Genomic DNA, 56,983 nt, shown 5'->3' with positions numbered 1-56,983 from the left:
CCCGGTGCGGCCCCGTGACGGTGGAAAGGCATACGTATTCGGGCGGTACACGCGGATGTCGCCCTCGTCTTCTTCGTGGGCGTGCAGCCAGGTGCGTTCCAGTTGTTTCATTTCGGCAGAAGCTTTGGTGCCGGATTTACAGGTGGCGGCCAATAGCAGCACGCTCAGGCAGGAAAACAAAGTGAACAGGCGCATAAGGTGAAGGTTAGGGGCTGATTGCGGAGTGATTGTACCGGGCGCAAACGCGCAAGGCTCCTGCGCAACGAAGGTAAATGAATCGACGGGGGTGGGCGGTAATCCTGCTTTATACGTACTTCCTTCAACAAGTAGCAAGCAACAATCAGCTACCAGAAACTACCTTTGCTCTCTATGGACAACCGCGCCCTGACGCGTGCATTCCGGCTGGCCGCCCAACTGCTGGAACTGCACGACGAGAATCCGTTTAAAATCCGGGCCTACGAAGGTACCGCCAGCGCCCTCGAAGCCCTCAGCTTTCCGGTAGCTGATGTGGAGCGCCACGGCCTGCCCGACCGCACCGGCCTGAGCAAAACCGCCGCTGCCCGCGTAGCCGAAATGCTGGATACCGGCTCGTTTGAGGAGCTGACGCGCCTGCTGGCCGCCACGCCGCCCGGCGTGGTGGAGCTGCTGAGCGTGAAAGGCATCGGCCCCAAGAAAATCAGGGCGCTGTGGAAGGAGCTTGGCATTGAAAGCCCCCAGCAACTGCGCGAGGCCGCCGAAAACGACCAGGTAAGCAAGCTGAAAGGCTTCGGCCAGAAAACCCAGCAAACCATTCTGGAGGCGCTGGAATTTTCGGCCCAGAGCCGCGGCAAGCTCTTGTATCCGCAGGCCGAAGAACTCGCCAACGACCTGCGCCAGCGCCTGCAAGACGCGCTGGGTACCGAGCAGGTAGCCGTGGTAGGCGAGGTGCGCCGCCGCCTCGAAACCGTGGAAACCGTAGCGCTGGTAGCCGCCACCACCCAGCTTACCAAAGCCCACGCCCAACTCAACTCCCTGGAAGGCCTCACCGCCGACCCGCACCGCTCCGGCCCGTTTGCGTGGCGTGGTACGGCCACCACCTCGGGCGTAAAAGTGGAAGTGCTCTTGGCGAGCAAAGAGGACTTCACCAACCAGGTGTTTCTGCAATCCGCCGCCGAAAAGCACCTCTCGGAGCCCCTCGCTGAGGCGCCCGCCGGCCAGCCGGCCACGCTGCGGCAATTACTGAAGCGGGAGCGGTTCTATCAGGAAAGCGCCATCTACGAAAAAGCCGGCTTGCAATATGTAGAGCCCGAAATGCGGGAAGGACTGGGCGAACTGACCCTGGCCAAAGAGCACAAGCTGCCCAAGCTGCTGGAAGACAGTGACCTGCGCGGCTCCCTGCACAACCACAGCAACTACTCCGACGGCAGCCACAGCCTGCGCGAAATGGCCACCTTCCTGCGCGACCAGGGCTACCAGTACCTCGGCATCTGCGACCATTCGCAGGCGGCGCACTACGCCAACGGGCTGAGCGTGGAGCGCGTGCGCCAGCAGCAGCAGGAAGTAGACCAGCTCAACCAGGAGCTGGCGCCGTTCCGCATCTTCAAGGGCATCGAGTCCGATATCCTGTCCGATGGCGCCCTCGACTACCCGCCGGCCGTGCTCGAAACCTTCGACTTCATTGTGGCCTCGGTGCACAGCAACCTGCGCATGGAAAAGCAAAAAGCCACCACGCGCGTGTTGCGGGCCATCGAAAACCCGTATTGCACCATGCTGGGCCACCCCACCGGCCGCTTGCTGCTGCGCCGCGAAGGGTACCCGCTCGACCATAAGGCCATCATTGATGCCTGCGCCCAGCACCAAGTTATCATCGAAATCAACGCCAACCCCTGGCGCCTCGACCTGGACTGGCGCTGGGTGCGCTACGCCCTCGACCAAGGTGTGCAGCTCAGCATCAACCCCGATGCGCACCACACCAACGGCTACGCCGACATGCGCTACGGCGTGTTTATGGGCCGCAAAGGAGGCTTAACCAAGGACATGACGTTCAATGCCAAATCAGTGGACGAAGTGGCCGAGTATTTCGCCCAGCGCAAAGCCAACATCAAGCCGCCCCTGCAATTTCAGGATTCCCTGTTTGGGTGAGTTTAAGGAGCTAGGAGCCAGGAGTTAGGAGCTAGAAGAGTACTTATATGTCCTCTCAGCTTCCTCCTAACTTCTAGCTTCTAACTTCTAGCTTCTCTCTCATGAAGATTCTGATTCTGCGCTTTTCTTCCATCGGCGACATTGTGCTGACTACGCCGGTTATCCGGGCGGTGAAGCAGCAGGTGCCGGGGGCGGTGGTGCATTTCTGCACCAAGCCGGGCTACCGCAGCATTATCGAGCCCAACCCGTACGTAGACCAGGCGCATTACCTCACGGGCTCGTTGAAAGAGCTGGTAGCCGAGCTGAAAGCCGAGAAGTTCGATTTCGTAGTGGACTTGCACCACAACCTGCGCACCACCTTGCTGAAGGCGCAATTGGGTGTCAGGTCGGCCAGCTTCGACAAGCTGAACTGGCGCAAATGGCTGCTGGTGCAGTTGAAAATCAACACCCTGCCGCGCGTGCACATCGTGGACCGGTACCTGGCCGCCGCCGCGCAACTCGGCGTGAAGAACGATAGCAAAGGGCTGGACTACTTCATTCCGAAAGCCGACGAGGTGGACCTCGCTACGTTGCCCGCTGGGTTTCAGCGCGGGTACGTGGCCTTTGCCATTGGCGCCCAGCATGCCACCAAGCGCCTACCGGTGGAGCGCATCATTGAGCTGTGCGCGCAGCTCCGGCGGCCCGTGGTACTGCTTGGCGGGCCCGAAGATGAAAGCACCGGGCACATAGTGGAGCTGGCCTTCGAGAAGCAAGCCGCCGTTTCGCCGCCTGCTCCCCCCCGCATTCCGGATAGTCCATATTACTTCCCCAAAAAACCAACAACCAACAACGAAAAACAAACTACCATCTTCAACGCCTGTGGCCGATATTCTCTCAACCAATCGGCTTCGTTGGTGCGGCAGGCGCAGCTGGTTGTCAGCCACGATACGGGCCTGATGCACATTGCGGCGGCGTTTCGCAAGGAGATATTCAGCGTGTGGGGCAACACGGTGCCGGAGTTTGGCATGTATCCGTACCGCACCGAGTTTCGGGTGCTGGAAGTGCGCAACCTGCCCTGCCGCCCCTGCTCGAAAATCGGCTACGAAAAGTGCCCGCAGGGCCACTTCCGCTGCATGCGCGACATCAAATTTGATTTAGACCTGCCCCCCACGCAAGATGGCCGGTAGTCCCTACGGTTTCTAGCGGAGAAGCGTATGGCGTGAGGCAAACCCAACCGAATGCACCACTGGCTGGCTTATCGAAACTCAACCGGAAGTTGTACCTTATCCGCTCCGCTAACTTTCCTTCTATGAGCAAGCAACCAGAAGCTGCCCCCGACAAATCGGTGCTGGTAAAAGTGGGCCCGGATGCGCTGCTGGCCGATGTACAGGCCGGCCGCCACACCTGGTTTATCGATGAGCCTATTGCCGCCGGCGGCCAGGACCAGGGCCCTACGCCCTACGACTTGCTGCTTTCGGCGCTGGGAGCCTGCACGGCCATTACGTTGCGCCTCTACGCCAACCAGAAAAAGTGGCCGCTCGAAGCCATTGAAGTTCGCCTAAGCCACCAGCGCGTGCATCGGCAGGATTGTGACAGATGCGAAATGGCCGGCGAGATGCTGGAAGAAGTACAGAAGGAACTGCGCCTGATTGGCCCGCTGACTCCCGAGCAACGCCAACGCCTGGAGGTAATATCCAGCAAGTGCCCGGTGCAGAAAACGCTGATGAGCGGCCTACGCATCGTTACGACGCTGATAGAATAACGGATTACCCGAGAAGCTACCTATTTTACTGCCTCTGTAAATCTAGTTTACCTCCACCGTAACGCGTATGGCTATCTGCTCCCATCTTTCGGCCCTAACCAAGCTTATTCCCGCCGCTGAATACGCCTGTCCAGAATGCGTTGCCCTTGGTGATACCTGGGTGCACTTGCGCGTCTGCCAGACCTGCGGCCACATCGGCTGCTGCGACAATTCTAAGAACAAGCACGCCACCAAACACTTTCACGCCACCGAGCACCCCATCATCATTTCCGCCGAGCCCGGTGAGCAGTGGGCCTGGTGCTACGTTGACGAGCAGATGGCGGAGTATTAACCCATGAAAATGCTATGGTGCTGGCGTTGCCAACAGGAGGTACCGATGCTGGATGCAGAGGAGGCTTTGTTAGTGCGGAAAGCAATGATGACCGGGATGCGTTTCGTTGAAGAAGAAGCTCACCGCAGAGGACGGTCGTTGCTGCCTATGGCCGTTGAAGGTGTTTCTCGACTAATGCAGCCGATGCTGGAAATGTATAAGCTTCTAACGGGCTTCGTAGAAACAAACCCCAATGCAGTAATGCACCACGAAGTAGACCAATACGGGCCACCCTGCCCGCAATGCACAAAGCCGTTGCGTACACCAAAAGCACGTTTCTGTGCGGCTTGCGGGTTCGGTCAGGAGGATGTGCAAGCCGATTCTTTACCGCTGACGCAACGCCGGCCGGAGGTTTTTCCAGAATTATAGCCACAAAAAACGGCCCGCTCAAACTAGTTGAACGGGCCGTTTTAGTGAGTATGATTTCTAGCCAATCTTGCTGAAGCCGCAGTAGGAGTGGAGTACTTCCGGCAAGTGGATGCTGCCATCTTCTAGCTGGTTGTTTTCCAGCAGCGCGGCTACAATGCGCGGCAAAGCCAGCGCCGAACCGTTTAGGGTGTGCAGCAATTGGGTTTTGGCCCCGTCTTCGGGGCGGTAGCGTAGCTTGAGGCGGTTGGCCTGGTAGGTCTCGAAGTTGCTGGCCGAGCTTACTTCCAGCCAGCGGCCTTGGGCAGCGCTCCACACTTCCAGGTCAAAGGTAAGGGCCGAGGTGAAGCCCATGTCGCCGCCGCAGAGGCGCAGCACGCGGTAGGGCAGCTCCAGCTTTTGCAGCAGCCCTTCAATGTGCGCTACCATTTCTTCCAGTGCCGAGTAGCTCTGCTCGGGCAGCGTAATCTGCACGATTTCCACCTTATCGAACTGGTGCAGGCGGTTGAGGCCGCGCACATCGGCGCCCCAGCTCCCGGCTTCGCGGCGGAAGCAGGGCGTATGGCCCGCGTTGCGGATGGGCAGCTTGTCGAGGGCCACAATTTCGTCGCGGTAGAGGTTGGTAATGGGCACCTCAGCCGTCGGAATCAAATACAGGTTGTCCCGCTCATCGTGGTACATCTGGCCTTCCTTGTCGGGCAGCTGGCCGGTGCCGTAGCCCGAGGCCTCGTTTACCAGAATCGGGGGCTGTACTTCCTCATAGCCCGCGGCACGGGCTTCATCCAGAAAGAAGTTGATAAGGGCCCGCTGCAAACGGGCGCCCTGCTTTTTATACACCGGAAAGCCCGCCCCGGTAATCTTGTTGCCCAGCTCGAAGTCGATGATGTCGTGCTTCTTAATTAGCTCCCAGTGCGGCTGCGCATTGGCGGGCAGCGTAGGAATGGTGCCTACTTCGCGCACCACTTCGTTGTCCTGGGCCGAGCGGCCTTCGGGTACGCTGCTGTGCGGTAGGTTCGGGAGCTTGTAGAGGGTTTGCTGCAAGGCAATTTCCACTTGGCTCAGCTCGTCGGCGTGGGCTTTGGTTTGCTGCTTCAGCTCAGCGGTACGGGCCTTCAGGGTTTCAGCCCCAGCTTTGTCGCCGGATTTCATCAAAGAGCCAATCTGCCGGGCCAGCTCATTGGCTTCGGCTTGGGCGGCATCGTGGGCGGTTTGCAGGTCTTTGCGGCGCTGGTCGAGGGTCAGGATGGCCTGCACATCGGCCTCCGCCGTTTTGTAATGCTTCTTGGCCAGGCCGGCCAGCACCAGCTCGGGGTGCTCTTTGAGAACGGAAACTTGCAACATGGGGCAGAAGATACAAATGAATAGGAGCGCAAAAATAGCCGTAGATTTTGCAGAATGAACGGAGCACACCTTTTCAGCGCGGCAGTTGCCAAGCTCCGCCGCCGAAAACAACAGAAAAAGCGTCTGTAATCGAAAAATAACGCGGCAAGTAAGCAAAGTGCTACTCGAAAAGGCCAACTCAGGAAACAAGGAAGTTGAAGCTGAACCTTGAAAAGCTGCATTAATTCACGCAGTCAGGCATCTAAGCCCAGCTTTTTGCGTAAAGGAGCTTAATCTGCAAAATTTCTGTTTCGATTTGGCAGTTCATTCGTATTAGAGTAACATTGTGCTAACAAGTCGGCAGCTGATGCCGGACCCTCGGTAGTTTTTTATACGTCCGGTCCGCGGTTATTTTCCAGCGCTGCTCCCGTTACCACTCCCCTCAGTTCTGTCCTGAATACCTGTGCTGTCTGCCGTTTTTGCGGCTCCTAGGTATAGCCCACATATGGGCAATGTACCGCTGTTGGTTGTGCTTCTGCTTTTGATTTTTCCCTCCCCTCATTGCCTCTATGTACACTATTGAAGAGTTGAAGGACCGTCTGCTTTCCGACCTGAAGGAAATTGCAGAAGAACTCAACGTCGGTAACTTTAAGAAACTTAGCAAGCAGGATCTGATATATAAGATTCTCGACCAGCAGGCCCTTATCCCCGCCGACAAGCTGCCCCCTAAGATTCAGCCAGCCGGTAAGGCCCGCCCCGAACAGCCTTTTTCTGATGTAGCCGTGGCGGAAGTTGCCGAGGTAGCAGCTCCCGTTGAGGCAGCTGCTCGCCCCATAGTTGCGGCGCGGGCTGCCGCACCCGCCCGCGCTGCCGCTGCCACCCGCACGGCCACTTCGCGCACCGCTGCTCCGGCCCGCACCCCCAATGCCGGCCGCACGAAAGCGGCCGCCGCATCGGCCGCTGCTACCGTTGACGCACCAAGTGACGTAGTTGCTCCTGCTGCCCCAGCTGCCGAAGTAGCGCCCACCGCGCCGGAAGCACCTGCTGCTGTTGCCGAAGCCCCCGTGGCCGTAGCATCAACCGCAACGCCCGAAACAACGGCTCCTGCTTCCGAAAACCCTGCTCCGGCTTCTACAGAGCGCCCAGTGAAGGTTTTCCAGCGCCCGGAGCGCCGCACGCGCGAAGCCAACAACCGCAATACCCGCCCCACGCCCGAATTGCCTTTCGAGGTGGATTCGGCGCCGGCCGGCACCGATACGCCGCTGGAAACCGCCGTGGAGCGCGCCCCGTTTCTGCCACCCGCTGCTGCCGAAGTAACTCCTGAAACACCCGCTTCTGCTACCACCGAGGCCACCCCAGCCGCCGAAGTAGCGCCCGTATCCACTCCGGCTCCTCGTATTTTCCGGCCCGAGCAAAACGGCACTACGCCCCGCACCCCGCGCGACCAGCCGCGGGAGCGGGAGTTCCGCTCCGACCGGGACTCGAACCAGCCCCGCGACCTGCGTACCGACCAAAACCGTGAAGCACGACCCACTTCTGATGTAGCCCGCACCAATGATGGCCGCGCTACGGATGGAGTTCGGGACATGCGCGACTTCCGCAACGAACCCCGCACCGGCGACCAGCCTCGTACCGAGCAGCGCGACCAGAACCGCCTGCCCCGCGACCCGCAAACCCGCCCCGACCGGGAGCAGCGCCGCGAAGACCGGTATGCTGCCCGCGAATTGCAGCGCCAGCAGCGCCAGGAAGCCAACGGCCAGGCGCGTGAGCCTCGCCCCGATGCCAACGGCCAGCAGCAGCAGCGCCCCCGCAACGACTTCGATATTACGATTCCCGGCGAAGGCACCCTGGAAATGATGCCCGATGGCGGCTACGGCTTCCTGCGCAGCCCGTTCTACAACTACATGGCCTCGCCCGACGACATTTATGTGGCCCCGGCGCAGGTGAAGCAGTTTTCGCTGAAGGCCGGTGACACGGTGAAATGCACCATTCGGCCCCCGCGTGAAGGCGAAAAATACTACGCATTGGTTGGTGTGGACAGCATCAACGGCCGGGCCATGGAAGAAGCCCGGGACCGGGTGCCCTTCAACAGCCTCACGCCCCTGTTTCCGGAGGAACGCCTGAAGCTTACCACCAAATCGGCGCTCTACAGCACCCGCATTCTGGATTTGTTTGCTCCTATTGGCAAAGGCCAGCGCGGCTTGATTGTGGCGCAGCCCAAAACCGGTAAAACAGTGCTGTTGCAGGAAATAGCCAACGCCATTTCTGAAAATCACCCCGAGGTGTACCTCATGATTCTGCTCATTGATGAGCGGCCCGAGGAAGTAACGGACATGACCCGCTCGGTGAAGGCCGAAGTGCTCAGCTCCACCTTCGACGAAACGCCTGACCGCCACGTGAAAATCACGAGCATTGCCCTAGATAAGGCCAAGCGCCTTGTGGAGTGCGGCCATGATGTGGTAATTCTGCTGGACTCGATTACCCGTTTGGCCCGCGCTTACAACGCCGTACAGCCCGCTTCCGGCAAAATTCTGTCGGGTGGTGTGGATGCTAATGCTTTGCACAAGCCGAAACGCTTCTTCGGGGCGGCGCGCAACGTGGAAGATGGTGGCTCGCTCACCATCATTGCCACGGCCCTCATTGAAACCGGTTCGAAAATGGACGAGGTTATCTTCGAGGAATTCAAAGGCACCGGCAACATGGAATTACAGCTAGACCGCAAGCTGGCCAACAAGCGCATCTTCCCGGCCATCGACGTGCCGGCCTCCGGTACCCGCCGCGAAGACCTGTTGATGAGCAAAGACGAGCTAAGCCGCATTTGGGTGCTGCGCAAGTTCATGGCCGACATGACCCCTTCGGAGGCCATGGAATTCCTGAAAGACCGCATGAAAGGCACCAAAGACAACCTGGAATTCCTGGTGTCGATGAACGGCTAACTTTGCCGAACCGTAGTTAGAACAACAAGCAGCGCGTCATGCTGAGCTTGCCGAAGCATCTCTCCCGCCAAACTAATCATATAGTGTTGCGGGAGAGATGCTTCGGCAAGCTCAGCATGACGTTCTTTTTAGCTTTCATCCAATGACTCAACCAACACCTTCCGCCACCGACCGGCCCGAACTACTCTACATCTTCGACCCACTTTGTGGCTGGTGCTACGGCATGAGCCCGGTTATCCGGCGCGTGCAGCAGGAATTTGCCGGCCAACTGGACGTGTCGGTGCTGTGCGGCGGGATGGTAACGGGGGAGCAGGTAGGCGCAATTGGCGAAGATTGGCACCACATCAGCAACGCCTTGCAGCAGGTAGCCCAAACGACCGGTGTGCAGTTTGGGGCGGCGTTTCGGGCGTTGGGTGAGGAGGGCAGCTACGTGCAGGATTCTGAGCCGCCGAGCTGGGCCATCAATGCGTTCCGGCAGCTCAATCAGGCGCAGGTAGCCAGTTTCGCCCACGCGGTGCAGCACGCGTATTTCCACGATGGCGCCGACCTTAACGAGCCTAAAACATACGTGCCACTGGCAACTGCCCACGGCGTAGATGCCGCCGAGTTTCTGCGCCGCCTCACGCTACCCGAAACGGCTACCGCCACACGGCAGGAGTTTGCAGCGGTGGCCAGAATTGGTATCCAAGGTTTCCCTACCAGCGTGCTGCGGATAGGTAGCCAGGGCTACGTGCTGGCCCGCGGGTATCAGCCATACGAAGTGTTTGCTGACGGCATACGGCAGGCGTTGGAGCAAGGCCATTAAGCTGCCATTCCAGCCAAAGGAAGAAGCTGGATTCCATCAGGCTGTGTGAAGCGCAAGCCATTTACAACAGGCCATAACTATAAGGCCGTCATTCCGAGCTTGGCGAGGAATGACGGCCTTTATTGGTTTTATGTCTACACAGCCAGGTTGAACCCCGATTCCTCTCTTTGGTCGGAATGACAGTTAGCTGCCGAAACCGGGTAGGTGTACTACTTGCTTGGCGCCCGGCGACCAGGCAATGCGGCGCCGGTCTTCTTTGCCAACCAGGTAGCTGAAACTCACGGCATCGGGGCGCTTAATCAGGTCGTCCCAGGCGGTGCGAGGGATGGAGTTATCGGTGGGGTAAACGGCTTTGGAAGTGAGGGCCGGCTTTTGGAAATTCTTATCGGCGAAGAACTCATCCATGCGGCGGCGCACGTAGGCTTCGCGCTCCGCCGCGGTGGCGGTTGGGGTTTTCATTTCATACACCATAGCGGCCTCCAAATCCTCGGCGGCCAGCATCTCGCGGAAAATCACCTGGCCGCTGGCATCGGTTACCGTGAAAGTGGCCTTGCCGGTCAGAATGTCCTTGCCGCGCATTTCCAGCTTAAACACATCGGGTGCCCCAGGGTTCGAGAAAACGTGCCGTTTGGTTACCGTTTTCAGCGTGTCGGACTGGGCGCTGGTAGCACTGGCGCGGGTGGTATCGAGCGGCTCTACTTGCGTGACTGTATCAGCCGTGGAGGTGGTGGTAGTGGCCTGGCGGGTGTCGGGGGTAGAGCAGGCAGCCGCGAAACCAAGCAGCGAAAGCAGAAAAAAGCGACGCATAACGCAATACAGGATGGTATGGGTCTGCCATACGCAAAATCGGCTATACTGTTCAGCCTGCCGAGCTACGGCAACAAAGCGCAGCTACCAGAGTAGCATCAAGATAAACGCCGCACTCATGCACAAGGATGATACCTGGTTCATGCGCATGGTGTGCTCGAAGTCGGCGGCGGCGGGGTTTTGCCACACGGCATACACCCAACGCCCGAATAGCGCCACCACAGGACCAGTAGCCACCAGAAAAATCAGGAGGTGCCCGACCTCGTTGCGCAGCCATAATGTGTAAGCCAGCACCGCCGCCCCAGTCAGCAACCCAATGGCCGCAAACACAAACGTGCCCCGAATGCCTAGCAGCAAGCTCAGGGTTTGGTCGCCGCGGCGGGCGTCTTCCTGGTGCTGGTATACCTGCGTAAGCGGGTAGGAACCGCACAAAAATAAGCTACTCACCAGCGCCAGCAGCAAATTGGTTGGCTCCAGTAGGGCCTCCTGAGTGGCACCTGCGCCTACTTGGGTCATCAGGAAGGTGAAAGCCCCTTGAAATACTACCACCACCGCCGTACTCACCAGTGGGTATTTCTTCAGCCGGATGCCTTCGTAGCTGTACGCCTTCGACACCAGCAAATACACCGCTACCAACAGCCCGAACAGCGGGTTCAAGAGCACGCCACCCAGCACGGCCAGCGCATCGAACAGGTACACCAGATGCAGCAGCTCCCTGGATACCTTGGGGGGGCGCTTCAGGCCGCCAATGCTGCCCTCGTCTCGGTCGTAGTAGGAGTTGTAACCGTTGGAGGCTGGGTAGGCTAGCAGATGCAGTACTACAAACACCCCTGCGGCCTGCCACGCGCTAAACGGCTCACGCATGGCGCTCAGCCCAAACCAGAATACCGGCATCAGGTAGATGGAAAACGGGATGCGCAGCAGGAGTAAGGCGCGGCGGTAAGGCTGTAGCATAGCTTCGGTAGGGGGGGCGGCCGCAGGCAACACCTGTTGCCTGCGGCTGGAGGCTCACAGTGCAAGCTAAAGCTTACGCTACATTTTTCGGTGTCCCAATCAGGTAAGTCACTTCGGGGCCCCACCAGTGGCGCACTTTGCCCGCTTGCCACTGGAAAACACTGGTAGGGTCGGCGCGGTGGGCGAGGGCCAGCAGCTGCGCCGGCGGATACATCCGTAGGATAGACACGGTACCGTCCCAGATGGTGAACAGCGGAATCAGCGGCACCAGGTAGGTGAAAAATAGCCGGCTCAACCGAAACGGACGCATAAAAGGCGTGAAAAGCAACTGCGCCACGGGCAGCACCGTCCAGGCCAGCGCAATTTCCAACCAGTGCTTGCCAGCGCCCTCAAACACGCCAATACCGGCTCGTTGGCGCACGGCATCGGCCAGTAAGGCTTCGGCGGCAGCTGGCGGAAAATGATGAAAGGCCGAAAAGACCGTCCGAAACCCCGGCAGCGCTGATGGTACCGCCAGGGCATCGACTGGGGTAGCTGCGTAAGCTAAGCCGGGTGTACGTTCCGCGAGTAGCTGCCACGCCGCTGGCTGTGGGTACAGGTCGGTGAGGGTGATTTGCGTGTTGGGTAAGCCGGTGGCGCGCAATTGACGCAAGATGCCTTCGGTACCACCGCCTGCCCCGGCGCACAACTCTAGCAGCTGCAGCGAATTGGTGCGTTGCATGGCTTCGCGGAGCAGCGGCACAATGGGCTGGTAGGTGCCCAGCCACGAAATCATGAAGCGCAAATAGTCCATCATGCCCGCCCTGATAACGCGCGGAAACCAGGGCAGGTCTTCAAACTCGAATAGCTGGAGGCGGATTTTCACCCTGCTACCTACGCGCAATAAGGCTCTGGCGGTTATGGCAGCCGGGGCGCAATGGAGCTAGTGCATTTGCAAGGCGCGTTGTAAAACGCCGGTGCTAGCTCAGGAGCAGCCGATTATCCTGCTTTTTGGGAAACAACGCCGCCGTGGAAGTTTTGCCGCCGGAGCTATACAGCCAGAATACAGTCAGCAAGCCCGCCGCCAGGTAGGGAACCGACATTTCCAGCAAGCCCCAAAAAGTGGCGAAAGGCAGCAGCAGGTGCAGCAGCTCGTTGGCAGCCAGAAAGAATAGCGTCACGCCCAGCAAAGCCACCGACCGGCGGGAGCAAGCCGGGCAGAAGCGGGCTACTAAAGCAAAGAAAGGCAAGGCCAACGGCACGAGCGGGAGCGTGATAAGGGCAGCCAGCAAACCAGCCGCTATGGCAATAGTGCTGTCGTTGAGGTGGTGGGTTAGCGCGAAACCCACGCCTAGCAGGAAAGTGCCGCCTATGTTGCTAAGCAGCCACAGCAGCAGCGTGCGGGTGATAGTGGATTGGATAGAGGTAGAAGAAGTTAGCATTACGGTAAAGAACAGATAGTGGGAGAGAAAAACGTTCAGGGTGACACTACGGAAACTCCCATGGTGCTGGAAGCTGAACGAGGGTATCTACGAACCACTAAAACGGCTAGGATTCTACCGGAATGGACTTGTTTGGGAAAATAGGTGTTCCAATTTGAATTAAGAATACTGCAAACCATCCCGCTTTGATTCAGCGCGGAAATAAGCGCCGTCCCAGCCACCACGCTACTCCCACCGAGGATAGGAGCCATGGTGAGCTCAAGGCGAAGAATAGGAGTGCGGAATATATAGGAGGTAGCATATGGGGGCCTGTATAGTCGAATAGAACCCAGGTTAGCCATAGCAATAAGACAGAGCTAATTGAAACCAATGCAACACCAACTATCAGATTGAGTATAGAGGTGGCGCTAATAAAAATGCTTCGCACAATAGCTCTTTGTACCAGCCCGACTAATATGGCAGGGAGGCCTAAAACGAAGGCAACCGCCACTGACATTAAGAGCAAGCCTAATAAATCTTGTAACCCTATCGAACTCCAAGAGAAGGACCTTTTGTGCTGGAGCCTATAGTACCAACTATCCAGTGACAGCAAAAACAAGCTGCCCACTAACACCATTCCCCAGCACCAGGAAAGCCAGAAATGCCGCTGGGCTAGTGCCTGAAAATCCTGCTGCATGAAAAATAGTTAGTATTGTTTCTTGCAAAGAAGCGGATGTTTGCTGTGCTTTGCAATACAAAGTGCTTTTAGATATGATGAAGCCTGCCGTCGACCCCTTAGCCCAACTCACCGAGATTCGCGCCATCATGGAGCGCTCCTCCCGCTTCATCTCGCTTAGCGGCCTTTCGGGCGTTGGGGCCGGGGTAGTGGCCTTAATTGGCTCGGGAGTAGGGCATTGGTACCTGAAGCGCGAGTATGGTGCCCAAGGGTTCCTGCGGCTGCTGGAAAGCACTGAGTCGGAACGAATATTGGTGCTGCCGTATTTGTTGCTGCTGGCGGGCGGTATGATTGTGGCGGCGCTGGCCGTGGCCGCATTTTTCACGTTCCGCCGGGCCCGCAAAGCGGGTCAGCCTCTCTGGAGCACCCTGGGGCGGCGGCTGGCCGTAAGCCTCATGATTCCGTTGGTGGCGGGTGGGCTATTCTGCATTGCGCTGTTTCTGCGCGGGGCCGTGAGCTTGGTCGTGCCGGGGCTGCTGCTGTTCTATGGCCTGGCTTTGCTGAACGCCAGCAAATACACCCTCGACGAAATTCGGTGGCTGGGCCTCACCCAGATAGCGCTTGGACTACTAACTATTTTGCTGCCTGGGGCCGGATTGCTGTTCTTTGCGCTCGGTTTCGGGCTGGGCCACATCGGCTACGGCCTGCTGATGTACAACCGGTACGAGAGGAGTTAGCAGAGAAGGAGCGACAAGCCAGAAGTTAGAAGGGGTGGTACCCAACAGTGAAAACTTTCAGCTTTGCTTCCCAAACCTCACCTTCTACTTTTCTTTTACCCTTCTAACTCCTGGCTCCTAACTTCTAGCTCCTTACTTGAAACACCTCATTCACACGCTCAATAAAGCATTTGACCACCGCGTGCGGCTGGGCGTGATGGCCGTGCTCATGGCCAACGATGGCGTAAGCTTCACCGACCTGAAGGAAGCCCTCGACCTAACCGATGGCAACCTGGCCAGCCACGTGGCGGCCCTGGAAAAAGCGGGTTATGTGGAAGTGAGCAAACAGTTTGTAGGCAAAAAGCCAAATACCACTTATACCGCTTCCAAAGAAGGAAAGCAGGCTTTCCAAGACCATCTAACGGCGTTAGAAAAATTGCTCCGAGGGTAACTGATATTTTTTTGCGCTTAAACTTTGAAATACAAAGCTCTTTGTGATTATGAAAGTAAAGCTCATTCTTCCGGCGCTTACCGAGGCTACAAACCCTTACTGGCGGCCTATCAAATACTCGTTGTTTCCGCCGTTGGGGCTGGCCACGCTGGCGGCCTATCTGCCCTCCGACTGGGAAGCTGACCTGCAAGATGAGCATGTAGAGTCCCTGCGTCTCGACGACTCACCGGATCTGGTTGTGATTCAGGTATACATTACCAATGCCTTCCGGGCTTACGAACTAGCGGACCACTACCGGGCCGGTGGTGCTTACGTGTGCTTGGGCGGCTTGCACGTCACGAGCCTACCCGAGGAAGCGGCACCCCACGCCGACAGCATATTTCTGGGGCCGGGCGAAGAAACGTTTCCCACTTTTCTGGTTGAGTGGCAAGCAGGGCGGGCGCGGCCCCGCTATACCTCGGGGGCAGGCCGCACCCTGGTGGGGGTGCCGCCCATCCGCCGGGAGTTGATTAAGCGGGAGTTGTATCTGGTTCCCAACTCGATAGTAGTAACGCGGGGCTGCCCGCACCACTGCGACTTTTGCTACAAAGACGCCTTTTTCGCGGGTGGCAAGTCGTTCTACACCCAAAGTATTGATGATGCGCTGGCCGAAATCAGCCGGCTGCCCGGCCGCCACCTCTATTTTCTTGATGACCACCTGCTAGGACACACGCGCTTTGCAACGGGGCTGTTTGAAGGCATGCGCGGCATGGAATGGCTGTTTCAGGGCGCGGCCACCGTCGACAGCATTTTGCGCGACAACGGGCTGCTGGAAAAAGCGGCCCGAGCGGGACTACGCAGCCTGTTCGTGGGCTTTGAAACTCTGAGCCCCATTAACCTGCGCAGCAGCAACAAGCCCCAAAACCTAGGCCGCGACTACGCGGCGGCTATCCGGCGCCTGCACGATTTAGGTATCATGATCAATGGCAGCTTTGTGTTCGGCCTTGATGACGACCGGCCCGACGTGTTTGCGCGCACTGTGCAGTGGGCCGTTGAGCAGGGTATTACCACTGCCACGTTTCACATTGCCACGCCCTACCCAGGCACCGCTTTCTATGCTGATATGGAGCGCCAGGGCCGGCTGCTGCACCGCCGCTGGAACGAGTACGACACCCGTACCGTGGTGCATCAGCCCGGCCCTCACCTCACGGCGCAGCAGCTGAAAGACGGCTACGACCAAGCCTACCGCGACTTCTACTCCTGGCGAAATATCACCAAAGCCAGCCTCACGCACGACACACTCCGCCACCAGCTCAAGCACTTTGCGTATGCCGGCGGCTGGAAAAAGTTTGAGCCGCTCTGGAACACCATCATTAAGTCGCGGCAGTTGCATTCGATGCGGCCGGTGCTGGAAGGTATTCTGAGCAAAGTACGCAGTTCCGTTACCCAAACTGGCCCTGCCGAAACCCCGCTGACATCCGCTCCAGCCGATCTGTTTCTGCCGCTGCCGGTGCTACCGCAGTAGCCTCCGCTCCAGTTTCTCCTGTCTTCAATCTTCATCCACGCATATGAACCACTCTATTCCCGTGGCCGGCTCCCGGTTTGCGCCCACCGATGCTCCCACGCCGCAACTCACGCTCAGCACCATCCAGAAAGTGGCGCTGCCGGTTGGTGCCATCCTGTTCGATTTGCTGTTCTGGCACGAGCGGGCCGCTTTAAATATGCTGCTCTACACCTTGTTTGTAGTGGGTGTGGTGCTGGCGCAGTTGCCCCGGCACGCACTGCAATGGCGTTCGGGCTACTTCCGCCTGACGCTGGCCGGCACCGTGCTAAGCGCGGCTATGGTGGCCTGGTACGGCTCGGGGGCGGCGCTTTTGGCTTGCGTAGCTTCGCTGGCGGTATGGCTCGGCTACCTCAATCAGCCGCACCTGAAGCTGGTCAGCAACGCCTTGTTTACGGCTATTGGCAGTGCTTGGCAGATGCTACCGGGGTTGGTAAGCCTGGTGCGCTTGCCCGATAACGTAGGCGGACGGGTGGGCCGGGCCTGGTTCTATGGGCGGCTGCTGGGCGTACCCCTGTTGGCGCTGGGCGTGTTCCACGTGCTGTTTCTGATTGCCAACCCGGTGTACAGCCAACTCACCAGCCGGGCGCTGGCGGCAGTAGGGGAGTGGCTGGAAATGCTGTTCGAGAACCTATCGGTGCCGCACTTGCTGTTTTTTCTGCTGGGGTTGGCCCTGACTGGTGCTGCCCTGGTGCTGGTGCCGGTGCACTACTTCACGGATCAGGAGTCGCGCCTTGGGGAGTTCATCACGCGGCAGCGCGACCGGGTGGCCTCCTTTGCCGTGCGCCGCCCCGACTTCCGCCCCCGAAACTTCCGGGCCCTCGATTTGCGCAAGGAATACCTAATGGCGCTCAGTTTGCTGGGGTTGGTGAACGTGCTGCTGCTGGTCGTCAACGTCATCGACATCAACTGGATTTGGTTTGGGTTCAAACCCGCGCCCAACTTCGACCTCACGCAATTTGTACACGAGGGTACCTACGTGCTGATTCTGAGCATTCTGGTGGCCATGGGGATTGTGCTGTGGTTTTTCCGGCGCAATCTTAATTTCTATGAGCGGGGCCTGCCGGTACTGCGCGGCCTGGCTACGGTGTGGGTGCTGCAAAACGCGGTGCTGGCCGTGTCGGTGGGGCTGCGCAATTACTACTACATCGTCAATACGGGCCTGGCTTACAAGCGCATCGGGGTGTATGGCTTCCTGCTGCTCACGTTTTTCGGGCTGGTTACGGTACTGCTCAAAATCTGGCAGCACCGCTCGGCCTTCTCGTTGGTGCGCCTGAACGCGCTGGCGGCTTACCTGCTAATGGTAGGGCTGGCCTGCGGCAACTGGGAAATCTGGATTGCGCGCTACAACCTGCGCCCCGAGCTGCAAACCCTCGACTACGGCTTCCTGCTCGACATGCCCGACCGGGTGCTGCCCGAACTGGCTGCTCACCAGCAGGCACTCACCCAGCGCCACCTCGTGCACGAGAGCTACAGCGGCACCTGGGAAAAGCTAGACCCCACCGCCGCCAAACGCAGGCTTCAGGAGCGCATCCAGGAGTTTAAGGCCCTGCAAGCCGCCCGCCACTGGCCCAGTTACACCTACGCCGACTGGCAGGCGGCTGCGCAAGTGAATAAGCGAATGAATGAGGGGAGTCCTCTACGTCAGTAAGCTGCCGCAACCACTTCCCCACTCACTCATTCACTTATCGAAGATATGCTCCTTCAACTCTCTCTGACCGTCTTGGCCCTGCTGGTATGCGTCGGCGACGTGGCAGCGCTGGCCTTCCTGCTGTCGTGGCAAGACCACGCCGACAACCCCATTTCCCGCCGCCAACGCCTGCTGACGGGCGTATTGCCAGCCAGTTGCGTGCTTTTGTTGCTGTTGCTGGGCGCGGTGTTTTTTCTGATGATGCTGTGGTCGCCGCAAGGGGCGGCATTGCTGGCGGGCCGTTGATACTTTCTTTGAGATGGAAGCTCAATTTACGCGCCACCGCCGCCGGGCGTGGTACGCGGCGTGGGCGCTCCTCACGATGCTGGCCGGGCTGGCCTCGCGCTGGCCGGCGCTGGAACTACCCCATTTCCTGGCCACCTATGCCGGCGATACACTGTGGGCTCTGCTGGTTTTCTGGCTGCTCGGGCTGGTATTCGCGGGTAAGTCCAGTAGCTGGGTCGCCACCGTGGCGCTTGGCTTCGCCTTTCTCATTGAAGCAAGCCAGCTTCTCCAAACGCCTTGGCTAAACAGCCTGCGCGCGACGCTGCCGGGCCGCTTGGTGCTGGGCCGCGGCTTCCTGTGGCGCGACTTGCTCTGCTACGCCGTGGGTGTAGCGCTGGGCTGGCTGCTGGAAACCGGCTGGCAGCATTGGCAAACCCATCGGGATAAGCCAATAACATAGAATCTGTTTATACCCGTCACGCAGTAGTGCGGGGCTTGTCCCCGCCCGTCGGTGCACGACATCGTGGTAGCCCCACCAACCGGGCGGGGACAAGCCCCACACCCTACTGTTGATGACCTTAACTGCCTTTTTCAATGCAAATCGTGAAAGAGTACCCGTTCAAATCTGGCTACCAGCCTCGGCCAACTACTCCGCCCGGTCGGGCGCTGAGTGTGCTGGTGGCTGTGTGCGCCGTGCTGTGGGTGTGGTGGATGGTGCCGTACTTCTGGCCGCAGCTTGATACTTACGGAGTCAATAGCCTGTTCAATTGGCTGGAGGTGGCCTTGCCGCTAAGCAACGGAATAGTGCTCTGGTGGGTGACCCGGCCGATGTGGAAAAGCCCGCAGCTCGATACCCGGCAAGAGCTCAAACGCAGCTTTGTGCTCTTGCTGAGCGTGCTGTTTCACCTGGCTTCGTTTGCTCTGGTAGTAGGCGTAATTCTAGTGTTTGGTGGAACTGCTGTGGAAGCTGTAGACGCTATCAGATAGTGAAGTTTTCTGTGGCCACTTTGTCTTATCGTTCTTTCAAGTTGCTAGGCTTATGAACCAGCTACAGCTTTTTGCGGCTCGGGCATTACGGGCGTTGCCTACGTCGTTGTGGTGGGTGCTGGGGGCGCTGGTAGGGGCCATACTCAGCATCAACCTCGAAAAAGAGGTTTCCCCACACACACCCGCCGCAGCCAGGGTAGCCCATTGGGTGGTAAGATTGTGCTTACTGGTACTGCCGCCGCTGGGCGTGGTATGGCTGTGGCGGGTGGCGGCCGGGGTGGGGCACGCCGGCTGGCGGCTGCTGTGGTATATGGCCGCGCTGGGCGCTACGGGACTTTCGGTGGGGGTGGTGCTACTGGTACTGTTCGGGTTGATAGTCTGGCTGTAATGCGGCTGCGCTGGCACTATTCCAGTGGTTGTTGTCGTTAGAACACTGCGTACCTCCGCGCTTTTCCTCTGCGTACCTCTGCGAGAAATACCGTTGTGTAATGCCACTTGGCTGCTATGGAGAAGGCAACCCAACAAAAACGGCAGGCCAGCCCGCGCCTAACTGGTATATTTACCACTTCTTGACCTGCCACCCCAGGAAGTTGTTGCCCAATCTGCTCTGAATGTCCGTTCCAAGACTGCCGAAAACAAACCCTACTCCCAAGCCGCGCCGGCCGTGGTCTAACCGTGCGGCACGAGCCATTTGGGCCCTTTTCGTGCTCGGCGTGGGCACCTTTCTGCTCTACCCGATTCTGGTGAGCATGAACTTTATGTTCCTGTTTGGCAAGTCGCCGAGCCTGGAAGAGCTGGAAGACCCCAAGGTAGAGCAGCCTTCGGAAATCTACACCGCCGATGGGGTGCTGCTGGGCAAGTACTTCCGCGAAAACCGGGTGCCGGTGGCCCTCAATAAAATGTCGCCGCTGCTGATTAAGGCGCTGGTTGCCACCGAAGACGTGCGCTTCTACGAGCACTCGGGCATCGACCTGACGGCGCTGGCCCGCGCGGTGGGCGGCGTGCTGAGCGGCAACCCCAGCGGCGGCGGTTCTACCATCACCCAGCAGCTCGCCAAAAACCTCTACAAAACCCGGCGCGGCGAAACCCGCGGCGGCCTCGGCTACATCCCCGGCGTAAGCACGCTCATCAGCAAAACCAAGGAGTGGCTGACCGCCGTGGAGCTGGAGCGGCGCTACACCAAAGAGGAAATCCTGCGGATGTATTTCAACACCGTGGAATACGGCTCGAAAGCCTACGGGATTAAAGTAGCCGCCAAAACCTTCTTCAGCACGTCGCCGGATAGCCTTACCGCCGAGCAGGCCGCCACGCTGGTAGGCATGCTCAACAACCCTACCGCCTACAATCCGCGCTTCCACCCCGAAGCTGCCCGCAAGCGCCGCAACCTGGTGCTCACGCGCATGGGCCAGGCGGGTGTGCTGCCCGCTGCCGAAGTGGCCGCGCTCCAGCAAACGCCCATTCAGCTGAAGTATCAGTTCGAGCAGCACATTGACGGGCCGCCGACGTACTTCCGGGGGGCCGTGAGCCAGTTCGTGAACAACTGGTGCGAGAAAAATGGCTACGACATGTACCGCGACGGACTGCGCATCTACACCACCATCGACTCGCGCATGCAACAGTACGCCGAGGAATCGGTGCAGGACCGCATGAAACGGCTGCAACAGCAGTTTGATAGGTTCTGGAAAAACCGGGACAAAAACCCGTGGGTGGATGAGGATGGCAATGAAATTCCGAACTTCATTGAAACCCAGATGAAGCGCACCGAGCAGTACAAGGAGCTGGCGGCCCGCTACAAAGGCCAGCCGGCTCTGCTCGATTCGGCACTGCACCGCAAGCGGCCCACCAAAGTATTCACCTGGAAAGGCGACGGCGACACCACGCTGCTACTTTCCCCCCTCGATTCGCTGGCGTACTATAAGCACTTCCTGCACGCCGGCATGATGACCATGGACCCCTTCACCGGCCAGATTAAAGCCTGGGTGGGTGGCCTCAACTACCGCTTCTTCCAGTACGACCATGTGCGCCAGGGCAAGCGCCAGGCCGGTTCCACGTTCAAGCCCTTCGTGTACCTCACCGCCATCGACAATGGCTACGCGCCCTGCGACCGTATTCGGGATGAGCGGGTGACCATCAACTATGTGGAGAACGGCAAGGACATGGAGTGGAAGCCCGATAACGTGACCCGCGAATACACCGGCATCAACATGACCTTGCGCCAAGCCATGGCCCGGTCTGTGAATTCGGTGACAGCTCAGTTAACGGAGCGGGTGGGCTGGGAGAACGTGGCCAAGTACGCGCACAAAGTCGGCATCAAGAGTCCGTTGCTGTCGGTGCCCAGCATCGGCCTCGGCTCGGGTGGCGACGTGAGCGTGTACGAAATGGTGAATGCCTACAGCACCTTCGTCAACCAGGGTTTCCAGTCGGAGCCCATGATTGTAACGCGCATCGAGGACCGCAACGGCAACGTCATCAAGCAGTTCGACCCCAGACAGCGGCGTGCCATTTCGCCCGAAACGGCGTGGCTGATGCTCTATATGCTGCGCGGCGGCATGGACGAGCCCGGCGGCACCTCGCAGGCCTTGTGGGAGTACGAGCTATGGAAAAAGAACAACCAGATCGGCGGCAAAACCGGTACCACCTCCAACTACTCTGATGGCTGGTACATGGGCGTCACCAAAGACTTGGTAACTGGCGTGTGGGTGGGCGGCGAAGACCGAAGCATCCACTTCCAGGGTTCCCAGCAGGGCGAAGGCGGCCGTACGGCATTGCCCATCTTCGGCAAATACATGGAGAAAGTGTATGAGGATACCGACTTAGGTATTACCATGGGTCCGTTCCCCAAGTACCCCGGTAAGATTTCGCGCAAGTACCAGTGCGTATCCGAGCAGCCGCGCCGCCGCCGCGTTGAGCCCGTCGATTCTATTGTGGCGGATAACCTGCTGGAACAGATTAACAGCGGTGCGGTAGCCGTACCCGATAGTTTGTAGCTACTGGCACTATTTACAGCCGCAGTCTTCGCACTCTTTCAGCGTAACAAAAGGAACTACCCCGGCGCAGCCACCCCAAGTAAACTGCTTACACTTCTTCTCTTTCGGGTCGAAGTAGTAGCGGGGTATAGCCGCGTTGCACAAGCCTGCATCGGGCACCAGCGAACAGGCGGCAGCTTGTTCAGGGCTTGGAATGTCGTTTTCCTTGCGGCAGCAAGTGGCCGAGTAAAGTAAAGCAGTAGCAGATAGCAGGAGTAGAGTCTTCTTCATGCAATGAAGAGCTTGATAGCGAGGCTATGGTTGCATAAAGCACGTAGGGGTGTGGCATTACCAGCTTCTACCGAATTGCTTACATGGAATTAAACAAGCCTGAATAAGCTATAGGGTAAAGCACTTCGTAGGTCCAATCGTTGGGAGCATTCATGATGCGCCGCGCTATAACGGTTTTCTGACCTATATGGTAAGCGCGAAGTACAGCTACAATAATGTGTTGTGCTTGCGTAGTGTTTGTAGTGCTAAAGAGCATATTTCCTCCACCTGGGCCTAAGTCGCCTGCGGTCCAATGCCCAATGCCAGCAGCAGTTAAGGCCGCGTCTATATCATCTTCTACTTCTTGGCGCAGTGTCAAAACTGCCAAGTCACCGCCATCATCAGGTGCGGGCCGGATCTGAACGAATAGCTCCTGCGCTTTTTCTGAAGGCTGCCAATATTTTTGCTGTTTGGTCAACATTTGACGAACAGAGTCCAGTTGCATATCTGCAAAAGGCTGGTTCTCTAAAATTCGTTGCTGCGTGCCTCTTTTATCGGCGTCCCAAATAGCGTAGCTCAATAAACGAGAGCCAGCGAATTTGTCTGTAACAACCCGCTTTACACGTACCGTGTCACCTACTTTCTGATACATGCAAAAACGCTCAGTTGGCACATCCGATGTATCAATCTCGGAATCGTCAACCTTACGAGAAATACAGCTTGCAAGTGTACCAAGGCCAAATCCGATTATAACTGCGACGGAACGATAACCCATACTGAGGAACAGACTGACATGCAGGCACTACTCCTCCTCGTAGAACGATTCCAGCGCGGGCTTCAGGTGCGGATACTCGAAGGTGAAACCCTGCCGGAGTACCTTTTCGGCACTCACTCGTTGGCTGGCCAGCACAATTTCGCTCATCTCACCCATCATCAGATTCAAGGCAAACTCCGGCACTTTGGGCAGCACCAGCGGGCGGTGTAGTACGCTAGCCAGAGTTTCGGTGAATTCCTTGTTGGTGACCGGGTGCGGCGAAACGGCATTGTAGGTGCCCTGCCACTGCGGTTCTTCCAGCATCTGAACCAACAGGCGGCACAAGTCATCGAGGTGAATCCAGGACATGTACTGCTTGCCGGTGCCCAGCGGAGCACCGGCCATCATCTTCACGGTGCGAGCCAGGGGTACCAGCGCGCCGCCTTCCGGGCTCAGCACAATGCCAATGCGCGTTACCACCGTGCGGATGCCGAGCTTCTCCACGTCGTGCGCGGCGGCCTCCCATTTCTGCGACACATCCACCAGAAAATCGGTAGCCGAAGCGGCCGGCGTTTCCTCGTTTACTACCTGGTCGCCACTGTCGCCGTAAATGCCGATAGCCGAAGCCGATACGAAAGCCCGCACATGGTGCCCCGGCTTGGCTAGTTCCCGCGCCAGCAGCCCCGTGCCTCCCAAGCGGCTGGTCAGGATTTCGCGCTTGCGCTCCTCGGTCCATTTGCCTTCCGACACGCTGGAGCCTGCCAGATTAATAATGTAGTCGGCGTAGGGTACGGCAGCCTCGTCAATGGTGCCCGCTCGCAAATCCCAGCGGAAGCTCCGGTAGCGGCCGGTGCCGGGCTGGCGGCTGAGGAGGGCTACCTCGTAGCCGGTATCAATAAGCATCTCGGCAAGGCGAGTGCCAATCATGCCGGTACCACCGCTGATAAGGACTTTACGAGACATGGGACGGTTGCTGGTATAGGTGGGCTAAAGTAGCAGCGTGTTTGAAAGGAGGGCTGCCAGAACACTGAATTGGAAAACAGCAGCAACCTATCATTTAAACCAGAATAATCAGAAATATTCTTTCAAAACATTATTTGCCGATCATCCGCAGAAACTCAGCCCGCAGCGCAGCATCCTGCGCGAATACTCCGTTGTATTCGGCCGTAATGGTGGAACTGCTGGTATCGTTTACCCCGCGGCTCATCACGCAGAGGTGGTCGGCCTCAATCAGCACCGCTACATTATCGGTGTGTAAAGCCAGTTTTAGCTCCTCGGCAATCTGCCGGGTGAGGCGCTCCTGCACCTGCGGTCGACGGGCGTAATATTGCACCACCCGGTTGAGCTTGCTTAGTCCTACTACATGTTCACCCGGCAAATACGCCACGTGCGCCTTGCCAATAATAGGCACGAAATGATGCTCGCAGCACGAAAACAGCGTGATGTCGCGCTCCACTAGCATCTGCTGGTACTGGTAACGGTTGTCAAACAGCCGAACCTCGGGGCGATGCTCCGGCGAAAGGCCCCGGAACCACTCCTGCACGTACATCTTGGCTACCCGGCGCGGAGTGCCCGCCAAGCTGTCGTCGGTGAGGTCAAGCCCGAGCAGATGCATGATTTCGCGGAAATGCTCGGTGATGCCCGCTATTTTTTCTTCTTCCGTCAGCTCAAACGCGTCCGCCCGCAGGGGAGTGCGCAAATCAGCCGACAAGTGAGTATCGACGGGTGGGGTGCCCCCAAGGGGAGAAGTTGGCACGGAACTATCCATGGTATTCTACAAAATTGCGCTCGGTCTCATACAAAGTAACCGAGAGGGTCAGGTGCGCATCCAGATGCTGGCGCAACCGGTTCCAGATAACCACCGAAATGTTTTCGGCCGTTGGGTTTAATTCACGAAACTCCTCGGTATCCAAGTTCAGGTTCCGATGGTCAAAGGTATCGAGAATCTCACGTTTAATGAGGTCACTCAATAGCTTCATATCATACACATAGCCGGTTTCGGGGTTGATTTCTCCCGTCAGGCGCACAATCAACTCGTAATTGTGGCCGTGGTAGTGCGGATTGTTGCACTTGCCAAACACACGTTGGTTCAGTTCGTCGCTCCAGGCAGGGTTATGAAGACGATGGGCGGCGTTAAAATGCTCTTTGCGGCAGACAGTTACAGGCATAGGAGACTAGAACTCGATGTTGTGGGTTTTAGTTTTGGTAATTAACCAAGATATAAGAGTACTCGTGTAAATACAGTAAATGGTATTTTTGTCAGTTAACCGGTATGTGATATAATCTATTTAATAAAAGATGATTTCCCTTAAAAAAATCAATCAAGGGCGTATTGGGTTGTTTTGTAAGTGTTTAAATTTGAAGAGTAGAAATTGAAAAATCGGACATAATCGAGACTAGCGTTTCACTCATCATTTTACTCACATGAAAAAAGGCGTACTCTTATCCCTGTTGATCTTTGTGCTGACGGCAACTGGTTACGCACAAAAATCCCCCGTTGATGAAACGGATATGGCCATCAAAGGTATTCCGCGCAAGGGCCAGCGCGTTACTATCCAGCTAGACAGCAAGCGGGTCGATGAATCGTGGAAGAAGCAGTTGGACACTCAGTTCGGTAGCAAGGTGAAGGCCGACAAGGGTGTTTATCAAATGGATGGTGTGGTTATCGAAGATATTTCGAAAACGCCGGTTCGCGTAATCAGCAAGGTGGATGCTACGCCTACGGGTACTTCGGTATGGTGGTCGGTTGACTTGGGCAATGCTTACTTGAGCAAGGATGCTACGCCGGTGCAGTGGAAAGCCAGCGAGAAATACCTGAAGGATTTCGCCCGCATGTTGTACCGCGAAGACCTTGCCGTGCAGGTAGCTGAAGCTGAAAAAGCGCTGGTTTCCACGCAAAACAACCACATTGCCGTAATCCAGAAGTCGGAGTCCATCAAGAAGGACATCGAGAAGAACAAACTCAAGAAGGTGGAGATTCAGCAGCAGCTGGCTCAGAACGCCGCCGAACTGTTGCAGTACAACAACATGGTGGACATGAACCTGAAAGAGCAGGAAGCCGCCCGCGCCGACATTGTGAACATGCGCGTGGCCCTGGAAGCTGTGAAGGAGCGCATGAACAAGATTGAATAGTGTAATAGTAAAGTAGGGAGGATAAGTAGGGAAATACAGAAAAAGCCGCTTCAGTTGAAGCGGCTTTTTGTTTTGCAGCTAATCCAGTAAGCAACTGGCGTTTTAGTTCATGGCCGATTTTACTTGTTGCTCGGCGGCCTTCTCATTTTTCCAGCTTACAATCCGGATTTCCCCTAGTCGGCCTTGGTGTAAAACCCATTGCTGGATTACAGTACGGGCCCCTGGGTAACGGGCTAACAGGTCTTGCCAGGTTGTTACATCGGGCAAGACCTGCTGGCTGGGGCGGGCGGGCACAGCCAACACCAAGTGCTGCAACTCCCCGTTGTCGTCGAGGGTAAGCAGACCAATGGGCAGCACTTCCAGCACGGTGCCGGCCGGCTGGGCTTCGGTGAGTACTAGTGCGGGTAGGGGCCGGGCAGTTTGGCCTATGTGGGTACCCGGCACAAACCCCATGTTGCCGGGGCACGGCAGAAATTCCACTACCAGCTCAAGGCCTGCGCGCCGCACGGGCACAAACTCGTGGGTGCTTGGATCATAGCGGTAGGCATGGTTGGTACCCGCAGGCATTTCCACAACCACCTGCATCAGCTTACGGTCGGTTGAGAAGGTAGGCAGATCCTCGTAGTGCTGCTGGCAACCCGCCAGCCAGCCGCTCAGCACCAGCACCGTACCACCAACGAAACTTCGCATGACTAGCTGTGAGGTGACTTATTGCGCTAATTGCTCGTCGAGCAGGCGGAACGGGCTGAGTTGGTTGAGGCGTAGCACGAAGCGAATCTGGTCGGTGAAATCCTTGCGGCCCGATGGGAAACCATTGCCATACTGGGAGCCAGCCACCGGGAAATAGAAACTCAGCACTTTTTTAAAGAGAGGAAGGCTGAGGCCAGCATCGTAAAACAGCCGTTGCGCGTTCCGGTCGGCTACTACCTGCGTCTTATTCTGGGTGGCTCCGAAATCAGCAAAGACGCCGAGTGGCGTTACCGGCAAGTCGGCCTGTAGATTCAGAGTGGTGAGCCATCCACGGGTAGCAACGGGCAGGAAAGCTTTGAAGGCACCATCCCGCTCATCAAACTGGTGGTACTGCCTCGCTAGGCTCGGCGAAATCTGCTGCCGGTCCAGAAACACGGTTTGACGACGGTAGTCGGGGCTGCCGCTCAAACCCATTTCAAAAGGAGCTGTCTTCGAATCTTGCAGGAAACTACCCCCAAACAACCGCACGGAGAAGGTTTTCTTGGGTGAGTAGTAGCGCAGATGGTTTATTTCGGCGCGTACCAACCCCGCTTGCAGGCTGGAGTTATCCTCGGAAAGGTTAGGCGTGAAGTAGTTGAACTCGATGTGGCCAGTCCAGCGCCGCACGGCGTTGTTGATGCGCAAGCCGTATTCCAAGGATTGAATGCTAGCAGTCAGGCGCGTATCCTGGTCGTAAACGGTGGTATTGGCCAGCTTCACGGTATGTTGTGCCCGGTCGTAGGCGGAGTGCGGTAGCTGCAAAGTGAGGCTAGGCTCCACCTTGCGGTACCGCTCGAAGCGCTGCACCTGCACCCCCAGAATGGCCCGGCGGGTAACCTGCATGGGCAGCATGTTCAGGTTCAGGATACCAATGCCGTTCAGCTCATTGCGGTTGAAACTGTACATCGGCATGGCCAAGTAACTGAACTTTTTCACGTTCAGAGGGCTGTTGTAAAACGCCGCCCCCAGCATAAACTTATCAGAGGTATTGGCCCCCAGCACAGGCAACCAGTTGATGGCGGCCCGGTCCCAGCGTTCCGGACTAAGTACCAGGCGAAGCTTAATCGGTTCCAGCGCCCGGAAGGTGCCGTCGGTTTTGAGCTTGTCGTCGCGGCGGTTGAACTGGGGCGTGACATAGGTAGGGTCGGCTACAATGGCGGCCACCCCTTCTTCCTTGAACAATAGCACGGCGCTGTCGTCTTCGTCAGTATTGGCAAAAGGCTGGGTCCACTTAGTTTCCAAGACTTTACCTTGGGCATCGAGCGTAGCCACCGGAAACGGAAACGGTGCGGGCGAATCATTGCGAACCAGCACCTTGCGCTGCCCTTTCTCCACCTTCGACTTGGCGACTACCGCGTTATAATGATGGGTGCCGTTGAGCATCGGACCAAAAAACCAGTTCAGCTTTTGTCCGGCTGTTTCTTCAAACACCGCTTGCATATCCTCAGGGTACGGATGCCGGAACTGCCACCGCTCATAGTAGGTGTGCATGGCCGCGTCGAACTTGTCTTGCCCCATGTAAGCGGCCAGGTAGTTCAGCAACGAGGCGGTTTTGCCATACATGATGATGGCGTAATTCGCTTTGCCGTAGTCAGCCGAGGTGATGTTGTTCACGGGCTGGTCGAGGCCACGGCTGGCCATTACCTGGTACGGAATCTGGTTGAGCGCCGCGTTGGTCAGGCCATCGGTGCCCAGCAACCGGCTGGCGCCCCCTTTGGTAGGCAGGCCCGCTAAAATGCCGCCCCCTTCGCCATGCAACTCCGCCACCCGGTTTTCCACGTAGGAGTTCACGCCCTCATCCATCCAGCCAAAATCCCGCTCATTGGTGGCCAGAATGCCGTAAAACCAGTTGTGGCCCACTTCGTGCACAATGGCTGAAGGCTGCGTTACGGTTACCATGGGGTACTCCATGCCTGAGCCCGCACTTAGGGCCCCGTCAACGGCCGTGGCGGCGCTGTACGGGTACTCGCCTACCCAGCGGGAATAGTACACCACCGCCGAATCCACGTCCTGTAAGCCTTTCAGCCATTTGGTAGCTTCTTTATTGGTGAACATCACCCAAGTGGCAACCTGGCGGCCCGAAGGGAGAGTAACACCGCTTTTGAGCACGTTGAAACGCTTGTCGGCAAACCAGGCAAAGTCGTGCACCCGGTCCTGCACGTAGCGCAGGGTTTTTGTGTCGGTAGCTGAAGCGGGAAACTTCAGGTCATTGCCGAAGTCGGCAGTTGTTTTCTTGAGGGCGGTGGCGGCCGCTAGCTGGTCGAGGCGGGTTTGCTCTTCGGGGTTTTGCAGCACGCCCGTCGCGCCTACCGTATAGTTGGCGGGTAGCGTAATACGCACATCAAACGAGCCAAATTCCGAGTAGAACTCGCCTTGGTCGAGGTAGGGCATGGGGTGCCAGCCTTTCCGGTCGTACACCGCGGGCTTGGGGTACCACTGGGTTATCTGGTAGCTCTGGTCGACGTGGCCAAAGCGGGAAAAGGAATCCGGAATCTTCACCCGGAATGGCGTTGTGATGGTAACGCTGGCCCCGGCGGCCAACCGTTGGGGCAGTACCAGCTTGGCCATATCGGGACTTTCGGGGTCGTATTCCAGCTTGGCCGGTTGCCCGTTCACCTGAAAGTCGAGTTGGTCGATGAAGCCTCGCTGCTCTTTGGTAGCGAAATGAAATTTGCGGCTATCGTTGCGGAGCTGCTGGCGGGCAAAGGCCGTGTTATCGTCGCGGTACGCGTTGGGCCACAAGTGAAACCAGATGAAGGGCAGCGCGGAAGGAGAATTGTTGGTATACACCAGTTCCTCACGGCCCGTGAGCATGTGCTGCTGGTCATCCAGAGTTACATCAATCGAGTAATTGACTTGCTGTTGCCAGTAGGCGGCCGGCGCCACCGGCTTGGCAGTAGGCTGCGACGACGCTACCAATGGAAGCACAAACAGCCAAAGGCCAGCTAGATAATTTTTCATGCAGAGCAACAAGGAACGAGACGATACAGAAACGAAAGTAACGGTCTAAAGCGTATTGCCGCGCTACAACCTTTGGTAAGCGCGCGTCGTTTGCACAAACAGTTCTTTTCCATGCCGCTCCGGCGGCCCAACTCTTTGCCCCATGTCCTTCCACAAACAGCCCAAAGACGACACCCAACACCAGAACCACCTCGACGGTACCACCAAAATCCTGAGTGGCAGCTTACAGGATGAAGCCGAGCGCGCCGGCCTCGACAACGCTTTACAGCGTTGGATTGAAGACGTGAAAGACGCTAATAACCCTGAGCTACACCAGATTGTAGTGGACCTGCAAGCGTTGAAAGCGCACTTCGGCGGCGGCTCCATCGACCACAAACTAGTGAGCCAGTTGTTGAGCCGCTTGGGCGAAAACACCACGAAAGCAGCCATCTTCGCCGACAATCCTAACACGGCGGAGCGTGTGACCAAGCTAGGCGAGGCACTAACGGCAGCTGGCAAGCAGGTGCAGAACCCGCAGAACTCAACCACGGAAGACGCTAGCTAGCCTAGCAGTAAATTGCTCATAAAAAAAGCCGGCCCCCTCTACACAGAGGGGGCCGGCTTTTTTATAGAATGCTGAAGAAACTTAAGCAGTTACTTTCTCAACAACGTTCAAACGACGCTCTTTGATACGAGCAGCTTTGCCCGACAGACCACGCAGATAGAACAAACGAGCCCGACGCACTTTACCACGACGGATTACTTCAATTTTGTCGATGTTAGGCGACAGGAGGGGGAAGATACGCTCGGTACCAATCTGGTTGGAAATCTTACGAACGGTGAAAGTTTCGCCGTTAGAGTTTGGGTTTTTGCGCTGGATTACAACACCCTGGAACTGCTGCACACGCTCTTTGTTGCCCTCACGGATTTTCACGTGAACATTGATGGTGTCGCCGGCAGCAAACTTAGGGAAGCTGGCGCGGCGCTCCTGGGATTCCTGCTGAATAAAATCGAGTAGTACGCTCATGGCTGAAAAACTGTGAAAGGACGGCCGCGCCGTCTATGGTTTCTGTTAAAGAGGCGCAAATATAGCGCTATGGTTTGAGGAATGCAACTTCCGTTGCAAGTAACTGAGCAGCTGTATGCCTAGAAGCTGATATGGCTGCAAGCACACAGCTGAAAATGCAGCGTTGTTAACCCGATAAGCTATTCCGCTAGCAGATCGGGGCGGCGCTGCCGGGTACGTTCGAGGGCCTGCTCATGCCGCCAAACGTCAATCTTGGGTGTGTTGCCAGAAAGTAGTATTTCCGGTACTTCCTGGCCTCGCCACTCGGCCGGCCGGGTATACACCGGTGGGGCCAGCAGGTTGTCTTGAAATGAGTCGCTTAGTGCTGATTCTTCGTTGCCCAGCACACCTGGCAGCAACCGAACCACCGCATCAACCAGAATAGCTGCCCCTAATTCGCCACCACTCAATACGTAGTCACCCACGCTGATTTCATGCGTGATGTACGCCTGCCGAATCCGCTCGTCTACGCCTTTGTAGTGGCCGCATAAAATCAGCAGGTTTCCAGCTAATGATAAGCGGTTCACCAATGGCTGGCGCATCGTTTCGCCATCGGGAGTCATGTAAATAACGGCATCGTAGGTGTGTTGGGCCAGCAACTCGTCGAAACAAGCCGCTATAGGCTCTACGCGGAGTACCATACCAGCCCCGCCACCAAACACGTAGTCGTCAATCTGCCCGTGTTTGTTGATGGCGTAGCGGCGTAAATCGTGCAGATAAATTTCGGCTAGGCCTTTATCCTGCGCACGTTTTACAATGGAATGCGCGAAAGGACTACCCAACAAATCAGGCTGGCACGTTACAATATCAATGCGCATGGCGAAGGGAATGAACTAGGCTTCCTCGAACTCGTCGGGCTCGTCTCGCTCCCGCGAGGCGGGCGTGAGATACACGTCGAGCAATCCTTCGGGCAGCGTCACGTGCAGCTTTTTAGCTTCCTGGTCGGCCCGCAAAATCAGCTCGTCTACCACCGGAATCAGCACTTCCTGCCCTTTATAGCGCATGGCCAGCACGTCTTGCTGCGGTAGCTCATAAAACGTCTCGACTTCGCCTAACTCTCCCAATTCGCTGTCAACAACCGTGTAGCCAATAACATCGTGGAAGTAAAACTGATCCTCAGCTAGCTTGGGCAGTTCGGCCAAAGGGCGGTAGAGCTTGGCGTTGCGTAGTGGTTCAGCCTCCTCAATCCGGTTGATACCCTTGAGCTTGAGCATCACCCGATTTTCGGCCTGCGGCTGAAGCTTTTCCACGTCGTAGGTAATCAGCTTACCAGGCGTAGTGGGCATTTCCAACAGCACCGATTTTACCTTGCGATAAGCGTCGAGGTCGTCTACGTCCAAAAAGGCTATTACAAACCCTTTCAGGCCGTGTGGCTTGCCAATAGAGCCGAGCAGGTAACAGTCGTCGAGCGTCATGAAATAGGTGGTTTAGTAAACGGGGAAAGGTGACCAGGAGTGAGTAATCAGAAGCCGGCGCTTTCCAATCACTCAAGTCCTAATCACCTCTCCCTCAATTACCAGCAGGGAAATTAAGCGCCGGCTTCTTCCGTAGTTTCGGCCGAAGCTTCAGCGTCAGTGGTTTCGCCTTCAGCAGCAGGAGCTTCTACGGGAGCAGGCGTATTTTTCTTACGCAGCGCTTCAGCACGAGCTTCTTTTACTTTGGTTTCAGCAGCCAGACGAGCGATACGAGCGTCGTCTTTGGCAGTGCCAAGCGAAGTGCGCTTGCCTTCGATTTTAGCGTCTTTCTGCTCTTTCCAGGCCGTGTAGCGCTGGTCGGCAGTTTCCTGCGAAATAGCACCTTTGATAACACCCAACTGCAAGTGCTTGCGGTAGAGCACCCCCCGGTACGAAAGCATAGCGCGAACGGTATCGGTAGGCTGGGCACCTTTCATGATCCAATCAAACGCCTTGTCGCCATCGAAGTTGATGGAAGCAGGGTTGGTGTTGGGGTCGTAGGTACCGAGTTTTTCGATGAAGCGGCCGTCACGCGGAGCGCGGGAGTCAGCAACAACGATGTCGAATTGAGCGGCCTTTTTGCGGCCACGGCGGGCGAGGCGGATTTTAACTGCCATAAACCAGGTTGGTTGAAGCGACGCAACTCGTGCGTCTGATTGAAAAATGAGGTGCAAAGGTAAGACAAAAACTGTCAGATGGTTGCATTGCACGCAGAGATTTCCTGAAGTGGAGTAGCCCCCTTCCTTATTTATCCGGAAGTAAGGTTTGGAGTAGGCTTATCGAAGTAAAGCAGCCTACGTATTTACTTTAGCAAAAAAGGGCTGTTATGGATAAGAACAGCCCTTTCAGTATTTCTAGCAGCTAAAAGTTGCTACGCGGCAACGCGCATTTTCTGTGCTTTCTGCTTGCGCTTGATTTTGATGATGCCCGCTTTGTCCATTGTCCAGATGAACATGTAGGTTGGGTCAAACTCCCACCATTTCACGCCGAAGTTCACGCGCATTGGCAGCTTGTGGTGGTTGTTCTGAAATAGCTCACCGAAAGCCAGGAAATCCAAGGCCAGCGTATTCTTAGAGTGGTCGTGGTTGTCGAAGTTCTGGTAGCCGTACTTATGGCCGCCCCAGTTCACGATAGCGCCGTGAATCGGGCCCATGAGGAAGTGAATCGGAAGGAGCAGGTACTGCCACCACGCCGTAGCGAAGTTGATGTAGAACAGCACATAGGCCGTGCCCCAACCCAAGCGCGAATACCATTTGTCGCCGAGGTTCTCGATGAGGCTCCACTCCGGGTAATTGCCTTCGAAACGCTCTGCCGCCGCGTAATTACGGTTCAAAACGTCGTTGTAGATGTTCTTGGTCTTCCACATCATCGAAAAGGCATTCGACGAAAATAACGGCGAGTGGGGGTCCAACTCGGTATCGGAGTAAGCGTGGTGCATACGGTGCAACAGCGCATAAGCCCGCGGCGAGAGGAACGACGACCCTTGACAGATGTAGGTGAACAGGAAGAAGAACCGCTCCCAAAACTTGTTCATCGTGAACATCTTGTGCGCTGCGTAGCGGTGCAGATAGAATGTCTGCGTGAACAGCGACAAATAGTAATGGGCAACAAAAAAAACAAGAATTGCCATGGCAGAAAGATGAGAAGTCGAAGTCGGGAGTAAGCGCTTCAGGGGGCAAAGCCTAAAGTGCAGGCTTTAGTTCAGAAGCTGGTTTACAAAAATACAGCCGCCCTCTGCCAGAGTCCAATTATCGGTGCCGAAAGGCCAAAATATTGTTCACACTCTCTTAACCTACCAAAAGCATCGGTTCACACCACAGACATAGGAATTCAACGATTATCCACAATCTGCAACTTCCTGCTTAATAATAAGCCTCTGCCGCTTCCCAATGCGCCATTTCCGGCAAGGGGGCCACGAAAGTCATATTCTCCCGGGTAACCGGGTGCTGTAGCTCCAGCTGCCGGGCATGCAGGGCAATGCTCACATCGGGAAGGGGGGCCAGAAAGCCGTACTTTACGTCGCCGACGATAGGAGTGCCCAGCCCGGTTGCCAGCTGCACCCGAATCTGATGTGGCCGGCCCGTAATCGGGTTTACTTGCACTAAGTAACGGTTGCCGGCTTGCCCCAGCACGGTATAATCAAGGTCGGATTTGAGGCCTTGGCCGTGGCGCTCGGTGTAGGCTTTGGTGGTGTTGCGGATTGGGTCTTTCACCAGCCAGTGCGTTAGGTGGCCGCTGGTTGGCTCGGGGCATTTGCCGGTTAAGGCCCAGTAGGTTTTCGTGATTTTGTTGTCCCGAAACATTTCGTTGAGCCGGCTCAGGGCTTTGCTGGTTTTGGCCAGTATCACGATGCCACTCACGGGCCTATCAATGCGGTGAGCCACCCCAATAAAGGCTGCGCCGGGCTTCTTGTACTTGAAGCGGAGGTACTCTTCGGCTTTGGCAGAAAGTGGTTCGTCGCCGGTAGCATCGCCCTGCACAAGCAGGCCGGCGGGCTTATTGATGACGAGTAGGTGATTGTCTTCGAACAGAATTTCTTTCCGTTCCGACCACAGGTTAGGACGATTCACTCTAAAGGAATTAAAAAATAAAAATTAAAAATTATGAATTGGGCTGTACGCTTATCAGCTTTAATGAGAGGGCACAAACCAGAATAACTTTTAACTTTTAATTCTTCATTTTTAATTGATTTAATACGCTTCCTCTGTACTTGGGAAGTCCCGGCTTTTCACATCCTGTATGTACCGTTCCACCGCATTGTGCATAACGTCGCCGAGGTCGGCGTAGCGGCGTAGGAAGCGCGGCTTGAATTCTTTAGTAATGCCAAGCATGTCGTGCACAACCAACACCTGGCCGTCTACCTCAGGGCCAGCTCCGATACCAATAACGGGAATGGTCAGTTTTTCGGCTACTCGCTTGGCTAGCGCCGACGGAATTTTTTCCAGCACCACCGCAAAACAACCTAGCTCTTCCAGCAGAACTGCGTCGTCGATGAGCTTTTGGGCTTCCGCTTCTTCTTTGGCGCGTACCGTGTACGTACCAAACTTGTAGATACTCTGGGGCGTGAGGCCAAGGTGGCCCATTACGGGGATGCCCGCCGTCAGGATGCGGGTAATGGAGTCTTTGATTTCAGCGCCGCCTTCCACTTTGATACCGTGCCCACCCGATTCTTTCATAATACGGATGGCTGAACGCAACGCTTCCGACGAATTGCCCTGATACGAGCCAAACGGCATATCCACTACCACAAAAGCCCGTTTCACAGCTCGTACCACGCTCTGAGCGTGATAAATCATTTGGTCGAGGGTGATGGGCAGGGTGGTTTCGTGGCCGGCCATGACGTTGGAGGCCGAGTCGCCGACCAGCAGCACGTCGATGCCCGCACCGTCGAGGATGGCTGCCATCGAAAAATCGTAGGCAGTGAGCATGGAAATCTTCTCGCCACGTTGTTTCATTGCCAGCAACTGGTGCGTGGTCACGAGTTTGACTTCTTTATGCTGCGACATAGGGGCAAGGGGGTAAGTGACAGGTCTGAGTTGGTATGAAGGGCCAAAAGTGTTGAAAATCCAGCAAACACCCGGCTCGACTACCGAATAACCTGTGTGACTCGGGTTACGATTTAGCGGTTGAGGAAGGTCCGGTTGCGGTTCAACTTCAAATCCTGCAGCAACGACGACTTCGCGGCAATAGTCACGAAATAGCCTTGCGCATACCCTTTAAATGGCCGCCAAGTACCCGTAATCTGCCAGCAATGCAAGTCACGGAAAATATCCAGCGACGTGAAAGCCGAGGTGCCGTTGATGAAGTCGTAGTTGGTGGTGTAGCCCACCCTGGTATTGCTGGTTAGCTTCACCGAGCCGCTCATGTTCAGGGAAGCCGCCGTGAGGGAACGGGGCCGCACGTAGGTGCCGCGAGTAGGTCGGGGGCCGGGGTCGGTGTACTGGGCTGTAAAGCCCGTGCTCAATTCCCAAGGTAACTCGAAATCCACGTAGTCTTCGTACGGGTTAATGGGAATGGGGCCACCCAGAGCGGGGTCGTTGGCCGGCGCCACGTCACGGTTGATATTGGACTTGCGACCCGGCTTTTGCGTGGGATTGAACTGGTAGTTCATCTGCAACGCCGCATTAGTGAGGCGCACTAAACGGCGGCCACCAGGCTGGTCGAAAAGAAATTTATTTATAGCTCGGCCTGCCGTATCGCGCTGGTAAGCATCGAAGTTCGCGCTCAATAAGATGTTGAGCTTACGAGCCACTTGCGTACGAAATGAAGTGGTAATAACCGACAGCCGAGGAGTAAGCTTGGCCAGACTATCTCGCTCTGATAAGTCGTAACTAAAGTTCAAATCCAGTCCATCAATCAAACTGACCTTCTTGAATGGGGTGGTGCCGGTGGTGTCGTTTTTGTCTCGCACTTTAGCTTCCACTGCATTTTGGAGCGAGAAACCGATGCTTCTAGTGGAGAAGCTAGTAGTAGTGGAAGGTGCCCCTGTGAAACCCTGATATCGGGAATAAGTACGACTGTCAACGTAGTTGCCACGTGCATCCCGTACTATTCCAAGCGGTAAGTCTATAGTCTGGTTGATTCTATCCAGGCTTCTAGCACTTCTGCCAGGTACGTAGTTCAAACTGATGTTTGGAGTGACTTTATGCCGAATTGCCTGGATTTTTTTGCTGTTTATCTGATAGAGGCCATACACGTTGGTGCCGAGATTCACATTGAACCCACTTGAATAGTCGCTGATGCGGTTGAAGTCACGCAATGTATCAATCCGTACCGCTTGAGCCACATTATCGTAGCTATAGTTTAGTTTCTTTAGATACCAGGCTTCCTTGTAAGTGAAAGCAGGAGCAAGGTTAATGACTTTGAAGAAGTTGTAGCTGCCTAAGGAAATGTTGAAATCGTGTAGGATGCTGGTTTGGGAGTTACGCAGCAACTGGTCGATGTTGGATAGTTTGATAGGAATAATGCTGCTGGTAGTGGTGCCGCCTAGCAATGGCAATCCGTCGGTGAGCGTACGGGCCGGCTGGGTGTTGGTGAGGCGATTCTGGGAGGTGAGGGTGTAGGAGAAGGCAAACTGCTCGTAGAACTTGCCGGTGGGGGCCAGGCCCAGCCATTGGTAGGGGTACTGCCGGGCCACACCCACCGTAATATCGGGCAGGGTGAAATCCATGGTGCCGGTTTGGGTGTTCTGGCTTTGGCTTAGGTTCAGCGAGTAGTTGATGGGCGCGTTGCGCAACTGCTTGCTGTAGCTGATGGTGGAGTTGAAAGCCGGCGTTAGATAACGAGCAGCGTCAAAGGTGTTTTGCTGGTTGTAGGCCGAGCTACCTGCCCGTACGCTGGCCGAGAACCGGCCGCCACCAGGCCGGGGGGTAGGCGAGTGGGTCCAGTTCAGCCAGAAGGTTTTGGGGGCGAACTGCTGCTGGGTAATCGGGCTGGTGGTGGTTCCGTCAGGTGTTTGAAGCAGCGTAGGAGGCCGCGACGAATATTCGAAGCTGAGCAGGCCGTTGTAGCGGTAACGCTTGATGTACTGCATTTCGGCGGTGCCACGCCAGCCCCCAAAATCCTGATTCGCTCCGGAGTAAATGTCGCCGGTAAGACGCAGGCCGATATTGTCGCTGGCGGCCCAATAGTAGCCGCCGTTGCGCAGGAAGAAACCCCGGTCGGTGGACGTGCCAAAGGTGGGAATAATCAAGCCCGAAGCACGTTTTTTGCTGGGTGATGGGAAATAGCCGAACGGCAACCCCAGCGGCGTCGGAATGTCGCCGATAACCAAGTTGAACGGGCCGGTTATTACCTTCTGGCCCGGAATCATCTTCATCTTGGTGGCATTGATGAAGAAGTGCGGGTTCTCCAGGTTACAGGTGGTGTAGCGCCCGTTGCGCCCGTAGATTTCGTTGAACTGGTTTTTCTTGATAACCTCGGCGTGCACGTAGCCTTCGCCCTGCTGGGTTACGGCTTCGGCAATCTTGCCCTTCTTGGTTTTGAAGTTGTAATTGATGCGCCCGGCCTGGTAATTCTCGGCGCCGTTCTTGAAAATTGGCTTGTCCTGGACCTTACCCAACGAGTCGGGGGCACCTTCGGCCGTGAGTAGGTTCTTGCTGTAATCCACGGTAATTACCGCGGCTTTCAAGGATATTTCGCCGTAATCTACGTTGGCTTTGTCATAGAGCACGGCCCGCTTTTCCTGCACATTGAAGCGGATAGAATCTTTGGCGGCATACTTCACGGTGGTTTCCACGCTGCCTTTGCGCTTGTTGCCCGCCGCTAGTTGCAACGAATCGGTACCGGTTTGCCGTACTAGGCCTGTAGTGTCGGGGGCAGCGCCTGCCCGGCGAGTGCGCGTTGTCTGAATAGTATCGGTCCGCAAGATGGGCGGCGGCGTGCGCACATCGGAACGAACCCCAGTGCCGGGGCGCCGCACGGGCGTAGGCACCTGCGCCTGCGCTTCCGTTGCCAAGCAGCACAGCAGGATTCCAAGTAGCAACACGGGAGCAACTCCCCGGATAGTCCGGCGTAGTGCTTTGATAAAGAAAATAATACTAATGTCGGACAAAGGCACGGGTAGGGCCACGTGGTTTTATTCGTTTATTTTGTGGCGGTTTGCAAAGGTAGCGGGTCGCTGCCCTTCACTAACGAAATCTGTGCGGAATATTGTCGGCTTGTGCCTTATAGGCATGTTGTGTTTTTCCGGCTCTCCGGCGGCCATTACGCCGGAAGCCTCAGTGCGCCCCCAGCCAGTGCTGCGCGCAGCACCAGCGGGCTACCGGCTGCGGACGGTAGTGCTTGATGCTGGCCACGGGGGCAAAGACCGGGGCTGCGCGGGCGTATCGGCCCGGGAGGCTGATGTGGCCCTGAAAATAGTGCTGGAATTGGGTCGTCTGATTCAGGACAGCATGCCCGGGGTGAAGGTGGTGTATACCCGCAAAACCAACGTGTTTGTGGAGCTGGCCGACCGGGCGGGCATTGCCAACAAAAACAATGCTGACCTCTTTATTTCGGTGCACTGCAACGCCGCCGCGCCCAACGCCTACGGCACTGAGGTTTGGACGATGGGGCCGCACAAGACCGACGCCAACTTATCGGTGGCGAAGCGCGAAAACGCCGTTATTCTGCAAGAAGACAACTACCAGGAGCGTTACAACGGCTTCGACCCGACTTCGCCGCAAAGCCATATCCTGTTCTCGCTCTACCAGAGCGCGCACATTGTAAACAGCATCCGGTTTGCGCAGAAGGTGGATCGGCAGTTCCGCACCACCGTTAAGCGTCCGTCGCGCGGGGTAAAACAGGCGGGTTTTTTGGTGCTCTGGAAGTCCACAATGCCGTCGGTGCTTATTGAAGCAGGCTTCCTCACCAACCGCACCGAGGAGAAGTATCTGAACGATAAAGCCGGGCAATCGTATATGGCTTCGGGTATTTACCGGGCCTTCCGCGACTATAAGAATGAACTGGAGGGTATGAACGGGGAATAATCCTGTTGTACGCTTTTCGTGGCCAGCTCTCTCCTCCCATCTCACTAACTACAGACCACAGTGGCGAAAGAAATTAAAGTGGCTTTGCTTGGCATTGTAGCCATAGCAGCCTTGTTTTTAGGATTCAATTTTTTGAAAGGCAGCAATCTGCTTTCGTCTGATCGCACTTACTATACTGTCTATGACAACGTGGATGGACTGGCCGTGGGCAACCCTGTTATCCTGAACGGTATTAAAGTAGGGCAGGTGAAAGAAATGAAGCTGCTGCCCGAACAAGCCAACCGCATTCGGGTGGCAGTGGAACTGCAAAAGGGCGTCACGGTCGGCGACTCAACGGTGGCCAGTTTGAGCGGGTCGCTGCTGGGCTCAAAAACCATTACGCTGTTTCTGGGTAAAAACTCGAAAGTATACGACGGGGGTGAGGAGTTGAAGTCGTACACCGTAGCCAGTATCACCGATGCGTTTCAGGCCAAGGCACTGCCCGTACTCGGTACCGTTGATTCCACGCTGACCAAAGTGAACAGCTTCCTCAACAAAGATGCCCGCATCAGCTTGCAGGCCACGCTGCTCAACGCACAGGGTAGTACCGAGGCCCTGCGCAACCTGCTGGTAGCCAACCAGCGCAACATCAACCAGATTACCACCAACATGGCCCGCCTCACGGCCGATCTGAACAGAACCAGCGCTAAGTTCGACCAGATTGCCAGCAACTTCAGCCAACTCAGCGACTCGCTGAAAAACGCGCCAGTAGGTCCGGCCATGCGCAAGCTCAACGCCACCATGACCGAAGCCCAAGGCACCATGACGGCGCTGAACCGCTCCCTTTCCGACCAGAATGGCTCGTTGGGCAAGCTCATCAACGACACGCTGCTCTACAACAACCTCAACGCCACGGCCGCCAGCACCAACTCCCTGCTCACCGACTTCCAGGCCAACCCGAAACGCTATGTGCATTTCTCGGTATTTGGCGGCGGCAAAGACAAGGCCAAGAAGGAAGTGGAAACTACCACTACCAAGCCCAACGGTACCGTAACGGAAACTGAAACCAAGACCACGCTCAAGTAGCCGCGCCGGTAAATCGACAATCATCTTACCTTTGAATCCGCCCCGTGAGGGGCGGATTTTTTTGTTCTCTACCCAATGGTGAAGTGGTGAAATGGTGAAGTGATGAGTCTAACGTTCTAATGGCCCATGTGGCGCAAACAGAACATCAAACTCACCACTTCACCATTTCACCACTTCACCTCCTCCCCATTCCCACCCCCATGAACCTCGAATTCAATAAAAACGAAGACAGCGTCAAGCAACTGAATTTCCAGCTTTCCCAGCGCCTGAAAAAAGTGGCCCTCGGGGGCGGCGAGAAGCGCATTGCAGCCCATAAAGCGAAAGGCAAGCTCACGGCGCGGGAGCGGATAGAGTACCTGCTGGATAAAGGCGCCGAAACGGTGGAAATTGGGGCGTTTGCGGGGGAGGGGATGTACCAGGAGGAAGGTGGCTGCCCGAGCGGCGGCGTGGTGGTGGTAATTGGCTGGGTACAAGGCCGGCAGTGCGTGGTGGTAGCCAACGACGCCACGGTGAAGGCCGGCGCCTGGTTCCCGATTACGGCCAAGAAGAACCTACGGGCCCAGGAAATCAGCATTGAAAACAAGCTGCCCATTATTTATCTGGTGGATTCGGCGGGGGTGTACCTGCCCATGCAGGATGAAATCTTCCCGGATAAGGAGCACTTTGGCCGCATCTTCCGCAACAACGCCGTGATGAGCAGCATGGGCATCGTGCAACTGGCCGCCATTATGGGGCCGTGCGTGGCCGGCGGGGCCTACCTGCCCATTATGAGCGACGAGGCCATGATTGTGGACGGTACCGGCTCGGTGTTCCTGGCGGGCTCCTACCTGGTGAAGTCGGCCATTGGTGAGAGTATCGACAATGAGACGCTGGGCGGGGCTACCACCCACTCGGAAATTTCGGGCGTGACCGACTACAAGTTTGCCAACGACGAGGAATGCCTGGACCATATCCGCAACATCTTCGACAAGCTGGGTGGCCACGCTACGGCTGGCTTCTCGCGCAAAGTGCCCGCCGCGCCCAAGCAGAATCCGCAGGAAATTTACGGCCTGCTGCCCGCCGACCGCGCCAAGCCCTACGACATGATGGACATTATCAACCGGCTGGTGGATGATTCCGAGTTCGAACCTTATAAGGACCTATACGGCCAGACGCTGATTTGCGGGCTGGCGCGCATTGATGGCTGGGCCGTGGGCATTGTGGCCAACCAGCGCAAAATCGTGAAGACCAAAAAGGGCGCCATGCAGATGGGCGGCGTTATTTATAGCGACTCGGCCGACAAGGCGGCGCGCTTCATCATGAACTGCAACCAGAAGCGCATCCCGCTGGTGTTCCTGCACGACGTGTCGGGCTTCATGGTCGGTTCGCAGAGTGAGCACGGCGGCATCATCAAGGACGGCGCCAAGATGGTGAATGCCATGAGCAACTCGGTGGTACCCAAGTTCTCGGTAATAATCGGGAACAGCTACGGGGCCGGCAACTACGCCATGTGCGGCAAAGCCTACGACCCGCGCCTGATAGTAGCCTGGCCTACTGCCCAGCTAGCTGTAATGAGCGGAGCCGCCGCCGCCAACACGCTCCTCCAGATTCAGGTAGCCTCACTAAAAGCTAAAGGCGAAGTCATCACGCCCGAAGCCGAGAAGGAACTGCTGGACCGCATCAAAGCCCGCTACGACGAGCAACTCTCGCCCTACTACGCCGCGGCCCGCCTCTGGGTAGATGCCATCATCGACCCGCTGGAAACCCGCAAAATCATTTCCCAGGGCATCAGCATGGCCAACCACGCACCGATTGAAAAGGCGTACAACGTGGGCGTGATTCAGGTGTGAGGAGGAATCAAATAAGTATTGAATGATGGCACACAAGCTGGTATTTTTGGATAAGCGAGTGTATTGGATATTGGTTATCCTTCTTGCGTGCACTGGGCTGGCACACCTACTACTTTTAAATAGAAAGTTTGAGCTGTTGACGCTTCTACATATAATGTGGATAAGCGCAATCTTATTTCTGGTATTGAGGAAGCATAAAAATGCGTTGCTTAATATCAAACTTTGGCTAATAGTGGCATTCATTGTTAGCCCACTGCTACGGATAACAGGACGGTTTTTAAACGAAATGATTGATGGCTTTACTCTGGCACAGGTTGAGTTCTACTTGTATCGCATAGTCTCAGTATTGGTGGGGCTGATAGTCCTTAATTGGGTCCGAAATACTGTCAAAATAGAAGAGGACGTGACTACCACCTAGCTCTCATGCTACGCGCACCTTTACCTCCTAGCCGGCCGCAACGGTACGAGCAAAACTACGGCCGCCTATGTACTGCTACCGGGGCTGCCGGGAGTTCGTGAACATCAAATTACGTGGGCCTCTCGCCGTTTTGACAACCTGAAACAGTAACGCGTTATGGCACGCTCTTACCGATACACCCCGATTATGGCCGTAACAAACGCTGCATCAGAAAAGCAGGACAAGCGGCAAGCGAATAGGCTGTTGCGCCGCAAAGTGAGACAAGGAAAGGTGTACTTGACCTTGCGAGAAGTTAGTAACATCTGGGCATTCAGCAAAGACGGTAAAATGTATCAGCTCTCTGCTACTGCCCGAAACATGCGAAAATGATAGTTGACACACCCGGCCCGCCGCAACCTCTTGGTACGGCGGGCCGTTGCGTTTGCGGGGAAGCTGCTTCCGGTGGGAAAGAGGCCGGATACGATTACATCCAAGCACTTTCACAATGGAAGAGGCCGGATGTAATCGTATCCGAGTATTTCCATTGCGAAAGTGCTCGGATACAACTGTTTTGGAGCACTTCCCCAGTGGAAGTGGCCGGATGTATTTATTTTCAAGCACTTCCGGCCGGGAAACGCAGCGCCTATCTTCTTTCTTCATGGATACCGACTACCTCCTCAGTGCCCGCAAGCAGTTCGAATACTACAAGCTGCTCGGCGACCAGACGTTTGCCCAGTTGCCTGACGAGGCGCTGTTCTGGCAGCCCAACCCCGAATGCAATAGCGTAGCCATTATCGTGAAGCATTTGTGGGGCAATATGTTGTCCCGCTGGACCGATTTCCTGACCACCGACGGTGAGAAGCCTTGGCGGCAGCGCGAAGCCGAGTTTGATAACGACCTGAACACGCGGGCTGAGGTGCTGGCGTGCTGGGAAGCGGGCTGGAGCTGCCTGCTGGCGGCCCTCGATTCACTTACGCCCGCCAACTGGCAGCAGCTGGTATATATCCGAAACCAGGGGCACACCATCACGGAGGCCATCAACCGGCAGCTGGCGCACTACCCGTACCACGTTGGGCAAATTGTATTCATCGGGAAGCTGGTGCGAGCGGGGCAGTGGCAGTCGTTGTCGATTCCGCGTGGTACGTCGGCCGGGTACAACGCCGGGAAGTTTGCGCAGGAGCCGCACCGGGCGCATTTCACCGACGAATATCTGGGCCGCAATTCCAAGTAAGCTGGTAAGGGGTAAGTAGGCAACGCACGACACAACCCGGCCGCTTACCTTTGCCGCTCAACTTGTAGGGTGCCAACCGTGAACGAACCGAATACTGCCGCCTTCGAAAAGGCCCGAACTGGCTTGTGGACCAGCTTGCAGAAGCATTTGCTGACCGTATATGCTGCCGAAAAAAGCTTTCTGGCGGCCACTGCTTTTGTAGAGGCGTTTCCTTTCGCCAGCCACACCGCCACGGAGGAACAACTAGCCACCTACCACGCTTCCCGCAATGCCCTGCGCGACCTGTACACCGACGAAACCGCGCAATTGGATACGCTGGTAAAAGCCATCCGGACCAAAGGCTACTCCGAAGACCAGAAGAAACAACTCTACCTGCTCATTCTGGGCTACATAGATATTGCCGGGTCAGTATTCGAACTACTACATACCCATGTTCCTGCCAAACAACCCGAAGACGAAGTATTGACAGAAACCACCGCGAAATTTGAGCGGGTCAAGAAATTTGCCCGGCTGAACGTGAAAGGCGTAGCTGGGCTGTTGGGTTAGTGTAGTGGTGGTGTGCTTATTTCGCGCTAAGTAGCTTTCTTCGGCTATCAGCAGCTTTATCCTAGCTATTTATGCTCCGGCTCGTCCGCTCCACTTCCGAGAATCCCGATTTCCGTACCCTGGTAGCCCTGCTCGACCAGGACCTGGCCATCCGTGACGGAGCCGACCACGGCTTCTACGCTCAGTTCAATAAGATTGATAAAATCAACCACGTGGTGGTAGCCTACCAGGATGAAGAGCCTATAGGCTGCGGGGCGTTCAAGGAATTTGCCCCCGACGCCGTGGAAATCAAGCGGATGTACGTGCTGCCTGCGCACCGGGGGCAGGGCGTGGCGGGCGCGGTACTGGCCGAGCTGGAACGGTGGGCGCAGGAGCTGGAATATGCTGCCTGCGTGCTGGAAACCGGCAAAAAGCAACCCGAAGCAATCAGGCTCTACGAGAAAAGCGGCTACAAGCTTACGCCCAACTACGGGCAGTACGTAGGTATCGACAACAGCGTGTGCATGCGGAAAAGCGTCAGTTGAGCTGCCGCTCGAAACCTATCAGAACAGTCTGCGTCTTCTGCGAAAACTGCTGCGTCATCTGCGGGAAAGTCGCTGAACCAAGCCGGTAATACCTCGCCCCCAACGCCTCAACCCTCGTATAGCCTTCGGAATTAAAACCCAAGGGACATGACGAAAACGGTAGCGGAAATTATAGTGGATACCATCATGGCGGCCGGCGTGACGCGCGTGTACGGCGTGGTCGGCGACTCGCTCAACGGCATCACCGACGTAATTCGGGCGCGGGAAGGCATTGAATGGATTCATGTGCGCAACGAGGAGGCCGGCGCGTTTGCCGCCGGCGCCGAAGCGCACCTCACCAATTCCCTGGCGGTGTGTGCGGGTTCGTGCGGCCCCGGCAACACCCACCTCTTCAACGGCCTCTACGACTGCCACCGCAGCCGCGTGCCAGTGCTGGCCCTGGCCGCTCAAATTCCCAGCATCGAAATCGGGACGGGCTACTTCCAGGAAACTCACCCCGAAACCACGTTCAAGGAGTGCAGCGCCTACTGCGAATTACTCTCGCAGCCCAGCCAGGCGGTGCGCATGACCGAAGCCGCCATTCAAACGGCCCTCAGCCAGCGCGGCGTGGCGGTGCTGGTGGTGCCCGGCGACGTAACCCACCTCGACGTGCCCGATGTACCGGCGCCTCGCCTGCCCATCCTGCGCAACAAAGCCACCCTGGTACCCGCTACGGAAGACCTACGCGCCGCTGCCGACCTGCTTAACACTTGCGAGAAAATAACCATCATGGCCGGGGCAGGCTGCGCCGAAGCGCATGCCGAGCTGCTGCAAGTAGCCGAAGCCTTGGGTGCCCCCATCGTGCACGCCTTGCGCGGCAAAGAATACGTGGAACCCAACAACCCCTACGACGTGGGCATGAGTGGCTTGCTGGGGTTCACCTCTGGCTACCACGCCCTCATGGATGCTGACTCTGTGCTGCTGTTGGGTACCGATTTCCCCTATACCCAGTTCCTGCCCCAGGAGGCCCGCAACGTGCAGGTGGATGTGCGCGGGGAGCATATCGGCCGCCGCGTGCGGGTGGAAGTAGGGCTGGTTGGCGACGTAGCGGCTACCATTCGGGCGCTGTTGCCGTTGCTCAACCACAAGCAGGACCGTACCCACCTTGAGAAAGCCCTCGACAACTACCAGGAAGCGCGCAAAGACCTGGACGAGCTGGCCATCGGGGAGCCCGGCGACACCAGCATGCATCCGCAGTACGTGACCCGCCTGCTGAATGAGCAAGCTGCCGAAGACGCTATTTTTACCTGCGACGTGGGTACGCCTACCATCTGGGCCGCCCGCTACGTGCGTTTCAATGGGCAGCGGCGGCTGATTGGCTCCTTCAACCACGGCAGTATGGCCAATGCTATGCCGCAGGCCATTGGTGCCCAGCTCACGCACCCCGGCCGCCAGGTAATTGCTATGGCCGGCGACGGGGGCTTGGCCATGCTATTAGGTGAGCTACTGACCATCCGCCAGCTTAAATTGCCCGTTAAGATTGTGGTCTACAACAACGCCAGCCTGGGTTTCGTGGAGCTGGAAATGAAGGCCAACGGCATTCTGGAGTACGGTACGGCCCTCGATAACCCGAATTTCGCGGCGCTGGCCGAAGCCGCCGGCTTGCACGGCATCCGCGTAACCGACCCCGCCGAAATGCCCGCCGCCGTAGCCGAAATGCTGGCTCACCCCGGCCCCGTGTTGCTTGATGCCGTGGTGAAGCGCACTGAGCTTTCCATGCCGCCCACCATCGATGCCAGTCAGGTGAAAGGCTTCAGCATTTACGCTCTCAAAGCCCTGATGAGTGGCCGCGGCGGCGAGCTGGTAGACATGGCCAAAACCAACTTGTTCCGGTAGGTTCTTTGGAGGGTGAACTGCTTACAACAAACCAATAAGAACGTCATTCCGAGCTTGCCGAGGAATCTCGCGTGCTGATGTTGTAGTAACCCTAACATCAGCACGCGAGATTCCTCGGCAAGCTCGGAATGACGGCCGCCTGTTAAGTTGCTTTTAATCGAGAAATACAGCACATACTGCCTGTAATTGAACATTCCACCCTACTTGTCTGGTTGATCTTTAATAGCTGGCATCAATACGGCTTGGCTATTTACCTTTATTTGTCTTCTAGGCCGCCTCACGCTGCCAGGCCTCGCTTACCCGTACATGACCAACAAAGAAATTAAAGCGCTTATCTCCCTGCTCGACGACCCCGAAGTTGCCCCGCAGATTCAGGAGAAAATTCAAACCCTGGGGGAAAGTCTGATTCCGTTTCTGGAAGAATCGTGGGAGGAAACTCTGGATTCTCAGCAGCAGCAACGCCTCGAAAACCTGATTCACAACCTTCAGTTTGAGGGTCTGCAACAGCGCCTGCGCGTGTGGCGCGACTCCGGCTCCGACAACCTCATGGAAGGCATGTGGCTACTGAACTCGTACCAGTATCCCGATGCCGATTTGCAAGTACTCAACCGTGCTATCGAGCAGTTGCGCTTCGAAGTCTGGACCTTGCTCAAGCCTGAAATGCACCCCGCCGACCAGGTACAGGCGCTGAACTACGTGCTGTTTAAAACGCACAAATTCGCAGCCAACACCCAGAACTTCCATTCGCCGGCCAACTCCATGTTGCAGCGGGTGCTGGAAACGCGCCGGGGCAATCCGCTTACGTTGTGCGTGATTTACCTGCTGGTAGCGCAGCGCCTGAACCTGCCTATCTACGGGGTAAACCTGCCCAACCTGTTCGTGCTCACCTATCGCCTCGACGACCTGGATGTGGAGCCGTTCTACATCAACTGCTACAACCGCGGCCTGGTCCTGTCACGCACCGACATCGAGCATTACATCGGGCAGCTCAACCTCACGCCCAACGACATTTTCTACGAACCCTGTACCCACGTTGACATCGTCCGCCGGGCCATGCGCAACTTGCAACTGAGCTTTGAGAAGCTCCAGGAGCCCGCCAAAGCCGCCGAGGTAAACAAGCTGCTCGCCATCCTCACCGATGAGCCCACCACATCTGAAGCCGCGGAACCCGAAGAGGAAGACTAACCAGTAGAACGATGTAGAGACGCGACACTTCGCGTCTCAGCGTCCGCGCCGTTTGCACGGCACTAGGTAATCAACGTCAGCAACGACAAGACGCAAAGTGTCGCGTCTCTACATCAACCCACTGGCCTTGCATCAACAATGAAGCCCTTGACGACTACATGAGCGTCAAGGGCTTCATTGTTTTTGCGGGCTACGCGAATGGTTGCTTACGAGCTTAGTTGCGCTTAATCAGGCAGCCGGCGGCGCGCTTATCGGGTACGCCGGCGGCGCGGCCGGCTAGCAGGTTGTCGAGGGCCTGTTGGAGGTAATGCTCTTTGGCAAAGCCTTCCACTTGTGGGTTATCATCAATAGCCCCCTTGTAGCGCACCGCAAACCCATTGCCAACCGGCTGGAGCACCACGGCTTCGGGGGTTTTGGTGGCTCCGAGCAAGGCGCTTACTTTCTGGCCTTCGTCGCTGAGCATAGGCAAGTCGGCGCCGCCCGAGGTTTTGATTTTCAGCTTCTCGGCGTCGGTGCCGTCGGCGCTGGCTTCCAGGTTGATGGGCGCTTCAATGAACAGAAACTGTACCCCGCGCCCGCCGTATTGCGCGCTCAGTGCCGAAAGCCGGCTCTGATACAGCCGCGTAAAGGCGCAGTTGGGGTTCACGAACACCACCACTACAGCTTTGCTACTGGCGTAGCTGCTCAGCGCCACGTCGGCGTTGGCACTGTTTTTCAAGCTGAAGTTATCAACCGTGCGGCTGCCCTGCGCACGGGCCACACTCACGGCCACCGTGCAAAACAACAAAGCCGCAGCCGCTACAATAGAAATTCGGCGAAGAGACATGAGGGAAGGAGAAATGGTGAGATAGTGAAGTGGTGAGTTTGGCGTTCTAATGGCGCGAGTTTGGGCTGATTGAACAATCTGCCCATCAAACTCACCATTTCACTATCTCACTAGTTCACTGAGGCAGTAAGTTAGTACGTAATCGGGAGTGAGGCGCTGGTAATGGATCTGGTGTTGGCTGCGGGAGTTTTCGAGGAGCAGGTGTCCCGTCAGTACACCGGCCTCCCGCAGCCCAAACGGGTCGAGTAGAATTTGCTCTTTAAACACCAGACCCCGGCGACTATGCAGCTTGTAGAGCGTCTCCTTGGCACTCCAATAGAGACTGTATTTCACTGCTTCGTTGCCAGCGTCGGCCCGTTCGGTTTCCGATAGAACCCGCGGTGCCAACTGTTGCGCTTTGTCCCGGACTAGTTCAACATCTGTGCCAACTCGCCCGTGCGTGGCCACCACGCCCGCCACCCAGCAGCCGGAGTGCGACAAAGAAACCGCGAAATCAGGGAGTTGCGCAAAGAACGGGCGGCCGTTGGGGTCGTTGGAAAGTAGGGCCGGAGCGGGCGTAAACTCGCGTAATAGTTCGTGCGCCAGCGCCCGGCCCGCCAGCCATTGCGTGCCGCGCGCTGCGTGGCGGCCGGTGGGTAGCAGGGCCGCGTAATGGGTGGGGTCTGGCACGGTAGCAAACAGGTCTTCAACGGTTTCTTCCAGCCGCCACAAGCCTAATGCGGCGTGCTCGGAGAGGGGAGTAAGGGAATGCAAGGGCATAACGGCGAAGGTAAGACAGTAGCGCGAAGCCTTTGCTTCGCGAAACATTACCCGACTGGCACACCGCCTATAATACCTGTTCTGCACCTTCTGCAACGGTGCGCGAAGCAAAGGCTTCGCGCTACTGTCTTACCTTCGCGGTATGGCTCTGTTGCACCGTCCCGAAGTTCAGAAACTCGCCGCCCTCACCGGGCACCGCGACTGTGTGTATGCCCTGGCGGGTACTCCGGGCGCCGCCAGCTTCTATTCCAGCGGGGCCGATGGCCTGGTAGCAGCCTGGCGCGCCGATGCCGCCGAGCAAGACGGCGAGCTGGTAGCCAAGGTGGAAAACTCGGTGTACGCCTTGCTGCACCTGCCAGAGCGGAATCTGTTGCTGCTGGGTCACAATTTCCAGGGTATTCAGGCCATCGATTTGCTGGAGAAAAAGCTGGTTTTTGCTACCGCCTTGCCGCCCGTGGCCATCTTCGATATGGTGTATTCCGAAGCGCGGCAGCGGCTGTACGTAGCCCTGGCCGATGGGACACTGGCCGTGCTGCGCGCCCCCGATTTTCGGGTGGAAACCTTGCTGCGGCTCTCCGATAAAAGCCTGCGCTGCCTCACGCTGCACGAAAACCGGGGGGAACTAGCCATAGGCAGCTCCGATTGGCTGATTCGGGTGCTGGACGCCGATACCTTGGCCGTGAAGCACACCATCAGCGGCAGTACCAACTCGGTGTTTACCGCTGCCTATTCGCCCGATGGCCGCTACCTGCTTACGGCCGGCCGTGATGCGCATTTGCGGGTGTGGGACGTGGCCGCCGGCTACCTTGAGCACCGTAGCATTGTGGCGCACCTGTTCACCATCAACCACCTGAAATTCTCGCCCGACGGCCAACTGCTGGCTACGTGCAGCATGGACAAAAGCATCAAGCTCTGGGACGCCGAAACCCTCACCTTGCTGCGCGTGGTAGACCGGGCGCGGCACGCCGGACACGGCACTTCCGTCAACAAGTTGTTTTGGCCGGCAAGCCAGAATCGGCTAGTTTCGTGTAGCGACGACCGTAGCCTGGCCGTGTGGAAAATTAGTAGTGAGTAGCTAGTACTGAGTAGCAAGACGACCGTTGTTGAATTTCGATTTTCAACGATTCTGCTGCGTACGCCTAACACCCGCTTCTACACTCATTACTACCTACTCATTACTTGATACTGAATCATGAAAATCACCGCCCTCGATATCCGGCAGAAAACCTTCGAAAAAGCCTTTCGGGGACTCAATAAAGAAGAGGTGGAAGCCTTTCTGGTTACCCTCTCGCAGCAGTGGGAGCGAATGGGCGACGAGAACCGCGAATTGCGCGTGAAGCTCGACCACGCCACCCAGGACGTAAGCAAGATGCGCGAAGTGGAAACCAGCCTCTACCGCACCCTGAAAACCGCTGAAGACACCGGTAACAGCATCACCGAGCAGGCCCAGCGCGACGCCGAATTGCGCATCCGGGAAGCCCAACTCAAAGCCGAGCAACTGCTAGCCGATGCCCGCCAAAAAGCCCGCGCCGTGGTAGAAGACGCGTATCAGCAGTCGGAAAAGACGATTGCCGAAATGAAGAAGGAAGTGAGCGGCCTCGGGCAGGAGTGCCAGCGCTTGGAAGCCCACTTGGAAGGCTTGGTGCGCGACCTGCACCACTTAGCGTCGGAAGCATTGGCGAAGGCCGAAAAAGCCCGGTTGCAGCCAAAAGCCAGCACCGCCGCCATCCTTTCCCGTGCAGCTAGCGTAAAGGTAAACCGGCCCGATTCGGAGGCCGACTCACCTCAACCCGCCGCCATGTACGCTACTTCCTCTGCTACTTCTTCCGCTGCCGCCATCGGTGGCTCGGCCACTTCCTTTGCTAGCGCGCCCTCGGCCATTGCTGAGCCACGCAACTACAACCCCAAGCCCGGCCAGCAGCCCGACCCCGGCGCCCCCGCCCAAACGCCCGGCCCCGACATCCAGCCCGACCGGACGCCCGACGAAAACCCTGGCAAAGCTGATCCGTCGCGCATTTATGAGCCCGGCCCGGCAGTGGTGCCCAACCCCGTAGAACCCTACACCGAGCCCACAGTACCCGATATTCAACCCGTGGGCCCCAGCCACCCCGAAATAGTGCAGCCCTCACCGGCCACGCACCCCGGCCAGCCCGGTATGGCTGCCGTAGCCTCCACGGAGAAGTCGTTTTTCGACGAGATATAGAGCTGTAAATGGGTTAATCAGAACCTATAGCACAAAGCCTGCCTTTCGGGGCGGGCTTTTTTGTTGCTTTGCAACTCAGTGACCGGAGTGGTCGGCAAGACGCTTCATTTCACCACTTCACAATTTCATCACCTCACTACATGGGCCAGATTGCACTGGAAGGAATGGAGTTTTTCGCGTTCCACGGCTACTACGACGAAGAACAGAAAATCGGCAACAAGTACGGCGTAGACCTCTACATCACCACCAACCTGCACGCGGCCGGCGCCTCCGACCGGCTGCACGAAACGGTGAACTACGAAGTGCTCTACCGCGTGGTGCGCGAAGAAATGATGGCCCCCGCGCGCCTACTCGAACACCTCGGCCACCGCGTGCTTGACCGGGTGCTGGAGGAGTTTCCCTACATCGAGGCCGTGAAAGTCAGTGTTTCTAAATTCAACCCACCGCTAGGTGGCATCTGCCACCGCGCCCGCGTGACGCTAGAGCGGCAGCGCGGGGCGTAAATTGGGGTTTACTGGTTGGCTACTTGATTTTTATATAACAGAACGTCATGCTGAGCGCAGCCGAAGCATCTCGCGTGCTGAGATTGTAATGCTTGTTCAGACGTCAGCACGCGAGATGCTTCGGCTGCGCTCAGCATGACGAGTCGGGATAGTGTACCAAGAGGTAATACTTAACAGAATTTTGCTGTCATTAGTGAAATAGGAATGTCTTTTTCAAGCACATAAGCCAGCTTTAACGGGCTGGTTTTCTGCGTTTATAGCTTCTTGTGCGAGCAGGGTAGAATGGTGCCTTACTGTGTTTCTGAAAAATAATTGCAGGTGCTTGTAACGAATGGGGCTGCTCCCGGTATTCGGTGCAAAATCAATCTTCCACGCTTCTTTCTCCTTTTGGAATGCAGGTAGTTGCTACGAGCGACGAGGAGCTAATGGCTCAGGTGAAGGCCGACAACCTGGACCAGATGGTGCCGTTGTTTGAGCGTTACCAAGGTCCGCTGTTTGGGTTTTTGTGCCGGCTGAGCGGTGGCGACGCGGAAGTGGGGCAGGACCTCACCCAGAACGTGTTCTACCGCGCCATGAAGTACCGGGCCAGCTACCAGCCGGGCCAGCCGGTGAAGGCCTGGCTCTACCAGCTGGCCCGCCATGTGCACGCCGACCACTGGCAGCAGAACCGCCGCCGCCAAGCCACCACCGACCTCGACAGCGTGGAGCGCACCGCCAGCCACGGCCGCGCCGCCCAGGCCAACTGCCAGTCCGTGGACCAAAAGCAGGCCTTGCAGGAAGCCCTGAACCTCCTGCCAGCCGAGCAGCGCGAAATTCTGGTGCTGCACCGCTTCCAGGGCTTCGATTACGCCGAGATAGGCGAGATGATAGGCTGCACGGCCGGCGCCGCCCGCGTGAAAGCCCACCGCGCCCTGGAGGCCCTGCGCAAGATATACTTCAACTGAAAAGCCGCGGGTTTCGGCCCCGATCCTATACCATGAGTGATTTGCAAGAACATACCCCAGCTACCGCCGACTGCGCCGCCATTGTGCCGCTGCTGGCGGGCTACGCCGAGCAAGACCTGACGGCGGTGGAAACGGCGCAAGTGGAAGCGCACCTGCTCCATTGCCCCACCTGCCAGAAAGAGCTAACCGAACTGCGCCAGCTATTATCCTGCATCGACGACCAACTAGCCCCCATGCCGCCGCTGGCTCTGCGCGACAATTTTCTGGCGCAGCTAGCCGAGGAAAAGGCCAACCTGCCAAAAGCGGTGGTGCCAGAGCCAACCGCCCCAGCCGAAGCCAAAGTGGTAGCCTTCTGGGCCCCGACGCCTACGGCCCGTTGGCTTCGGGTAGCGGCCAGTATTGCCCTGCTGGCCGTAGGGGCGGTATTGGGGCTGCTGTTGCGGCCGGCCGGTTCGTTGGATATGGCCGCCCGCCAGCCCGATGCTTCCACCAAGCTGGCGGCTCACCTCACTGCCGCTACCAGCCAGCCCGCCACTGCCAGCCGCCGCATTCAGCTGGTAGCCGAGGCCCCGGCCACCGTGCAGCCCGGCGACCCGGCCGTGCAGGTGCTCATCAACACGCTCAACGCCGACCCCAGCCCCAACGTGCGGCTGGCTGCCTGTGAGGCCCTCTACCGCCTCCGCGCCGACCCCCGGGTAGGGCCGGCGCTGGTGCAAGCCCTGCCCAACCAGCGCGACCCTAACGTGCAAATCACGTTGATTGAACTCCTGGTAGCTCTGCGCGACAAACGCGCCGTGCCCACGCTGGAGCGCCTCTCGCGGCAGCAGGACGCCTTGCCCGCCGTGCGGCAACAAGCTGAAAACGGCATCGGGCTCCTGATTTAACTTCATTTCAAGAGCCGCTGCCGGCCACCCAGGAACAAGCAACGGCTGGGCTGGCAAGCTGGGAAATCATCCGGATGATAACTCCGCCTGCTGGTGCCGCCAAATGTGCAATGCGTTCCGAACAACACACCTTTTCTTCCTCTCGATTCACCGTTTCAAGTCATGAAAAAGCCTTTTCTCACTTTTCTTACCCTGCTCACCGTCAGCCTCAGCTTGCAGGCGCAGGAGTTCAAAACCAAATTCCCGAACCGCCAAGACCGTAAAGTGGTGGTGGAAATGCAAGGCAGCGACGTAACCGTGGAAGGCTACGACGGCGACGAGCTGATTATCCGGGGCAACGGGTTCGAGGCGCCACCCAAAATGGCCCAGGGCCTGCGGGCCGTGTACAACACCGCCGAGGACAACACCCAGATTGGCTTGGCCGTGACGCCGGGAGCCGGCAACTCGCTGCGCATCGTGAAAGCCTCGCGCAAGGAAGCCACCTACACCATTCGGGTGCCGCGGCGCACGGCAGTGGTATTCACCGAAACCAACTGGGGCAGCGGCGACCTGCTCATCCGTGACTTGGAAGGCAGCATTGAGGCCAACCTGAAATCCGGGGATATGAAGCTGCTGAACGTGTCGGGGCCGGTGGTGGCCAACAGCGTAAGCGGCGACGTAGTCGTCCGCTTCACCGGAATGCGCTCCGAACCCAGCTCCATATCGGTGGTCAGCGGCGACCTGGACGTGAGCATGCCCCCGGCCAGCAAAGTGAACCTAACGTTGCGCTCCATTTCCGGCGAAATCTACACCGACTTCGACCTGAACCTGAGCAAAGGCGCCGACAACATGAACCGCATCGGGGGCCAAACGGTGAACGGCAACATCAACGGCGGCGGCCCCGCTGTGTCGCTCAAAACCATCAGCGGCGACATTTTCGTGCGCAAAGCCAAGTAGCATTCAAGTTAAAAGGCGGTCATGCTGAGCTTGTCGAAGCATCTCTACCGCTTCGTCTGCAACGACTCAACAAAGCGGTAGAGATGCTTCGACAGGCTCAGCATGACCGTTTCTGTTTTCTCAACAGACAATTAATCCCACCTCTAAGCTCCAACTACCATGCATCGGTTTCTACTGCCTTTCCTGCTTCTCGGAGTAATACTCGGGGTTGCTCAGCCGGCTTCGGCCCAGAAAATCATTGAAAAAAACGCCAAAGTAGCTTCCGGCCAGCGCGTGGTGCTGGAACTGAAATTTGGCAACACCATCCGCATCCGGCCGGCTACTGATAACCAGCTCCACCTGCGGGCTACGGTCAATATCAACAGCAACAAGCTCAACGATGCGCTGCAACTGTCGCTCACCGAAACTGCTAGCAGCGTAACCGTAACGGCGGATTTAGACAAAAAAGCTATTGACGCTGCCCAGCCCGGTGACTGTCCGCCCAACAGCTCAACCACGCACTTCGGCAACTGGGACGGAAGTAACGGGAAACGTAACGGCGTGTGCACTGAAATCAACTACGAAATACAGGTGCCGGCCGGAGCCGATGTGCAGGTGAACACCATCAGCGGCAATATTGAGGTAGCCGGCCTGACCGGGCCGCTGGAAGCCAAGTCGATTAGCGGCTTTGTGGACGTGAGCTGGCCACCCGCCAAAGGAGCGGCCCTGGCCTTGAAAACCATTACCGGTGAAGTGTACACCGACCAGGAAGTGGCCTTCGAGAACCGCAAGGAACGCCCGATAGTGGGCTACCAGCTACGCGGCGCGCTGGCCAGCGGCAATGGCCCGCTGCTCAAGCTGGAATCCATCAGCGGCGACGTGTTTTTCCGCAAGCCGAAATGAGTTGATAGTTATTGGTTTATGGTTAATGGTTGTTGGTTTTTCGCTAAAGTGCTGACTAGCGGATAACAACCAACAACAATCAACTCCTGACCAAAAACTACCAACCAACAACCACTAACCATCAACAATCAGCCATCAACCAACATGAAAGCATTCCTGACTACCTGCGCGCTGGCGCTGCTGGGCCTGCAAGCTGTGGCTCAAACGCCGGCTGCTCCCGTCTTCAAATCCAACTGCGAAGACCATTGGTCGAACAACGGCAACAAAGGCTACTGCGAAGTCCGTGACGTGACGCTGGCGGCTTCTGGTGCCGGCCAAACCCTCACGATTGACGGCCAGCGCAACGGCGGTATTACGGTGCACGGCTGGGATGGACCCGATGTGCGCGTACGAGCCCGGGTGCAAAGCTGGGCCAAATCGGATGCCGCCGCGCAGCAGCAAGTGAAAGCCGTTAAAATCAACACCAGCGGCAATACGCTGAAGGCCGAAGGCGGTAACGACAACGACAA

57 protein-coding genes (2 of these 57 running past the window's edge) are annotated in these 56,983 nt (G+C 57.0%); 34 read left to right on the top strand and 23 right to left on the bottom strand.

The genetic code is table 11. From position 1 onward, the window contains the following. Positions 1-195, bottom strand: the 5' end (the start) of a protein-coding gene (locus J0X19_RS15285) for a hypothetical protein (protein WP_206985254.1). It extends 198 nt beyond the left edge of the window; only the first 195 of its 393 coding nucleotides appear in the window; the start codon lies at positions 193-195; the stop codon falls past the left edge of the window. A 174-nt stretch (positions 196-369) separates the two neighbouring features. Between J0X19_RS15285 and J0X19_RS15280 the strand changes: the two genes are divergently transcribed. From J0X19_RS15280 to J0X19_RS15260, 5 genes are all read left to right on the top strand, one after another. Beyond that, entirely contained in the window at positions 370-2,121 is a 1,752-nt protein-coding gene (locus J0X19_RS15280) for a DNA polymerase/3'-5' exonuclease PolX (RefSeq protein ID WP_206985253.1), read from the top strand. A 101-nt stretch (positions 2,122-2,222) separates the two neighbouring features. Continuing rightward, positions 2,223-3,287: a glycosyltransferase family 9 protein gene (locus J0X19_RS15275; RefSeq protein ID WP_206985252.1), complete on the top strand. Its 1,065-nt coding sequence runs from the start codon at positions 2,223-2,225 to the stop codon at positions 3,285-3,287. Between the two features lie 122 nt (positions 3,288-3,409). Next, the gene (locus J0X19_RS15270) at positions 3,410-3,862 is read left to right on the top strand and encodes an OsmC family protein (protein ID WP_206985251.1); all 453 of its coding nucleotides are present in this window, start codon (positions 3,410-3,412) and stop codon (positions 3,860-3,862) included. Positions 3,863-3,929: 67 nt separating this feature from the next. Then, positions 3,930-4,193, top strand: a complete 264-nt coding sequence (locus tag J0X19_RS15265; protein WP_206985250.1) for a UBP-type zinc finger domain-containing protein — start codon at positions 3,930-3,932, stop codon at positions 4,191-4,193. 3 nt (positions 4,194-4,196) lie between these two features. Continuing rightward, on the top strand, positions 4,197-4,601 hold the full coding sequence (locus tag J0X19_RS15260; protein WP_206985249.1) for a hypothetical protein: 405 nt from the start codon (positions 4,197-4,199) through the stop codon (positions 4,599-4,601). 57 nt (positions 4,602-4,658) lie between these two features. On the opposite strand, the gene serS is transcribed toward J0X19_RS15260, so the two are convergent. Beyond that, positions 4,659-5,939: a serine--tRNA ligase gene (serS, locus tag J0X19_RS15255; protein WP_206985248.1), complete on the bottom strand. Its 1,281-nt coding sequence runs from the start codon at positions 5,937-5,939 to the stop codon at positions 4,659-4,661. Between the two features lie 548 nt (positions 5,940-6,487). Here serS and rho point away from each other — a divergent pair. Continuing rightward, positions 6,488-8,854 (top strand): transcription termination factor Rho, encoded by a 2,367-nt coding sequence (gene rho, locus J0X19_RS15250; protein WP_206985247.1) that lies wholly within the window; start codon positions 6,488-6,490, stop codon positions 8,852-8,854. Between the two features lie 142 nt (positions 8,855-8,996). After that, complete coding sequence (locus tag J0X19_RS15245; protein ID WP_206985246.1) at positions 8,997-9,659, top strand: DsbA family protein; 663 nt, start codon at positions 8,997-8,999, stop codon at positions 9,657-9,659. A gap of 183 nt (positions 9,660-9,842) precedes the next feature. Here the strand turns inward: J0X19_RS15245 and J0X19_RS15240 are convergent, their stop codons facing one another. The 4 genes from J0X19_RS15240 to J0X19_RS15225 form a co-directional block, all read right to left on the bottom strand. After that, the gene (locus J0X19_RS15240; protein WP_206985245.1) at positions 9,843-10,466 is read right to left on the bottom strand and encodes a hypothetical protein; all 624 of its coding nucleotides are present in this window, start codon (positions 10,464-10,466) and stop codon (positions 9,843-9,845) included. Between the two features lie 84 nt (positions 10,467-10,550). Next, positions 10,551-11,420, bottom strand: coding sequence for a UbiA family prenyltransferase (locus J0X19_RS15235; RefSeq protein WP_206985244.1), 870 nt, complete (start codon positions 11,418-11,420; stop codon positions 10,551-10,553). A 73-nt stretch (positions 11,421-11,493) separates the two neighbouring features. Then, complete coding sequence (locus J0X19_RS15230) at positions 11,494-12,285, bottom strand: class I SAM-dependent methyltransferase (RefSeq protein WP_206985243.1); 792 nt, start codon at positions 12,283-12,285, stop codon at positions 11,494-11,496. Between the two features lie 94 nt (positions 12,286-12,379). After that, positions 12,380-12,841, bottom strand: coding sequence for a hypothetical protein (locus J0X19_RS15225; RefSeq protein ID WP_206985242.1), 462 nt, complete (start codon positions 12,839-12,841; stop codon positions 12,380-12,382). 750 nt (positions 12,842-13,591) lie between these two features. Between J0X19_RS15225 and J0X19_RS15220 the strand changes: the two genes are divergently transcribed. The 9 genes from J0X19_RS15220 (at position 13,592) to J0X19_RS15180 (ending at position 22,092) form a co-directional block, all read left to right on the top strand. Continuing rightward, a complete protein-coding gene (locus J0X19_RS15220; RefSeq protein WP_242582736.1) occupies positions 13,592-14,233 on the top strand; it encodes a hypothetical protein in 642 nt (213 codons plus the stop codon). Positions 14,234-14,369: 136 nt separating this feature from the next. Then, the gene (locus tag J0X19_RS15215) at positions 14,370-14,663 is read left to right on the top strand and encodes a winged helix-turn-helix domain-containing protein (protein WP_206985241.1); all 294 of its coding nucleotides are present in this window, start codon (positions 14,370-14,372) and stop codon (positions 14,661-14,663) included. 49 nt (positions 14,664-14,712) lie between these two features. Next, on the top strand, positions 14,713-16,167 hold the full coding sequence (locus J0X19_RS15210) for a B12-binding domain-containing radical SAM protein (RefSeq protein WP_206985240.1): 1,455 nt from the start codon (positions 14,713-14,715) through the stop codon (positions 16,165-16,167). Between the two features lie 43 nt (positions 16,168-16,210). Then, entirely contained in the window at positions 16,211-17,854 is a 1,644-nt protein-coding gene (locus J0X19_RS15205) for a DUF4153 domain-containing protein (protein ID WP_206985239.1), read from the top strand. A 45-nt stretch (positions 17,855-17,899) separates the two neighbouring features. Further along, the gene (locus J0X19_RS15200; RefSeq protein WP_206985238.1) at positions 17,900-18,139 is read left to right on the top strand and encodes a hypothetical protein; all 240 of its coding nucleotides are present in this window, start codon (positions 17,900-17,902) and stop codon (positions 18,137-18,139) included. 13 nt (positions 18,140-18,152) lie between these two features. After that, entirely contained in the window at positions 18,153-18,578 is a 426-nt protein-coding gene (locus tag J0X19_RS15195) for a ribosomal maturation YjgA family protein (protein WP_206985237.1), read from the top strand. Between the two features lie 134 nt (positions 18,579-18,712). Continuing rightward, positions 18,713-19,105, top strand: coding sequence for a hypothetical protein (locus tag J0X19_RS15190; RefSeq protein ID WP_206985236.1), 393 nt, complete (start codon positions 18,713-18,715; stop codon positions 19,103-19,105). Positions 19,106-19,157: 52 nt separating this feature from the next. Further along, complete coding sequence (locus tag J0X19_RS15185; protein ID WP_206985235.1) at positions 19,158-19,493, top strand: hypothetical protein; 336 nt, start codon at positions 19,158-19,160, stop codon at positions 19,491-19,493. A gap of 223 nt (positions 19,494-19,716) precedes the next feature. After that, on the top strand, positions 19,717-22,092 hold the full coding sequence (locus J0X19_RS15180; RefSeq protein ID WP_242582734.1) for a transglycosylase domain-containing protein: 2,376 nt from the start codon (positions 19,717-19,719) through the stop codon (positions 22,090-22,092). 9 nt (positions 22,093-22,101) lie between these two features. On the opposite strand, the gene J0X19_RS15175 is transcribed toward J0X19_RS15180, so the two are convergent. The 5 genes from J0X19_RS15175 to J0X19_RS15155 form a co-directional block, all read right to left on the bottom strand. Beyond that, positions 22,102-22,362 carry a BPTI/Kunitz domain-containing protein gene (locus tag J0X19_RS15175; RefSeq protein WP_206985234.1) on the bottom strand — a complete coding sequence of 87 codons (261 nt, stop codon included), beginning with the start codon at positions 22,360-22,362 and terminating at the stop codon, positions 22,102-22,104. Positions 22,363-22,441: 79 nt separating this feature from the next. Beyond that, positions 22,442-23,116, bottom strand: coding sequence for a hypothetical protein (locus J0X19_RS15170; RefSeq protein ID WP_206985233.1), 675 nt, complete (start codon positions 23,114-23,116; stop codon positions 22,442-22,444). A gap of 27 nt (positions 23,117-23,143) precedes the next feature. Further along, positions 23,144-24,058: a TIGR01777 family oxidoreductase gene (locus J0X19_RS15165; RefSeq protein ID WP_206985232.1), complete on the bottom strand. Its 915-nt coding sequence runs from the start codon at positions 24,056-24,058 to the stop codon at positions 23,144-23,146. 130 nt (positions 24,059-24,188) lie between these two features. After that, positions 24,189-24,863 (bottom strand): GTP cyclohydrolase I FolE, encoded by a 675-nt coding sequence (gene folE, locus J0X19_RS15160; protein ID WP_206985231.1) that lies wholly within the window; start codon positions 24,861-24,863, stop codon positions 24,189-24,191. Further along, positions 24,856-25,263, bottom strand: coding sequence for a 6-pyruvoyl trahydropterin synthase family protein (locus J0X19_RS15155; RefSeq protein ID WP_206985230.1), 408 nt, complete (start codon positions 25,261-25,263; stop codon positions 24,856-24,858). The genes folE and J0X19_RS15155 overlap by 8 nt, the downstream gene beginning before the upstream one ends. 256 nt (positions 25,264-25,519) lie before the next feature. On the opposite strand from J0X19_RS15155, the gene J0X19_RS15150 reads away from it, so the two are divergent. After that, positions 25,520-26,227 (top strand): hypothetical protein, encoded by a 708-nt coding sequence (locus tag J0X19_RS15150; protein WP_206985229.1) that lies wholly within the window; start codon positions 25,520-25,522, stop codon positions 26,225-26,227. A 102-nt stretch (positions 26,228-26,329) separates the two neighbouring features. Here J0X19_RS15150 and J0X19_RS15145 read toward each other — a convergent pair whose 3' ends face one another. Then, positions 26,330-26,917: an inorganic diphosphatase gene (locus tag J0X19_RS15145; RefSeq protein ID WP_206985228.1), complete on the bottom strand. Its 588-nt coding sequence runs from the start codon at positions 26,915-26,917 to the stop codon at positions 26,330-26,332. A gap of 18 nt (positions 26,918-26,935) precedes the next feature. Further along, positions 26,936-29,917 carry a M1 family metallopeptidase gene (locus tag J0X19_RS15140; protein ID WP_206985227.1) on the bottom strand — a complete coding sequence of 994 codons (2,982 nt, stop codon included), beginning with the start codon at positions 29,915-29,917 and terminating at the stop codon, positions 26,936-26,938. 142 nt (positions 29,918-30,059) lie between these two features. On the opposite strand from J0X19_RS15140, the gene J0X19_RS15135 reads away from it, so the two are divergent. Continuing rightward, entirely contained in the window at positions 30,060-30,461 is a 402-nt protein-coding gene (locus tag J0X19_RS15135) for a hypothetical protein (RefSeq protein ID WP_206985226.1), read from the top strand. An 81-nt stretch (positions 30,462-30,542) separates the two neighbouring features. Here the strand turns inward: J0X19_RS15135 and rplS are convergent, their stop codons facing one another. The 8 genes from rplS to J0X19_RS15095 all read right to left on the bottom strand — a co-directional run bounded on the left by rplS (position 30,543) and on the right by J0X19_RS15095 (position 38,969). After that, a complete protein-coding gene (gene rplS, locus J0X19_RS15130; RefSeq protein WP_206985225.1) occupies positions 30,543-30,923 on the bottom strand; it encodes a 50S ribosomal protein L19 in 381 nt (126 codons plus the stop codon). Between the two features lie 179 nt (positions 30,924-31,102). After that, positions 31,103-31,780 (bottom strand): tRNA (guanosine(37)-N1)-methyltransferase TrmD, encoded by a 678-nt coding sequence (gene trmD, locus J0X19_RS15125; RefSeq protein ID WP_206985224.1) that lies wholly within the window; start codon positions 31,778-31,780, stop codon positions 31,103-31,105. A 15-nt stretch (positions 31,781-31,795) separates the two neighbouring features. Next, on the bottom strand, positions 31,796-32,377 hold the full coding sequence (gene rimM / locus J0X19_RS15120) for a ribosome maturation factor RimM (protein WP_206985223.1): 582 nt from the start codon (positions 32,375-32,377) through the stop codon (positions 31,796-31,798). Positions 32,378-32,490: 113 nt separating this feature from the next. Beyond that, a complete protein-coding gene (locus tag J0X19_RS15115) occupies positions 32,491-33,033 on the bottom strand; it encodes a 30S ribosomal protein S16 (protein ID WP_206985222.1) in 543 nt (180 codons plus the stop codon). Positions 33,034-33,287: 254 nt separating this feature from the next. Further along, a complete protein-coding gene (locus tag J0X19_RS15110) occupies positions 33,288-34,046 on the bottom strand; it encodes an acyl-CoA desaturase (RefSeq protein ID WP_206985221.1) in 759 nt (252 codons plus the stop codon). Between the two features lie 232 nt (positions 34,047-34,278). Further along, a complete protein-coding gene (locus tag J0X19_RS15105; RefSeq protein WP_206985220.1) occupies positions 34,279-34,986 on the bottom strand; it encodes an RluA family pseudouridine synthase in 708 nt (235 codons plus the stop codon). Positions 34,987-35,106: 120 nt separating this feature from the next. After that, positions 35,107-35,922, bottom strand: a complete 816-nt coding sequence (gene panB / locus J0X19_RS15100) for a 3-methyl-2-oxobutanoate hydroxymethyltransferase (RefSeq protein ID WP_206985219.1) — start codon at positions 35,920-35,922, stop codon at positions 35,107-35,109. 113 nt (positions 35,923-36,035) lie between these two features. After that, the gene (locus J0X19_RS15095) at positions 36,036-38,969 is read right to left on the bottom strand and encodes a putative LPS assembly protein LptD (protein WP_206985218.1); all 2,934 of its coding nucleotides are present in this window, start codon (positions 38,967-38,969) and stop codon (positions 36,036-36,038) included. A gap of 121 nt (positions 38,970-39,090) precedes the next feature. Between J0X19_RS15095 and J0X19_RS15090 the strand changes: the two genes are divergently transcribed. The 8 genes from J0X19_RS15090 (at position 39,091) to J0X19_RS15055 (ending at position 48,537) form a co-directional block, all read left to right on the top strand. Then, positions 39,091-39,885: an N-acetylmuramoyl-L-alanine amidase family protein gene (locus J0X19_RS15090; protein WP_206985217.1), complete on the top strand. Its 795-nt coding sequence runs from the start codon at positions 39,091-39,093 to the stop codon at positions 39,883-39,885. Between the two features lie 60 nt (positions 39,886-39,945). Then, entirely contained in the window at positions 39,946-40,950 is a 1,005-nt protein-coding gene (locus J0X19_RS15085) for an MlaD family protein (protein WP_206985216.1), read from the top strand. Between the two features lie 200 nt (positions 40,951-41,150). Continuing rightward, the gene (locus tag J0X19_RS15080) at positions 41,151-42,779 is read left to right on the top strand and encodes an acyl-CoA carboxylase subunit beta (protein ID WP_206985215.1); all 1,629 of its coding nucleotides are present in this window, start codon (positions 41,151-41,153) and stop codon (positions 42,777-42,779) included. A 1,055-nt stretch (positions 42,780-43,834) separates the two neighbouring features. Next, entirely contained in the window at positions 43,835-44,407 is a 573-nt protein-coding gene (locus J0X19_RS15075; protein ID WP_206985214.1) for a DUF1572 domain-containing protein, read from the top strand. 78 nt (positions 44,408-44,485) lie between these two features. Continuing rightward, the gene (locus J0X19_RS15070) at positions 44,486-44,953 is read left to right on the top strand and encodes a hypothetical protein (RefSeq protein WP_206985213.1); all 468 of its coding nucleotides are present in this window, start codon (positions 44,486-44,488) and stop codon (positions 44,951-44,953) included. Between the two features lie 71 nt (positions 44,954-45,024). After that, positions 45,025-45,477: a GNAT family N-acetyltransferase gene (locus tag J0X19_RS15065; RefSeq protein ID WP_206985212.1), complete on the top strand. Its 453-nt coding sequence runs from the start codon at positions 45,025-45,027 to the stop codon at positions 45,475-45,477. A gap of 147 nt (positions 45,478-45,624) precedes the next feature. After that, positions 45,625-47,352: a ubiquinone-dependent pyruvate dehydrogenase gene (poxB, locus tag J0X19_RS15060; protein ID WP_206985211.1), complete on the top strand. Its 1,728-nt coding sequence runs from the start codon at positions 45,625-45,627 to the stop codon at positions 47,350-47,352. A 306-nt stretch (positions 47,353-47,658) separates the two neighbouring features. Beyond that, positions 47,659-48,537 (top strand): transglutaminase-like domain-containing protein, encoded by an 879-nt coding sequence (locus J0X19_RS15055; RefSeq protein ID WP_206985210.1) that lies wholly within the window; start codon positions 47,659-47,661, stop codon positions 48,535-48,537. Positions 48,538-48,751: 214 nt separating this feature from the next. Here the strand turns inward: J0X19_RS15055 and J0X19_RS15050 are convergent, their stop codons facing one another. Both J0X19_RS15050 and J0X19_RS15045 read right to left on the bottom strand, forming a co-directional pair. Then, the gene (locus tag J0X19_RS15050; protein ID WP_206985209.1) at positions 48,752-49,363 is read right to left on the bottom strand and encodes a redoxin domain-containing protein; all 612 of its coding nucleotides are present in this window, start codon (positions 49,361-49,363) and stop codon (positions 48,752-48,754) included. Between the two features lie 102 nt (positions 49,364-49,465). Further along, a complete protein-coding gene (locus J0X19_RS15045; protein WP_206985208.1) occupies positions 49,466-50,122 on the bottom strand; it encodes a 4'-phosphopantetheinyl transferase superfamily protein in 657 nt (218 codons plus the stop codon). Positions 50,123-50,264: 142 nt separating this feature from the next. On the opposite strand from J0X19_RS15045, the gene J0X19_RS15040 reads away from it, so the two are divergent. From J0X19_RS15040 to J0X19_RS15005, 8 genes are all read left to right on the top strand, one after another. Beyond that, on the top strand, positions 50,265-51,197 hold the full coding sequence (locus J0X19_RS15040; RefSeq protein WP_206985207.1) for a WD40 repeat domain-containing protein: 933 nt from the start codon (positions 50,265-50,267) through the stop codon (positions 51,195-51,197). 117 nt (positions 51,198-51,314) lie between these two features. Continuing rightward, positions 51,315-52,325 (top strand): DivIVA domain-containing protein, encoded by a 1,011-nt coding sequence (locus tag J0X19_RS15035; protein ID WP_206985206.1) that lies wholly within the window; start codon positions 51,315-51,317, stop codon positions 52,323-52,325. A 140-nt stretch (positions 52,326-52,465) separates the two neighbouring features. Further along, entirely contained in the window at positions 52,466-52,828 is a 363-nt protein-coding gene (gene folB, locus J0X19_RS15030) for a dihydroneopterin aldolase (RefSeq protein WP_206985205.1), read from the top strand. Positions 52,829-53,220: 392 nt separating this feature from the next. Further along, positions 53,221-53,772, top strand: coding sequence for an RNA polymerase sigma factor (locus J0X19_RS15025; RefSeq protein WP_206985204.1), 552 nt, complete (start codon positions 53,221-53,223; stop codon positions 53,770-53,772). A 32-nt stretch (positions 53,773-53,804) separates the two neighbouring features. Next, entirely contained in the window at positions 53,805-54,656 is an 852-nt protein-coding gene (locus J0X19_RS15020) for a HEAT repeat domain-containing protein (RefSeq protein WP_206985203.1), read from the top strand. Positions 54,657-54,818: 162 nt separating this feature from the next. Beyond that, positions 54,819-55,592 (top strand): DUF4097 family beta strand repeat-containing protein, encoded by a 774-nt coding sequence (locus J0X19_RS15015; protein WP_206985202.1) that lies wholly within the window; start codon positions 54,819-54,821, stop codon positions 55,590-55,592. 159 nt (positions 55,593-55,751) lie between these two features. Next, positions 55,752-56,474 carry a DUF4097 family beta strand repeat-containing protein gene (locus J0X19_RS15010; protein ID WP_206985201.1) on the top strand — a complete coding sequence of 241 codons (723 nt, stop codon included), beginning with the start codon at positions 55,752-55,754 and terminating at the stop codon, positions 56,472-56,474. A 144-nt stretch (positions 56,475-56,618) separates the two neighbouring features. Next, on the top strand, positions 56,619-56,983 hold the start of the coding sequence (locus J0X19_RS15005; protein ID WP_206985200.1) for a DUF4097 family beta strand repeat-containing protein. It continues 463 nt past the right edge of the window; the window shows 365 of its 828 coding nt (coding positions 1-365); its start codon is at positions 56,619-56,621; its stop codon lies off the right edge, out of view.

Origin of the sequence: Hymenobacter telluris, from assembly GCF_017313265.1 — a bacterium.
Classification (GTDB): domain Bacteria; phylum Bacteroidota; class Bacteroidia; order Cytophagales; family Hymenobacteraceae; genus Hymenobacter; species Hymenobacter telluris.
The sequence above is the reverse complement of the archived record's forward strand: the minus strand, read 5'-3'. Positions and strand labels throughout refer to the sequence as shown.

Coding starts and splice junctions, on each gene's coding strand:
- J0X19_RS15235 (WP_206985244.1), bottom strand. CDS start 11,420: ATGCTACAGCCTTACCGCCGCGCCTTACTCCTGCTGCGCATCCCGTTT.
- folE (WP_206985231.1), bottom strand. CDS start 24,863: ATGGATAGTTCCGTGCCAACTTCTCCCCTTGGGGGCACCCCACCCGTC.
- rplS (WP_206985225.1), bottom strand. CDS start 30,923: ATGAGCGTACTACTCGATTTTATTCAGCAGGAATCCCAGGAGCGCCGC.
- J0X19_RS15140 (WP_206985227.1), bottom strand. CDS start 29,917: ATGAAAAATTATCTAGCTGGCCTTTGGCTGTTTGTGCTTCCATTGGTA.
- rho (WP_206985247.1), top strand. CDS start 6,488: ATGTACACTATTGAAGAGTTGAAGGACCGTCTGCTTTCCGACCTGAAG.
- poxB (WP_206985211.1), top strand. CDS start 45,625: ATGACGAAAACGGTAGCGGAAATTATAGTGGATACCATCATGGCGGCC.
- J0X19_RS15040 (WP_206985207.1), top strand. CDS start 50,265: ATGGCTCTGTTGCACCGTCCCGAAGTTCAGAAACTCGCCGCCCTCACC.
- J0X19_RS15115 (WP_206985222.1), bottom strand. CDS start 33,033: ATGGCAGTTAAAATCCGCCTCGCCCGCCGTGGCCGCAAAAAGGCCGCT.
- J0X19_RS15205 (WP_206985239.1), top strand. CDS start 16,211: ATGAACCACTCTATTCCCGTGGCCGGCTCCCGGTTTGCGCCCACCGAT.
- J0X19_RS15275 (WP_206985252.1), top strand. CDS start 2,223: ATGAAGATTCTGATTCTGCGCTTTTCTTCCATCGGCGACATTGTGCTG.
- folB (WP_206985205.1), top strand. CDS start 52,466: ATGGGCCAGATTGCACTGGAAGGAATGGAGTTTTTCGCGTTCCACGGC.
- J0X19_RS15145 (WP_206985228.1), bottom strand. CDS start 26,917: ATGCGAAGTTTCGTTGGTGGTACGGTGCTGGTGCTGAGCGGCTGGCTG.
- J0X19_RS15220 (WP_242582736.1), top strand. CDS start 13,592: ATGATGAAGCCTGCCGTCGACCCCTTAGCCCAACTCACCGAGATTCGC.
- J0X19_RS15225 (WP_206985242.1), bottom strand. CDS start 12,841: ATGCTAACTTCTTCTACCTCTATCCAATCCACTATCACCCGCACGCTG.
- J0X19_RS15110 (WP_206985221.1), bottom strand. CDS start 34,046: ATGGCAATTCTTGTTTTTTTTGTTGCCCATTACTATTTGTCGCTGTTC.
- J0X19_RS15265 (WP_206985250.1), top strand. CDS start 3,930: ATGGCTATCTGCTCCCATCTTTCGGCCCTAACCAAGCTTATTCCCGCC.
- J0X19_RS15180 (WP_242582734.1), top strand. CDS start 19,717: ATGTCCGTTCCAAGACTGCCGAAAACAAACCCTACTCCCAAGCCGCGC.
- J0X19_RS15260 (WP_206985249.1), top strand. CDS start 4,197: ATGAAAATGCTATGGTGCTGGCGTTGCCAACAGGAGGTACCGATGCTG.
- J0X19_RS15195 (WP_206985237.1), top strand. CDS start 18,153: ATGGAAGCTCAATTTACGCGCCACCGCCGCCGGGCGTGGTACGCGGCG.
- J0X19_RS15175 (WP_206985234.1), bottom strand. CDS start 22,362: ATGAAGAAGACTCTACTCCTGCTATCTGCTACTGCTTTACTTTACTCG.
- J0X19_RS15010 (WP_206985201.1), top strand. CDS start 55,752: ATGCATCGGTTTCTACTGCCTTTCCTGCTTCTCGGAGTAATACTCGGG.
- J0X19_RS15080 (WP_206985215.1), top strand. CDS start 41,151: ATGAACCTCGAATTCAATAAAAACGAAGACAGCGTCAAGCAACTGAAT.
- J0X19_RS15210 (WP_206985240.1), top strand. CDS start 14,713: ATGAAAGTAAAGCTCATTCTTCCGGCGCTTACCGAGGCTACAAACCCT.
- J0X19_RS15190 (WP_206985236.1), top strand. CDS start 18,713: ATGCAAATCGTGAAAGAGTACCCGTTCAAATCTGGCTACCAGCCTCGG.
- J0X19_RS15050 (WP_206985209.1), bottom strand. CDS start 49,363: ATGTCTCTTCGCCGAATTTCTATTGTAGCGGCTGCGGCTTTGTTGTTT.
- J0X19_RS15090 (WP_206985217.1), top strand. CDS start 39,091: ATGTTGTGTTTTTCCGGCTCTCCGGCGGCCATTACGCCGGAAGCCTCA.
- rimM (WP_206985223.1), bottom strand. CDS start 32,377: ATGACGCTCGACGACTGTTACCTGCTCGGCTCTATTGGCAAGCCACAC.
- J0X19_RS15245 (WP_206985246.1), top strand. CDS start 8,997: ATGACTCAACCAACACCTTCCGCCACCGACCGGCCCGAACTACTCTAC.
- J0X19_RS15155 (WP_206985230.1), bottom strand. CDS start 25,263: ATGCCTGTAACTGTCTGCCGCAAAGAGCATTTTAACGCCGCCCATCGT.
- J0X19_RS15020 (WP_206985203.1), top strand. CDS start 53,805: ATGAGTGATTTGCAAGAACATACCCCAGCTACCGCCGACTGCGCCGCC.
- J0X19_RS15200 (WP_206985238.1), top strand. CDS start 17,900: ATGCTCCTTCAACTCTCTCTGACCGTCTTGGCCCTGCTGGTATGCGTC.
- J0X19_RS15025 (WP_206985204.1), top strand. CDS start 53,221: ATGCAGGTAGTTGCTACGAGCGACGAGGAGCTAATGGCTCAGGTGAAG.
- J0X19_RS15165 (WP_206985232.1), bottom strand. CDS start 24,058: ATGTCTCGTAAAGTCCTTATCAGCGGTGGTACCGGCATGATTGGCACT.
- serS (WP_206985248.1), bottom strand. CDS start 5,939: ATGTTGCAAGTTTCCGTTCTCAAAGAGCACCCCGAGCTGGTGCTGGCC.
- J0X19_RS15170 (WP_206985233.1), bottom strand. CDS start 23,116: ATGGGTTATCGTTCCGTCGCAGTTATAATCGGATTTGGCCTTGGTACA.
- J0X19_RS15075 (WP_206985214.1), top strand. CDS start 43,835: ATGGATACCGACTACCTCCTCAGTGCCCGCAAGCAGTTCGAATACTAC.
- J0X19_RS15280 (WP_206985253.1), top strand. CDS start 370: ATGGACAACCGCGCCCTGACGCGTGCATTCCGGCTGGCCGCCCAACTG.
- J0X19_RS15035 (WP_206985206.1), top strand. CDS start 51,315: ATGAAAATCACCGCCCTCGATATCCGGCAGAAAACCTTCGAAAAAGCC.
- J0X19_RS15150 (WP_206985229.1), top strand. CDS start 25,520: ATGAAAAAAGGCGTACTCTTATCCCTGTTGATCTTTGTGCTGACGGCA.
- J0X19_RS15055 (WP_206985210.1), top strand. CDS start 47,659: ATGACCAACAAAGAAATTAAAGCGCTTATCTCCCTGCTCGACGACCCC.
- J0X19_RS15135 (WP_206985226.1), top strand. CDS start 30,060: ATGTCCTTCCACAAACAGCCCAAAGACGACACCCAACACCAGAACCAC.
- J0X19_RS15015 (WP_206985202.1), top strand. CDS start 54,819: ATGAAAAAGCCTTTTCTCACTTTTCTTACCCTGCTCACCGTCAGCCTC.
- J0X19_RS15185 (WP_206985235.1), top strand. CDS start 19,158: ATGAACCAGCTACAGCTTTTTGCGGCTCGGGCATTACGGGCGTTGCCT.
- J0X19_RS15065 (WP_206985212.1), top strand. CDS start 45,025: ATGCTCCGGCTCGTCCGCTCCACTTCCGAGAATCCCGATTTCCGTACC.
- panB (WP_206985219.1), bottom strand. CDS start 35,922: ATGTCGCAGCATAAAGAAGTCAAACTCGTGACCACGCACCAGTTGCTG.
- J0X19_RS15045 (WP_206985208.1), bottom strand. CDS start 50,122: ATGCCCTTGCATTCCCTTACTCCCCTCTCCGAGCACGCCGCATTAGGC.
- trmD (WP_206985224.1), bottom strand. CDS start 31,780: ATGCGCATTGATATTGTAACGTGCCAGCCTGATTTGTTGGGTAGTCCT.
- J0X19_RS15240 (WP_206985245.1), bottom strand. CDS start 10,466: ATGCGTCGCTTTTTTCTGCTTTCGCTGCTTGGTTTCGCGGCTGCCTGC.
- J0X19_RS15270 (WP_206985251.1), top strand. CDS start 3,410: ATGAGCAAGCAACCAGAAGCTGCCCCCGACAAATCGGTGCTGGTAAAA.